At 58.2% G+C, this 57,671-nt stretch carries 30 protein-coding genes and 18 pseudogenes (2 of these 48 only partly in view); 34 read left to right on the forward strand and 14 right to left on the reverse strand.

Translation table 11 applies throughout. The features are described 5' to 3' along the window. A protein-coding gene (locus A6B35_RS33730) for an MFS transporter (protein ID WP_040581920.1) crosses the window boundary here: on the reverse strand, positions 1-1,477 show its 5' portion. Its footprint begins 167 nt before the window's first position; the window shows 1,477 of its 1,644 coding nt (coding positions 1-1,477); it begins with the start codon at positions 1,475-1,477; its stop codon lies off the left edge, out of view. Positions 1,478-2,295: 818 nt separating this feature from the next. Here A6B35_RS33730 and A6B35_RS33735 point away from each other — a divergent pair. From A6B35_RS33735 to A6B35_RS33745, 3 genes are all read left to right on the forward strand, one after another. After that, positions 2,296-3,321, forward strand: coding sequence for an NAD(P)H-dependent flavin oxidoreductase (locus A6B35_RS33735; RefSeq protein ID WP_065518418.1), 1,026 nt, complete (start codon positions 2,296-2,298; stop codon positions 3,319-3,321). A 763-nt stretch (positions 3,322-4,084) separates the two neighbouring features. After that, a complete protein-coding gene (locus A6B35_RS33740; RefSeq protein ID WP_065518419.1) occupies positions 4,085-6,154 on the forward strand; it encodes an acetate--CoA ligase family protein in 2,070 nt (689 codons plus the stop codon). A 211-nt stretch (positions 6,155-6,365) separates the two neighbouring features. Continuing rightward, positions 6,366-7,529, forward strand: coding sequence for an acyl-CoA dehydrogenase family protein (locus tag A6B35_RS33745; RefSeq protein ID WP_006205470.1), 1,164 nt, complete (start codon positions 6,366-6,368; stop codon positions 7,527-7,529). Positions 7,530-7,945: 416 nt separating this feature from the next. On the opposite strand, the pseudogene A6B35_RS33750 reads toward A6B35_RS33745, so the two are convergent. Then, positions 7,946-9,137: pseudogene (locus tag A6B35_RS33750) on the reverse strand (IS3 family transposase). 628 nt (positions 9,138-9,765) lie between these two features. Between A6B35_RS33750 and A6B35_RS33760 the strand changes: the two are divergent. The 5 genes and pseudogenes from A6B35_RS33760 to A6B35_RS33780 form a co-directional block, all read left to right on the forward strand. After that, complete coding sequence (locus tag A6B35_RS33760) at positions 9,766-11,352, forward strand: ABC transporter substrate-binding protein (protein ID WP_006199832.1); 1,587 nt, start codon at positions 9,766-9,768, stop codon at positions 11,350-11,352. Between the two features lie 18 nt (positions 11,353-11,370). Continuing rightward, a complete protein-coding gene (locus tag A6B35_RS33765; RefSeq protein ID WP_006199834.1) occupies positions 11,371-12,327 on the forward strand; it encodes an ABC transporter permease in 957 nt (318 codons plus the stop codon). A 55-nt stretch (positions 12,328-12,382) separates the two neighbouring features. Next, positions 12,383-13,216: an ABC transporter permease gene (locus A6B35_RS33770; protein WP_006199835.1), complete on the forward strand. Its 834-nt coding sequence runs from the start codon at positions 12,383-12,385 to the stop codon at positions 13,214-13,216. Between the two features lie 243 nt (positions 13,217-13,459). Continuing rightward, a complete protein-coding gene (locus A6B35_RS33775; protein WP_040581910.1) occupies positions 13,460-15,103 on the forward strand; it encodes an ABC transporter ATP-binding protein in 1,644 nt (547 codons plus the stop codon). Between the two features lie 47 nt (positions 15,104-15,150). After that, positions 15,151-15,780 (forward strand): annotated as a pseudogene (locus A6B35_RS33780) (IS630 family transposase); the annotation flags it as partial. Here A6B35_RS33780 and A6B35_RS37730 read toward each other — a convergent pair. The 3 genes and pseudogenes from A6B35_RS37730 to A6B35_RS37065 all read right to left on the reverse strand — a co-directional run. Then, positions 15,714-16,527: pseudogene (locus tag A6B35_RS37730) on the reverse strand (IS110 family RNA-guided transposase); the annotation flags it as partial. The pseudogenes A6B35_RS33780 and A6B35_RS37730 overlap by 67 nt on opposite strands. Before the next feature lie 73 nt (positions 16,528-16,600). Then, positions 16,601-16,993, reverse strand: a complete 393-nt coding sequence (locus A6B35_RS35300) for a group II intron maturase-specific domain-containing protein (protein ID WP_244425848.1) — start codon at positions 16,991-16,993, stop codon at positions 16,601-16,603. A gap of 189 nt (positions 16,994-17,182) precedes the next feature. Next, positions 17,183-17,329, reverse strand: a pseudogene (locus tag A6B35_RS37065) (ATP-binding protein); the annotation flags it as partial. A gap of 64 nt (positions 17,330-17,393) precedes the next feature. Here A6B35_RS37065 and A6B35_RS33795 point away from each other — a divergent pair. From A6B35_RS33795 to istB, 6 genes and pseudogenes are all read left to right on the forward strand, one after another. Next, positions 17,394-18,585 (forward strand): annotated as a pseudogene (locus A6B35_RS33795) (IS3 family transposase). Positions 18,586-18,977: 392 nt separating this feature from the next. After that, a pseudogene (locus A6B35_RS36500) lies at positions 18,978-19,171 on the forward strand (IS6 family transposase); the annotation flags it as partial. A gap of 512 nt (positions 19,172-19,683) precedes the next feature. Beyond that, positions 19,684-21,816 (forward strand): acetate--CoA ligase family protein, encoded by a 2,133-nt coding sequence (locus A6B35_RS33800; protein ID WP_065518420.1) that lies wholly within the window; start codon positions 19,684-19,686, stop codon positions 21,814-21,816. Positions 21,817-21,854: 38 nt separating this feature from the next. Continuing rightward, positions 21,855-22,844 carry an NAD(P)H-dependent flavin oxidoreductase gene (locus A6B35_RS33805; protein WP_065518421.1) on the forward strand — a complete coding sequence of 330 codons (990 nt, stop codon included), beginning with the start codon at positions 21,855-21,857 and terminating at the stop codon, positions 22,842-22,844. 228 nt (positions 22,845-23,072) lie between these two features. After that, the gene (istA, locus tag A6B35_RS33810; RefSeq protein ID WP_006200010.1) at positions 23,073-24,617 is read left to right on the forward strand and encodes an IS21 family transposase; all 1,545 of its coding nucleotides are present in this window, start codon (positions 23,073-23,075) and stop codon (positions 24,615-24,617) included. Beyond that, a pseudogene (istB, locus tag A6B35_RS33815) lies at positions 24,550-25,295 on the forward strand (IS21-like element helper ATPase IstB). The gene istA and the pseudogene istB overlap by 68 nt, the downstream one beginning before the upstream one ends. 290 nt (positions 25,296-25,585) lie before the next feature. Here the strand turns inward: istB and A6B35_RS33825 are convergent. Next, positions 25,586-26,751: pseudogene (locus A6B35_RS33825) on the reverse strand (IS110 family RNA-guided transposase). Positions 26,752-28,167: 1,416 nt separating this feature from the next. Here A6B35_RS33825 and A6B35_RS37465 point away from each other — a divergent pair. The 3 genes and pseudogenes from A6B35_RS37465 (at position 28,168) to A6B35_RS33840 (ending at position 29,890) form a co-directional block, all read left to right on the forward strand. Further along, positions 28,168-28,369, forward strand: a pseudogene (locus tag A6B35_RS37465) (CCE_0567 family metalloprotein). Then, positions 28,366-28,580, forward strand: a pseudogene (locus A6B35_RS33835) (ferredoxin family protein); the annotation flags it as partial. The pseudogenes A6B35_RS37465 and A6B35_RS33835, both read left to right, overlap by 4 nt. 149 nt (positions 28,581-28,729) lie before the next feature. Continuing rightward, entirely contained in the window at positions 28,730-29,890 is a 1,161-nt protein-coding gene (locus tag A6B35_RS33840) for an MFS transporter (protein WP_006200004.1), read from the forward strand. Between the two features lie 52 nt (positions 29,891-29,942). Here the strand turns inward: A6B35_RS33840 and A6B35_RS37735 are convergent. Next, positions 29,943-30,565: pseudogene (locus A6B35_RS37735) on the reverse strand (hypothetical protein); the annotation flags it as partial. Positions 30,566-30,673: 108 nt separating this feature from the next. On the opposite strand from A6B35_RS37735, the pseudogene A6B35_RS33855 reads away from it, so the two are divergent. The 3 genes and pseudogenes from A6B35_RS33855 to A6B35_RS33870 all read left to right on the forward strand — a co-directional run. Beyond that, positions 30,674-31,259: pseudogene (locus tag A6B35_RS33855) on the forward strand (aldehyde dehydrogenase family protein); the annotation flags it as partial. A 222-nt stretch (positions 31,260-31,481) separates the two neighbouring features. Next, a pseudogene (locus tag A6B35_RS33865) lies at positions 31,482-31,706 on the forward strand (transposase); the annotation flags it as partial. 236 nt (positions 31,707-31,942) lie between these two features. Next, the gene (locus A6B35_RS33870; RefSeq protein WP_065518422.1) at positions 31,943-33,457 is read left to right on the forward strand and encodes an ISNCY family transposase; all 1,515 of its coding nucleotides are present in this window, start codon (positions 31,943-31,945) and stop codon (positions 33,455-33,457) included. A 244-nt stretch (positions 33,458-33,701) separates the two neighbouring features. Here the strand turns inward: A6B35_RS33870 and ltrA are convergent. Together ltrA and A6B35_RS33880 are read right to left on the reverse strand one after the other, a co-directional pair. Continuing rightward, a pseudogene (gene ltrA / locus A6B35_RS37305) lies at positions 33,702-34,962 on the reverse strand (group II intron reverse transcriptase/maturase). Positions 34,963-36,179: 1,217 nt separating this feature from the next. After that, positions 36,180-36,959, reverse strand: coding sequence for an isopenicillin N synthase family dioxygenase (locus A6B35_RS33880; RefSeq protein ID WP_083209877.1), 780 nt, complete (start codon positions 36,957-36,959; stop codon positions 36,180-36,182). A gap of 511 nt (positions 36,960-37,470) precedes the next feature. Here A6B35_RS33880 and A6B35_RS33885 point away from each other — a divergent pair. Continuing rightward, positions 37,471-38,325 (forward strand): hypothetical protein, encoded by an 855-nt coding sequence (locus A6B35_RS33885; protein WP_006206353.1) that lies wholly within the window; start codon positions 37,471-37,473, stop codon positions 38,323-38,325. 1,089 nt (positions 38,326-39,414) lie between these two features. Here the strand turns inward: A6B35_RS33885 and A6B35_RS33890 are convergent. Then, positions 39,415-40,602 (reverse strand): IS91 family transposase, encoded by a 1,188-nt coding sequence (locus tag A6B35_RS33890; RefSeq protein ID WP_040581808.1) that lies wholly within the window; start codon positions 40,600-40,602, stop codon positions 39,415-39,417. Between the two features lie 4 nt (positions 40,603-40,606). Then, a complete protein-coding gene (locus A6B35_RS33895) occupies positions 40,607-41,470 on the reverse strand; it encodes a tyrosine-type recombinase/integrase (RefSeq protein ID WP_006199609.1) in 864 nt (287 codons plus the stop codon). Between the two features lie 359 nt (positions 41,471-41,829). On the opposite strand from A6B35_RS33895, the gene A6B35_RS33900 reads away from it, so the two are divergent. The 6 genes from A6B35_RS33900 to A6B35_RS35325 all read left to right on the forward strand — a co-directional run bounded on the left by A6B35_RS33900 (position 41,830) and on the right by A6B35_RS35325 (position 46,698). Beyond that, entirely contained in the window at positions 41,830-42,843 is a 1,014-nt protein-coding gene (locus tag A6B35_RS33900) for an isopenicillin N synthase family dioxygenase (RefSeq protein WP_065518424.1), read from the forward strand. 388 nt (positions 42,844-43,231) lie between these two features. Further along, a complete protein-coding gene (locus tag A6B35_RS33905; protein ID WP_006199606.1) occupies positions 43,232-43,972 on the forward strand; it encodes a GntR family transcriptional regulator in 741 nt (246 codons plus the stop codon). Positions 43,973-44,089: 117 nt separating this feature from the next. Then, entirely contained in the window at positions 44,090-44,371 is a 282-nt protein-coding gene (locus tag A6B35_RS33910) for a cold-shock protein (RefSeq protein WP_006199605.1), read from the forward strand. Positions 44,372-44,704: 333 nt separating this feature from the next. After that, positions 44,705-45,310: a helix-turn-helix domain-containing protein gene (locus A6B35_RS33915; protein ID WP_040581802.1), complete on the forward strand. Its 606-nt coding sequence runs from the start codon at positions 44,705-44,707 to the stop codon at positions 45,308-45,310. Between the two features lie 5 nt (positions 45,311-45,315). Beyond that, complete coding sequence (locus tag A6B35_RS35320) at positions 45,316-45,951, forward strand: RES family NAD+ phosphorylase (protein WP_006199603.1); 636 nt, start codon at positions 45,316-45,318, stop codon at positions 45,949-45,951. A gap of 414 nt (positions 45,952-46,365) precedes the next feature. Continuing rightward, positions 46,366-46,698 (forward strand): hypothetical protein, encoded by a 333-nt coding sequence (locus A6B35_RS35325; RefSeq protein WP_139032165.1) that lies wholly within the window; start codon positions 46,366-46,368, stop codon positions 46,696-46,698. A gap of 129 nt (positions 46,699-46,827) precedes the next feature. On the opposite strand, the pseudogene A6B35_RS37080 reads toward A6B35_RS35325, so the two are convergent. Continuing rightward, positions 46,828-47,859, reverse strand: a pseudogene (locus tag A6B35_RS37080) (sensor domain-containing diguanylate cyclase). A gap of 84 nt (positions 47,860-47,943) precedes the next feature. Further along, positions 47,944-48,516: pseudogene (locus tag A6B35_RS33925) on the reverse strand (EAL domain-containing protein); the annotation flags it as partial. 579 nt (positions 48,517-49,095) lie between these two features. Between A6B35_RS33925 and A6B35_RS33930 the strand changes: the two are divergent. Beyond that, the gene (locus A6B35_RS33930; RefSeq protein ID WP_006199601.1) at positions 49,096-51,054 is read left to right on the forward strand and encodes a putative bifunctional diguanylate cyclase/phosphodiesterase; all 1,959 of its coding nucleotides are present in this window, start codon (positions 49,096-49,098) and stop codon (positions 51,052-51,054) included. A gap of 114 nt (positions 51,055-51,168) precedes the next feature. Here the strand turns inward: A6B35_RS33930 and A6B35_RS33935 are convergent, their stop codons facing one another. Continuing rightward, positions 51,169-51,486 carry a hypothetical protein gene (locus A6B35_RS33935; protein ID WP_006199600.1) on the reverse strand — a complete coding sequence of 106 codons (318 nt, stop codon included), beginning with the start codon at positions 51,484-51,486 and terminating at the stop codon, positions 51,169-51,171. A 404-nt stretch (positions 51,487-51,890) separates the two neighbouring features. On the opposite strand from A6B35_RS33935, the pseudogene A6B35_RS33940 reads away from it, so the two are divergent. The 6 genes and pseudogenes from A6B35_RS33940 to A6B35_RS33965 form a co-directional block, all read left to right on the forward strand. Beyond that, a pseudogene (locus tag A6B35_RS33940) lies at positions 51,891-52,360 on the forward strand (formyltetrahydrofolate deformylase); the annotation flags it as partial. 1,232 nt (positions 52,361-53,592) lie between these two features. Further along, the gene (locus tag A6B35_RS33945; RefSeq protein WP_006199597.1) at positions 53,593-53,886 is read left to right on the forward strand and encodes a hypothetical protein; all 294 of its coding nucleotides are present in this window, start codon (positions 53,593-53,595) and stop codon (positions 53,884-53,886) included. Between the two features lie 540 nt (positions 53,887-54,426). Beyond that, positions 54,427-55,038 (forward strand): hypothetical protein, encoded by a 612-nt coding sequence (locus A6B35_RS33950; protein WP_006199596.1) that lies wholly within the window; start codon positions 54,427-54,429, stop codon positions 55,036-55,038. Positions 55,039-55,088: 50 nt separating this feature from the next. Beyond that, complete coding sequence (locus A6B35_RS33955; protein ID WP_244425823.1) at positions 55,089-55,625, forward strand: RES family NAD+ phosphorylase; 537 nt, start codon at positions 55,089-55,091, stop codon at positions 55,623-55,625. Positions 55,626-55,924: 299 nt separating this feature from the next. Continuing rightward, positions 55,925-56,085 (forward strand): annotated as a pseudogene (locus tag A6B35_RS37310) (cold-shock protein). 759 nt (positions 56,086-56,844) lie between these two features. After that, on the forward strand, positions 56,845-57,671 hold the 5' portion of the coding sequence (locus A6B35_RS33965; protein WP_006199593.1) for an HNH endonuclease. 175 nt of this gene lie beyond the right edge of the window; the window shows 827 of its 1,002 coding nt (coding positions 1-827); the start codon lies at positions 56,845-56,847; its stop codon lies beyond the right edge, outside the window.

A 57,671-nucleotide genomic window follows, 5' to 3' on the forward strand; every position in this document is an offset into this window, starting at 1 on the left:
AGTCCATCCAGGTTGGGGTGCGGAATGTCTCTGTCCAAACTGAAGGTGTTTGAAGATTTCGTTGAAGCGTCCAGTTTCGTGCACCGGCGCGGCTAAAAGCGTGCCCCTTTGCGCGCATACAGCCGAGAAAGGCGTCGATATTCTTCTCTGATATGGAATAGTCGATCCTGACAATTATCGGGCCACTTCTAGGCTTCAGATCGACTGCTAGCTGCGGCGCGCGAAAATCAGAAGCTTCTTGATCTGCTTCTTGCCGAGATCGAACCGGCAAGATTATTCCCACTGCTGCAACTAGGCACAGTGTGCCTGCGGCACCTAACAACGCCCAGGTTAACGAGTAGTTCTGGGCGACAGCACCCCAGATCCAGCTACCGGCGGCCATGCCGCCATAAGTCAAGGCGTAGTAGATCGAGAGCGTGCGGCCGACAACCCATCTTGGGCTCGCCAACTGCACTCGAACATCGGTCCCAGTCCAAGTGATCAGCCAACCCGCGCCCCCGATTGCCATAAAAGTAGCCGCCACAGCTACAGATGACGTCAGAGCCAGTGAAATGCAACATGCCGCACAAGCCCCTGAGGCGCACGCCATCAGCGAGTTCTCAGAGACAGTCCGCCTCAAGATGCCGTTGCTCATGCCCGTGATGAAAGCGCCTATCCCGAAACCAGCCAACAGGATGCCGTAGACAATCGGTCCGCTTGCCAACTTGTCTCGCACAACGAGAGGCAATAGCGCGAGAATCGAGATGCTAGTCATGCCGAAAAGGGTTCCACGGACAATTGCTGCTGTGATCTCCGAGGAAAATGCCGTGAACCGAACTCCGTCATGGATTGCCGTCGCCATTCTCTCTCGAGGGAGAGGCGAAGAGACGACTTGCCATTTGGTGCGCCAGACTGCGATCGGAAGTGCGATCTGACCCAAGGCTGCAAGGGCGAAAGCTGCCAACGGTCCAAAGAAGGCCAGTACCACCCCGCCCAAAGCCGGGCCAATGCTCCGGACAATGTTGTATCCTACTGATGTAAGCGTCACCGCAGCCGGAATTTCGCGCTTGTCGAGGATATCACCGACGGAAGCATGCCAAGCAGGATCATTCAAGGCGAAGCCGCAGCCGGCAAGGAAACCTAGCCCGAGTATCAGCCAGGGATGCAGGAATCCCAGACCCACGGAAATCGTCAGCGCTATGGATGCCGATGCGATAAGGCATTGGCCGGTAAACATCACGCCCCGTCGGCTAAAATTGTCCGCAATGGCCCCGGCGAGAATTGAGAGAAAGAATGCCGGCAGTGTAGAGGCGGCCTGCACGAGCGCGACCATCAGATTCGAAGCGGAAATGGTGACCATGAGCCAACTGATAGCCACTGTTTGCACGAGCCATCCTAGGCTGGATATCTGTGTCGCTATCCAGATCGGTCGAAATACCTGGTTCCGAAGCGGTTCAAATGTCGTTGGAGCGGATCGATGAGGAACTTCGCGCTGCATTAGGTCTTCACCTTCGACGTTCCGAAATTCAAATCTCACTTTACCTTTTGCCGTACGAGCAGCGTTATCGAGCCGTGGTAGTTGATGGTTGCTTCGGTAATGGCGTGCCGCCTGCCGGCAACTATCTTTCGAGATGGACCGTTACGATCATGCGTGACTAATCATGTCGCCCTCTGAGCTGCCTGTTATTTGGCTAAATTCCGATTACAAGCGCGCGGCCCCTGAGAACGGCAGCCGCCACCGCTAGAAGAATCTTTTTCATCTGGCTGAAATGGCTCCGCCACGATGCGCCACGACAGCGAGACCGGGATCGTCGTTCATGGTCGGCGATAGTCTTGAGATTGCTTAACCTGCTATGCGAGCGTTCGGGGGAGTGCATCGAAGGTGGAGACATTGACCTGACACGTCACGAATCGGTCAGAGTGCAGCCGAGCAGCGGCCTCCCTCGAACAGACAGCCGTCATCTCCGCCATCTGAACACTTGACGACCGACGATGGTTGGTAATCCGGATGGGCTCAAGGTCGCGACCGTTGACTATCTGGCGTTTCAGCGCTGACGTTATCACGAGATAGCGCCCTGCAGCCGCACAAAAAAATCACCTGGCAAATGATATTTTTTCGGATTTTCAGTCGGACTGCCTGCTTATAACAGGTCGATCTCGCAGCTTGCACAGTTGTGCCACCCACCAGCGGTGGCGATCAACTGAACTCTCACGGGGCAGACGGGAAAAGTCAAAGCGTTCAAGATGCCGGGAGCAACCTCAGTCGTGAGTAGCGGGTCCAACGGAAGAAATTACTAGCGGAATAGGATAAGCGAAATGGGCTTGCCTGCATCAATCACCTCCCGGTTGCGCATCCCCCTGATCGCGGCACCGATGCAGAGAGTATCGGGACCCGAACTCGTTTCAGCAGTCTGCCGGAAGGGCGCCATCGGGGCTTTTCCAACCCTCAATGCGCGTACGCCGAAACAGCTAGACGAGTGGCTGGAGAAGATAGAGCGAGCTTGTGCTGAGTCGGATGATATCTCGGCACCATGCTGTCCTAACATCGTCATGCGTAGATCACCTGAGGCCCTTCAAGCCGATGTCGATGTTTTGGTCAAGCACCGGGTCAAGATCGTGCTTGCAAGCGTCGGATCTCCCGAGGCAATCATCCCTCAATTGCATGATGTTGGCTGCGTAGTCCTGACAGATGTCGCCACTATGCGACATGCGGAAAAGGCGATCAAAGTGGGTGCCGACGGATTGGTGCTTCTGAGCGCAGGCGCAGGAGGACAGACCGGCTGGCTAAACGGATTATCGTTCGTCAGAGCTGTGCGCTCGATCTATGATGGACCGGTGGGCCTAGCTGGTGGCATATCCGACGGCTATGCACTTTTGGCAGCACAGGTGCTGGGGTGCGACTTCGGTATGATGGGTACACGTTTCATCGCGACGCACGAGAGCCTGGCACCGCAGGGTCACAAGGAAATGGTGGCTCATTCAGGGATCGACGACATCCATCTGACGAAGGCGATAAACGGATTCGATGCCAATTACCTTCGGCCGTCGATCCTGAAAGCCGGTCTCGATCTCGCCGAACTCGAGATACCGCTAAGCGTTGAAGAAGCACGCAAGAGGTTCAGCGCCGACTTGGCAGGAAAAGGGCCGAAGCGTTGGGAGGATATTTGGAGCGCGGGCCATACAGTTGCCGCCGCCTCCGAAATCCTATCCGCGGGCGAGGTGGTCGACGAGGTTGCCGTCGAATATCATAGGGCCCTGGGCGAGGCCACCAAGCTGATCTCCGAAATGCAACTTGGAGCGGACACCTCAATGAATTTCACACCGAATGTTGCTGTACGATGACATCCGCTTCAGCCGCCCATCGAGGAGCTTTTCGAAGCGCATCGATACCTAGCGCAAAAGCTGCCCGGAACTGGCCGTGGTGAGGGCGAACGCTACACGCTGGCACTGCCTGACTAAAAGTTGGGCAGGGCGGTGCCGTCACGGTTCGCGCTGTCGCTCTGGGGCCCGTCAGCAGATTTTCGGCCTCAGGCGGAAACGAAAGGGCCTAGCAAAACGACAACGCCGACAAGGGGATGCGCCGGCCTGGAGCGCCGAAAATAGCGCGAAGACGTTCGATCAATCGCGGGTTCTATAGTCGATATGCTTGTTAGATCGCCTCGGTCTATCACCCGCACGGTCAACAACAAAGTCCCACGCTGACCCGTCAACAATCGAACAATTTCGCTTCCGACCTCCCCGCACATTTGTTCATGGTCCACAAAGATGGCAACTCCCTCTGAAGCATTGTCCGCTTACAGGGGGCTTGCCGCTGTAGAACTTGATGCCGTGAGGTCCATCTTACGGCGCCAACAAGTTCACCGGCCAAACTGCCGTCTGCATCCACTCACATCAGAAAACTGTGCAAGGCCGGCCCACGGAAGCGCTGCAAGTTGCGCAAAAAAGTAACGTGCCAAATGAATTTATTTCGAATTTTCAAGCGGGCTTCGTTGCCTATAACGGATGCGCGGCCTGAACAATACGCCATGCAGCCGCCATCGCAGAAGGGGTGTCTAGTTTGAATTATTATAGCAAAGGCGAGATTAGGCGGGAACGTATCAAACGCATGTTGGCGCCGCAAAGTGCGGTGTTCATCGGCGGCGCTTCTATGATCCCCGCCATCGACAATTGTCGCGCGCGCGGATTTCGAGGGTCGATCTACGTCGTCAATCCGCGTCGCAGCGAGTTGGCGGGCATACCTTGTGTGCCCAACGTCGCCAGCCTCCCGGAGGTACCAGAGGTCGCTTTCCTGGCGGTACCTCGCGAGAATATAGTGGGAGTGGTTAAGGAAATTTCGGAACTCGGTGTCGCCGGTGCGATATGCAACAGTGCTGGCTTCTCCGAAATGCATGGCGGAGAAAAGTCGCAGCGCGAATTGGTGGAAGCGGCAGGCGAAATGCCGATTATCGGGCCGAATTGTCCGGGCGTGGCCAACTTTGCCGATCGTTCCGTCTTCATGATGAACTATTTCGGTAACCATGATGAAAATGGCAGCGTCGCCCTCATAAGCAATGGGGGGTCGTACCTCTCCGACCTGGGATGCGCGGACCGGTCGCTACCGGTGGCCTATTCCGTTGGGCTCGGCAATCAGGCGATGATCACTGTGGCCGACATTATGGATGTGGTTCTGGATGATGAACGCATTCGGGCAGTGAACCTCTATTTGGAGGGCATTGCTGACGCGGCAGTCCTCTCTGCCGCAGGTCTCAAAGCAGCCCGCAGAGGTGTTCCAGTGGTAGTTATCAAGGGCGGCCGAACAAGCGCTGGGCGTCGAGCGACCCAGTCGCACACCGCCTCTCTTGCGGGCGATGATATCGTGACTTCCGCGCTGTTTAAGCGGCTCGGATTTGTCGAGGTGCGCACTCCGACTGAGGCGTTGGAGACGCTGAAGATGCTTGTGTACGCGCCCAGAGTGAAAGGGCGTCGCACGGCATACGCAACTGATGCTGGCTCCTATGCGGTGATTGGCAGCGACATCGCCGAAGTTAATGGACTTGACCTGCCAACGCCCTCGGCGCAAGCGGCAGCAGAGCTTGAAAAATACCTGCCGCCCTTTGTTCGTCCCGCAAACCCTCTCGACATCTCTTCCGGAGGCGAGGCGGGCTTCGATCAGAATCTGAATTTGTACCGAGCATACTTGTCGGATGATCGTGACATGGCACTGCAGGTTATGTGCTACCCCCCTGAAGGCGGCTGGGATCCAAAAAGTTGGGACGACACCACCAGGGCATTCGCGCAGGCAGCGCGCGAGCGTCAGCTTCCTGCTGCCTTTGTGAACACCATGCCAGAAGCTTTACCACGACGCGTCCGAGAACGGATGATAGCAGACGGATTGGTCCCGCTGCAGGGGATGGAAGACGGCATCCGCGCCGTGTCAAATGCGATGCGCTCGTGGGAACTGGCGGATGTTCTTTCTCAAAGGACCGCCGAAGAAATTCTTCTGCCAAGGTACCGAATCGGTGAGGCCGAGGAGATCGCTGTCGACGAGGCGGCTGCCAAAGCCGAACTGGGTGCATCCGGCATAGCCGTGCCTCGAAGTGTCGTTGTGACGCCAGATCAAACGGGTCGGCTGGACGAACTCAATTTTCCTGTGGCAGTAAAGGCGCTTAGCGCAGGACTGGCACACAAAAGCGAGTTGGGAGCCGTTGTGCTGGGCCTGGGGACGCCCGAAGAGGCTTTGCAAGCCGTGCGCGCCATGGCGGAGAAACTAAAGCATTCTGCGCCCGAGCTCTCCATTCGGAAGTTTCTGGTGGAAGAGATGGTGAAAGATGGACTCGGCGAGTTGCTTCTAGGCATACGCCGGGTGGATTCGATGGGCCTTGCCCTCACAATTGGAATGGGCGGCACGGAAGCAGAACTCCTGCGTGATACCGCCACCATCCTGTTGCCCGCCTCGCGTGCTATGATTGCCGAGGCCCTGTGTAGTCTAAAACTGTTCCCGTTGCTTGACGGTTGGCGCGGTCGACCGAAGGGCGATATTGAAGCGGTGGTCGACACCATCGAAAAGTTTACCCAATTCGCCCTATCCAGCGAGGAGCGCTTCGTCGAGGCCGAAATCAATCCGTTGATCGTACGCCCCCGGGGGCAGGGGGCGGTCGCTGTGGATGCAGTCATGCGGCTGGCCCGGCATCGGTAGTTCCAGGCAAGGGTCGGTATTGCAACAGGACGCATTTGCGAATGGGTCTTCTGAAAGGTGTTGGGATCATCGAACTTCGTGGCTTTGGCCGGCCCCATTTGCTGGATGTTGCTCGCCGGTCTCCGTGCTGACGTAATTTCGATGGAGAGCTCCGTCTACCTTTGGGTTCCTTGCCGGAAGTTCGGCCGGTCGCAAAGAAAAGGACAAATCAATGGACTTTCGACTCACCGACGAGCAAAGGCTTATCTACAACACTGCTAGGGAGTTCTGCGAGAAAGAACTGATCCCCCATGAAGTTTTGTTGGAAAACTCGGGCGAACTACCACGCGAATTGGAATTCGAAATTCGTCACAAGGCAATCGCGGTCGGCCTCCATGCCTGCAACATGCCCGAAAGCGTAGGAGGTGGTGGGCTCGACTGCGTGTCGCTTACGCTAGTAGAGAAGGGCCTTACACGCGCTTCGAGTGCTCTGGCAGATTGTGTCCACCGACCTAACAAGATACTGGCGGCATGCGAGGGAGATCAGATTTCTCACTTCCTGCAACCGGTGATGCGCGGGGAGAAGCGTGAATGCATAGCCATGACCGAACCCGATGCCGGATCTGACCTGAAGGGAATGAAGACACGGGCCGATAGAGACGGTCCCGATTGGGTCATAAATGGCACCAAGCACTTCATCACAAATGCGCAGCGTTCTCAGTTCGTAATCGTCTTTGCTGTGACGGGCAAAGATGAAACGCCGACCGGTACCAGGAAAAGAATTTCTTGTTTTCTGGTTGATCTGGATACGCCAGGGCTAGACGTAGGAGTTGGCTACCACCAACTGGGTCATCGAGGTGAGACCAATGAAATCCTGCACTTCAATAATGTGCGAGTAGGCAGCTGGCAGATGGTCGGTGGCGAGGGAGAGGGTTTCAAGGTCGTCACCGAATGGCTGGGAGAGGGCCGCCTTACCGTCGCGGCCGTGTGTCAGGCGCGCGCTGAGCGGGCCTTTGAGGTCGCTGTTGCTTACGCCGCGCAGCGAAAGCAGTTTGGCCAACCGATAGGGAAGTTCCAGGGCATAGGCTTCCCCTTGGCAGACATGGCAATCGACATCCGGCTCGGCGACATGCTTCTTATGAACACAGCATGGAGGGTCGACCAGAAGTTTCCTTCGGTGGCTCAGGACTGCGCGATGGCGAAGGTGTGGTGCTCCGAAATGCTGGGGCGCGTTGCTGATCAGGCAATTCAGACCTGCGGCGGCATGGGTTTGATGGCGGATCTTCCCTTAGAACGCATATATCGTGATGCTCGCGGTGAGCGTATTTGGGAGGGTACATCTGAGATCCAACGCCTCATCATCAGTCGGGAACTGATGCGCGAGAACGGGGCATGAGTTAAATCGCATCTCCGATTGCACCGTGAGGAGGGCAATTCGGGATTTCCGGGAATGCGTCTGATGATGACACCACAGTCTCCTGGCCGGCATATGGTCTGGGAGCGATATGGATAACCGGCATGTCGATCCTCCGAATCCCTCACCAAACGTGCGGGGGCTGGTACAAAAACGGGTCAATTCTTGCAAAGCTTTCGGAACGTCAGTGCTGTGATTTGGGCGCCCGCTCCGAACACGATCGGATAACCCGCGGTAACGGATGAGTGGCGAGAGGTCTCGCCGTTAGATCTCGCCGATGTTCGCTGGGTCTTGGATACTCAAGACGTTGTAGCTGGCGAGGTGGGGCAGTCGATGGTGGCCTCGCTCATCCTCATGAGTTGCGAGAACTCGCGAGCAGGTGACCTTGCCCCCAGTTTCTATCCAGTTTTGAGTTCGTTCCCGGCGTGGGTTGTGCCCTGCTGGGCGGGTGAAGCGACGGTCGCTGGTGCGGAGTCTTTGGTGTAGCGCAGCGCGAGCGACCATCGCGGATTGAAGGTGGTGGCGAACTCGGCCGGTGTCTGCCATGCGATTTGGGAGTGCGGCCGCGCGGTGTTGTAGTCGGCGCGCCACAGGGCGATGGCTACGCGCGCCTGAGCCAGCGAGGTAAACAGCGTCTCGTTGAGCAGTTCATCGCGCAGTCGGCCGTTGAAGCTCTCGATGAAGCCATTCTGCATCGGCTTGCCGGGCGCAATGTAATGCCATTCGACGCGGTTCTGACCCGCCCAGGAGAGGATGGCGTTCGAGGTGAACTCGCTGCCATTGTCGCTGACGATCATCCTCGGCCGGCCGCGCTCGGTGATGAGCCGGTCCAATTCGCGGGCAACCCGCATGCCCGAGAGAGACGTATCAACGATGAGTGCCAGGCACTCTCTCGTGCAGTCGTCGACGACGGCCAGGATGCGGAAGCGGCGCCCGTCGGTGAGCTGGTCCGATACGAAGTCAAGCGACCAGCGCTCGTCGGGCCTCAGCGGCACCAGCATTGGCGCCCTGGTCCCGATCGCCCGCTTGCGGCCGCCACGGCGGCGAACGGCGAGCTTCTCCTCCCGATAGAGCCGGAACAGCTTCTTGTGGTTCACGACCAGGCCCTCCCGCCTCAGCATCACGAGAAGACGCCGGTAGCCGAACCGGCGACGCTGCTGCGCGATCGCCTTCATCCGCTCGCGAACCTCGCGGTCGTCCGGCCTGCTGGTCTCGTAGCGAACCGTCATGCGGCAACAGCCGATGGCTTTACACGCCCGCCGTTCGCTCATCCCGAAGCCTTCCTTCAGGCGAGCGACAGCTTTTCGCTTGGCCGCGGGCGTCACCACTTCTTTCCCACGAGATCCTTCAGCGCGGCATTGTCGAGCATGGCGTCGGCCAGAAGCCGCTTCAGCCGCGTGTTCTCGTCCTCCAGCGCGCCTTCAGTCGCCGAGCCTCGGAGACATCCATCCCGCCGAAGCGGGCCTTCCAGTTGTAGATCGAGGCGTCGCTGACCCCGTGCTTGCGGCACAGATCGGCAACCGATACCCCGGCCTCATGTTCCTTCAAAATTCCGATGATCTGCTCTTCGGAGAAGCGGCTACGTTTCATGTCCTGGTCCTCTCGATGGGCCAGAACGAACTTCAAACCGGATTAAGCAAAAGGGGCAACGTCAGAGCTTAGATCAAGATCATCATGGCTCCGCCGCGGGTCGGGGGTCTAAGGGCAAACGGTTGCGGGCTTTGGCTCGGTAGGCGCACGCTGACCGTCCTCGGCGGCCAACGCTGGGATCGGCACGCGGCAACCTTGCGTCTTCGACGGACCCATCAACAGCCAATGCTTCCGCGCTGTGTCGAGCGTCTGCCGTGCTGAGGCCCGGCGACACCGTCGCAATGGTACCTCTCACTTCTCGGTGGCAATGCCGCGTCATTGCCTAAGGGAAACAAGAGTGGACCCGACGCACCCGCTCCCGCTCCCCAAGATTTCGAATTGCCTTTTGATGGCGTCGACCAGACATGCGGCAGGCTTGAAATAAATTCATTCGCCAGATGACATTTTTGCGCGACACCTGCGCCGGTCGGTCATGCTAGCGTTAGTAACCGGGTGCGAGAGGGAGTGATTTCTTCGACACGGTGGCCGGATAGAAAACGAACTTGGTGCATTATCGCGCCATCTGCTTTTGCAGGTTTCCAAACGAAGACTGACGTCACCGAGAAGGACGTTCACAGGGAGGACTAACATGGTCAAAGGGTATAGCTTTTCGTCGCTGACGGCTCTTAGCCGCAGGCGCTTTCTACAATCCGCAGCGGGCGCCGGGGCTCTGGCTGTCGGTTCCGCAGCGGGACTTCTGCCTTCGCTGGCTGAAACTGCTACCCCCAAGAAGGGTGGGCACTTCAAAATCGGCGTTGGCTCGGGCTCCGCCTCCGACTCGCTTAATCCTGCTACGTACACTGATTCATTTATGATGATCTTCGGCCACGCCCTTCACGGCTATCTCGTCGAGATGGACCGCGACGGCAACCTCGTCGGCGAGCTTGCCGAATCGTGGGAATCGTCGAAAGATGCCAAGACATGGACGTTCAAACTCCGGGAAGGGGTCGAATTCCACAATGGCAAAAAATTGGATGCCGACGATGTAGTCGCCTCGCTGAACCACCACCGCGGCGAGCAATCAGGTTCCGGAGCCAAAGACATTGTCAAAGGTATCGAAGAAATCCACGCCGATGGCCCAAGGACGGTAGTTCTTTCGCTAAAAGGTGCCAACGCAGATTTCCCCTACCTCATGGAGCACTATCAGCTCCCTATAATGCCGGCCAAGGATGGGAAGGCTGATATTTCTGGAGTGGGCTGCGGTGGCTACGTGCTTGACAAAATTGATTTCGGTGTCAAGGCCACGGCCAAACGATTTGCAAACTATTGGAAACCGAATGCAGCCTGGTTCGACTCCTTCGAGGTCCTAGCGATTCATGATGTTGGTGCGCGAACGAACGCTCTGACGACAGGCCAAATCCAGGCGATGGATAGATGCGACCTGAAGACGATAAATCTTCTGAAGCGAAATAAGAGTCTTGAGATCACGTCGATCAGCGGCACTCAGCAATATGTTATGCCCATGCGTTGCGATGTCTCCCCATTCGACAATGTGGACGTGCGTTTGGCCGTTAAGTATGCGCTCAACCGGAAACAACTGCTCGACACCCTATTGAATGGATATGGGCAATTGGGCAATGACCACCCAATAGCCAGCACAAATCGCTTCTTCGCGAAAGGCTTGCCTCAGCGTGAACAAGATTTGGACAAGGCTCGTTTCCATCTGAAAAAGGCCGGAGTGACAAACTTGAAGGTGCAGTTGTCCGCATCCGATGCTGCCTTCACCGGCGCGGTTGACGCAGCAGCGCTGTATCAGCAGGATGCCGCAAAGGTTGGTATCAACGTTGACATAGTCCGTGAGCCAGCCGACGGATATTGGGATAGCGTCTGGCTAAAGAAGCCTTGGTACACATCCTTTACAGGTGGAAGGCCTACTGCTGACTGGATGTTCTCTGTATTCTATGCCGCAGACGCTTCTTGGAATGAAGGCCACTGGAAAAATCCCCGTTTCAACGAACTCTTGATTGCTGCAAGAGGCGAACTGGACGATTCGAAAAGGCTTGAGATGTACACCGAGATGCAGAGCCTGTGCCGAGAAGACAGCGGCTCCGTGATTCCAGTATTCGCGAACTACGTCAACGCGCTTTCGACGAACGTCGGTCATAACAAGATCGGGTCGAATTGGGATCTGGACAGCTTCCGGTGCGCGGAGCGCTGGTGGCTAACAAATGTGTAGGGAATTGTCGTTTCGCCAATGACCCCGATATCAAAGATCATCAGTCAGCGCGTCGCCTTAGGCGCGCTGACGTTGTGGATCGTCTCGCTCATTGTCTTTGCTGGGGTTCAGTTCCTTCCCGGCGATGTTGCCACCGAATTGCTTGGGCAGTCGGCAACACCCGAGGCTGTCGCAGCCCTCCGCAAGAGCATGGGACTCGATATACCGCTGTATCTGCGCTACTTTGACTGGCTCGGATCGATACTGCGTGGGAACTTCGGGACAGCGCTCGCCAACGGCAGGGATATCGCTGAGCTCATTAAGCCGCGGCTTTTTAATACGCTGTTCCTCGCCGTAAGCGCTGCAGTCATTTCGGTTCCTCTAGCGCTGCTGGGGGGAATCGTCGCCGCGCTCTACAGGAACACGTTCATTGATCGTGCTATAAATGTCGTCACACTTGCCTCCATTTCAGTCCCAGAGTTTTTCGTCGCTTACATCCTTATTCTTGTGCTTGCGGTTCATGCCGGCATCCTCCCGAGCCTCTCCGATGTAGATTCTGAGACGAGCGTTCTTGGTCGTCTGACTGCCATAGCCCTGCCATCGCTCACCCTGGCGGTGGTCGTGCTGGCCCATATGATGCGAATGACAAGAACCTCAATCATCAATCTGCTCGGCAATCAGTATATCGAGACAGCCCGGCTAAAAGGTCTACCGGAGTGGCGTGTCCTTGTCCGGCATGCCCTGCCAAATGCGCTGGCGCCGATCGCTACTGTCATCGTCCTCAACCTTGCATATCTTATTACGGGCGTTGTGGTGGTTGAGGTCGTGTTCGTTTATCCGGGCCTTGGACAGCTTATAGTCGATTCGGTGCAGAAGAGAGACGTTCCAGTTGTCCAAGCCTGCAGTCTTATATTCGCGGCAACGTATGTTCTGCTCAATTTGACTGCCGACATCCTGTCGATCATAGCAAATCCACGTTTGATGCATCCGAAATGACGTGGTTCGGTCCAGCAGGTGGGTGAGAACAGTGACAATCGTACACGGGCCGAGAATGCTTAAATCAGGAGCCAGTAAATTAGCTTCGGCGCCACTGAGCGCGAAGTTCGGAATTTCAATCATCATAATTTACATGTTGGCAGCGCTTCTCGCTCCTCACTTGGCTCCATATGGCGAAGCCGAGATTGTAGCGAAGCCGTTCGAACCTTGGAGTGCTCAGTTCTGGCTGGGGACAGACAGCTTGGGCCGGGACATGTTCACGAGACTTGTATTCGGCGCCCGCAACACCCTCGGCATAGCGCTCATGACGACTACCCTTGCCTTTTCCATTGGTGCCTCAGCCGGGCTGGCGGCTGCCACTTTTGGAGGCTGGACGGACCAGATCCTGTCGCGTCTCATTGACGTTTTGATGTCCATACCTCAATTGATCTTCGCGCTGCTCCTTCTGTCGATTTTCGGCACCTCAATTCCAACGCTCATAATTGTCATCGCCGTTTTGAATTCTACCCCCGTCTTTCGGCTCACGCGGGCCGTAGCGATCGACGCCGCCGTGTCGGACTACGTTGAAGCGGCGAGACTCCGCGGTGAAGGCCCTATTTGGATCATGACACGAGAGATTCTACCAAACATCACCGCGACGCTCGTAGCGGAGTTCGGCCTTCGGTTTTGTTTCGTATTCCTGCTTATCAGCGGACTCTCCTTCCTTGGTCTGGGCATCCAGCCCCCGACAGCTGACTGGGGGTCCATGGTTCGCGATAGCGCGACATTGATCACGTATGGCGATATCACGCCGTTGCTTCCAGCTGGCGCGATCGCTCTGCTATCGGTAGCTATCAATTTGGTTGTGGACTGGTTCCTTCATTGGGCAAGTGGGCTCAAAGAAGATTAGCAGGATGCTGGCTAACGGATGCTAGGCAGCTTTTCCCAGTAAGCGTCGATATCGAGGCAAATAACGACTGTGACGGCTATTTCCGGATTTACGATGTTTTATCGTTCCAATCGATTGTCACGTGTAAGGAAATAACACGTGAACAACCAAATTGTGAGGAAACAGCAATTGTCGAGGAAAGTCGTATACTTGAACGTGCAGGGAGAAGCCCCGGTCGGCGATACCCGTAGCGAAGATGAATGGGTGGGGAAGCCCGACACATTGCTCAACATCCGCAACCTTCGGATTGAGGCGGCGGTCCACCCACCAGGCGAGAGCCCAATGAACGCAATTCTCGTCCATGACGTTTCGCTGACGCTGAAACGGGGCAGAGTTTTGGGATTAATCGGCGAGTCCGGCGCTGGCAAGTCCACCATTGGTCTGGCCAGCATGGGGTATGGTCGCGGCGGGGTGAAAATAACTGGCGGCGAGGTCATCCTCAAAGGCCGTGACATACTGAAGGTCGGAGCAGATGGCATGCGCAAACTCAGGGGTCGCGAAGTCTGCTATGTTGCTCAGTCGGCCGCTGCCGCATTCAACCCCGCCCACCGGCTGATGGACCAGGTGGTGGAGGCGGCCCTTCTCCACGGCATGGCAACGCGGACCGAAGCCGAGAAGCGGGCGATTGCTCTGTTCAAGAAGCTTGGCCTCCCTGATCCCGAGAACATCGGCAAACGTTTCCCCCATCAGGTCTCAGGCGGTCAGTTGCAGCGTGTTATGACCGCTATGGCGCTCTGCTCCGAACCTGACCTTATCGTCTTCGACGAGCCGACCACGGCGCTCGACGTCACCACGCAAATCGATGTGCTGGCCGCGATCCGGGACGCCATCCGGGATACCGGCGTCGCGGCACTCTACATCACCCACGACTTGGCGGTGGTGGCGCAGGTCGCCGACGAGATAATGGTGCTGCGCAACGGCAAACTCGTGGAGCGGGGAATGACGCAGCAGATCATCAACCAGCCGCACGAGCAATACACGCGAGCCCTCGTTTCAGTGCATCATATTGATCATGTGCAGAAGGACTGCGGCACCGAGCCTGTGCTGTCAGTAAAAGGCGTGACAGCGGGTTACGGCGACGGAGCAATCAAGGTCCTACGCGATGTTTCCCTGGACCTTTATCCCGGACAGACGCTCGCAGTGGTTGGTGAATCGGGCTCCGGTAAATCGACGCTGGCGCGGGTGATCACCGGGTTGCTGCCGCCTTTGGCAGGCAGCATCCAGTTCGACGGGCGCGACCTCTCTCGTCGGCTGGCCGAGCGGTCTAGGGAGGACCTTCGGCAACTTCAGATGATCTATCAGACGGCGGATGTTGCGATGAATCCGCGCCAGACCGTTGCAACGATCATCGGTCGGCCGCTCGAATTCTATTTCGGCATCAGGGGTGCGGAGCGCAACCATCGCGTGGCCGAACTGCTTGACAAGATCGAAATGGGCAAGAGCTTTGCGGAGCGGTATCCTGCAGAACTGTCGGGCGGACAAAAGCAGCGCGTTTGTATCGCCCGGGCGCTTGCGGCAAAGCCCAAGCTGATGATCTGCGACGAGGTGACTTCGGCCCTCGACCCTTTGGTAGCCAACGGAATTTTGAAGCTGTTGCTGCAGTTGCAGAAGGAGGAGGGGGTATCCTTTCTCTTCATTACCCACGACCTCGCAACGGTGAAATCGATCGCCGATTCCATCTCGGTGATGTATCGCGGGCAAGTGGTCCGCTACGGGCCAAAGGGGCAGGTTCTCGCCCCACCGTTCGATCCCTATACCGATCTACTCCTTTCTTCCGTTCCAGAGATGGAGGTCGGCTGGTTGGACAAGGCGATCCGTTCCAGACGGATGGAGAGCGCCGGGAACTAGTCATCTGGAACTGAAGTTCGTTACATTGTAAGCTGTTCGCCTATTCGATGGAGAGTGCAGCGATTTCGAACGCGACAGGCCGACCGACGGCGCCTCTGGTTCTGGTGCTAGAAGAGCGCGAGTATCTGGAACCACAGGTGCGTCGGCAGCATGTAGCGCGATCCATGTCCGAGCGGTGCCGGATCATTCTTCGGTGCGCCGACGGCATTCCCAGCAAGGCCGTCGCAGCGGAGCTGGGGGTGCATGAGCATACGGTCGGCAAGTGGAGGCGCCGCTTCCTCAAGGATCGCGTGGAGGGTCTGCTGGACGAAGCCCGGCCAGGCAGGCCCCGGCCGATCGATGACGATCAGGTCGCCGCCGTGATCGAGCGGACGTTGCGCTCCACGCCCAGCGATGCGACCCATTGGTCGATCCGATCGATGGCAGGTGCGACCAGCTTCTCGCACACCACGATCCGCAGGATCTGGACCGCCTTCGGGCTGCAACCGCACCGCTCTGAGACGTTCAAGCTGTCGAGCGATCCGCTGTTCGTCGACAAGGTGCGCGACATCGTCGGGCTCTACCTCTCGCCACCCAATAGGGCGCTCGTGCTCAGCGTCGACGAGAAGAGCGTCGCGCCACAAACGAGCAGCGAGCGGAGCGTCGGGTTGCCCATTTTCGATATGCCGCCGAGCCGCTCCTTGCCGCCGCTCGAATGGGGCTTTGGCGTCAGTCCCAGCCAGGCGGCGAAGTGACGGCCGGATTTGAACCCGTCGGGATCCGGGATCAGCGCTTTGACGGAAGCCGCCGTGATCGCTCCGACGCCCAGAATTGTGGTCAGCCGTCGCATGTCCTCGTCGCGCCTCGCCTCGCCGACGATCCCTCGCTCGGAGCTTGTCGATTTGACGCGTCAGCGCCTCGATCTGATCGGCGATCTCAGCCAAAGCCAGTCGAGCGGCTTTTGGCAGGCAAACGTTCTCCTCGTCCCGTACGATCTCGATCAACTCAGCCACTTTAGCCGTGCCGAGGGCGGCAATAACGCCCAACTCCGACAAATGCCCGCGAAGCGCGGATCGCCTGAGTTTGCTGGCGGATCAAAAGGGCGCGCGTCCTCAGCACCATGGCCGCTGCTTGTTGATCAGCCGATTTGATCGGAACGAAACGCATGGTCTTGCGGGTGACGGCTTCACTGATCGCTTCGGCGTCGGCGGCGTCCGTCTTGCCCCGTTTTACGAAGGGCTTCACATAAATCGGCGGGATCAAACGCACGTCGTGACCGAGCGCCGCGATCTCGCGCGCCCAATAATGCGAACCCCCGCACGCCTCCAAACCAACCAGACACGGCGGAAGCTTTTCGAAAAAGCCAGCAGCTCGGCTCGACGCAGTTTGCGATTGAAAATCGGTGCGCCTTCGGCATCGGCGCCATGAATTTGGTCGGGTAGCAGCGGCGCATTGCTGCGCCGCCGCCCCCTAAGAACCGGACATGCGGATCACCCCGCATCCGGCTCAAGCCATTCTTCAGCACCATGGTGTGGCACCGAACAACTCGACGGAGGGTTTCGCGATTCGACGGCGGGCGAAGTAAGTGGACCATGCCGGATCAAATGGATTAGCCAGTCCCCGGATCTTGACGTGCCTCGTAATCGGGATCGTCATTGCGCGGAAGAGCCGGCACCCGCTCGTACTGGCATCTGCCGGACCCTTCGTAGCGAAGTCCCAAGACCGGTGTCCATCGACCCTGAAGTACCTGTTCCTCACCCACCGTTCTCCTTTCATGGGATGGCGTCGACTTGCCCATTTCCAGAGCATTTGCCAGATGTGCGAATCTATCGATGAGAAGCTCGCTTTCGCCACGACGTGACGGTGATACATGGCCCATCCCCGGATAACTGGGTTCAGTTTCTGTATCAACGCCTCCTGCGTGACGCTCGCATTGCCCTTGATGATTTCCCTGACTCACGCGACTTGCAGCTCGCACAAAAACGTTCTTGGCCAAATCCAGGCCGATGGTGCTAACCTGCTTCACGGAACGGCTCCCTTCCTTGTTGTCAAGCGACACGAGGAATTGACCCCTTTGGCGACATCAGGAACTGACCCCCTTCATTGGGTTAGTGTTTCGTTGGTTTCGGGCGCCGGTCCGGCCTTCTGCAGAAGGCCGGACCGGCGTTTTTCACGGAGACGGTAGCTATCGCCGCGGATAGTAATCACCGCGGAATGGTGAAGCAGGCGATCCAGGATCGCGGTTGCTGACGTTGCCCCTTTTGCTTAATCCGGTTTGAAGTTCGTTCTGGCCCATCGAGAGGACCAGGACATGAAACGTAGCCGCTTCTCCGAAGAGCAGATCATCGGAATTTTGAAGGAACATGAGGCCGGGGTATCGGTTGCCGATCTGTGCCGCAAGCACGGGGTCAGCGACGCCTCGATCTACAACTGGAAGGCCCGCTTCGGCGGGATGGATGTCTCCGAGGCTCGGCGACTGAAGGCGCGCTGGAGGACGAGAACACGCGGCTGAAGCGGCTTCTGGCCGACGCCATGCTCGACAATGCCGCGCTGAAGGATCTCGTGGGAAAGAAGTGGTGACGCCCGCGGCCAAGCGAAAAGCTGTCGCTCGCCTGAAGGAAGGCTTCGGGATGAGCGAACGGCGGGCGTGTAAAGCCATCGGCTGTTGCCGCATGACGGTTCGCTACGAGACCAGCAGGCCGGACGACCGCGAGGTTCGCGAGCGGATGAAGGCGATCGCGCAGCAGCGTCGCCGGTTCGGCTACCGGCGTCTTCTCGTGATGCTGAGGCGGGAGGGCCTGGTCGTGAACCACAAGAAGCTGTTCCGGCTCTATCGGGAGGAGAAGCTCGCCGTTCGCCGCCGTGGCGGCCGCAAGCGGGCGATCGGGACCAGGGCGCCAATGCTGGTGCCGCTGAGGCCCGACGAGCGCTGGTCGCTTGACTTCGTATCGGACCAGCTCACCGACGGGCGCCGCTTCCGCATCCTGGCCGTCGTCGACGACTGCACGAGAGAGTGCCTGGCACTCATCGTTGATACGTCTCTCTCGGGCATGCGGGTTGCCCGCGAATTGGACCGGCTCATCACCGAGCGCGGCCGGCCGAGGATGATCGTCAGCGACAATGGCAGCGAGTTCACCTCGAACGCCATCCTCTCCTGGGCGGGTCAGAACCGCGTCGAATGGCATTACATTGCGCCCGGCAAGCCGATGCAGAATGGCTTCATCGAGAGCTTCAACGGCCGACTGCGCGATGAACTGCTCAACGAGACGCTGTTTACCTCGCTGGCTCAGGCGCGCGTAGCCATCGCCCTGTGGCGCGCCGACTACAACACCGCGCGGCCGCACTCCCAAATCGCATGGCAGACACCGGCCGAGTTCGCCACCACCTTCAATCCGCGATGGTCGCTCGCGCTGCGCTACACCAAAGACTCCGCACCAGCGACCGTCGCTTCACCCGCCCAGCAGGGCACAACCCACGCCGGGAACGAACTCAAAACTGGATAGAAACTGGGGGCAAGGTCAGCCTCATTCGAACCGTGCAGAGTCGAATGAAGGTCTGGCGCAGTACGCAAGCCAATGCGTTGGTGTTCGGGCCATTCGCCGATGCCGCGCGGACGGAAATTGTAGAGGTCGTGCAGTGAGATCATCCCCGAGCAACACAGGATCGGCAGTGGCTAAATCCCGGGAACAATCAGTGAGGCAATCGAGAACATCCGAGTGAGGAACGGCATTGTTCTTTGGGAACACTCCTGGGTGAGGCAATACGCGCTCTCACGTTGATTGCCGCGCCGCAGAGCGGTGCGCTCGGCATGATCCCGACCAGTGTGAAGGTTTATCTGGCCAGTCATTCTGTTGATTTTAGGAAAGGTCCCGCGTCGCGCCTATTCATGCCTGGTAACAACCGGATCTAGCAGGATCACCGGCGCATCAAGCGCGGCATCCTATCCCTGCTTGGCTTCAAGTCGGTGGCAACCGCCACAACCATTTATCCAGCTTCGAGATGATCCACATGATGTGCAAACGACAGGCGAGGTACGCCCACAATCCGAATCTGTCCTTGGCCGAGCAGTTCGAAATCCTCGCTGCTTGATTGACCTCGCATCAGCGCCTCTCTGTGTCCCAATTCAGCCGTTGCAACAAAACCTCTTTACGCGGTGCTATATCGAAGCTCAGGCTGAGTCTTTGATAACCTACTAAGTTATGGAAACTCATATTGTGAGTATGAAACTTTCGCGATTGGATATTAAATAAAAGTGAATTTACGCGTATTTATCATAGCGATCAATTAAAATGATATACGATATTATTAAATTATTGAACATTTGAGTTGATTTCCTTACCTGACACGATATTGCCTAAGTGTCATCGCTTTCCTTTACATAAGGAGATTGCCCTCTCTTTCGCTGGATGAATTATCAGTATGACGGTTAAAGCAGCGCCGAGAAGGTGAGTAAGAACGGCCCTCCGAGTAGGTGGGAGAGCCGAAGATGTTGTTGACGCCCCCTTAGCCGATCAGAGCCTTCGGTATCACGGAGCCGCCCTGGGAGCTGGGAGGCGCGTACCTCGGAGCTTGGGCTGGCGCGCTATGCCGTCGCCACCATCATGGGAGTCAAGGTTTTGAATTATTATAGCAAAGGCGAGATTAGGCGGGAACGTATCAAACGCATGTTGGCGCCGCAAAGTGCGGTGTTCATCGGCGGCGCTTCTATGATCCCCGCCATCGACAATTGTCGCGCGCGCGGATTTCGAGGGTCGATCTACGTCGTCAATCCGCGTCGCAGCGAGTTGGCGGGCATACCTTGTGTGCCCAACGTCGCCAGCCTCCCGGAGGTACCAGAGGTCGCTTTCCTGGCGGTACCTCGCGAGAATATAGTGGGAGTGGTTAAGGAAATTTCGGAACTCGGTGTCGCCGGTGCGATATGCAACAGTGCTGGCTTCTCCGAAATGCATGGCGGAGAAAAGTCGCAGCGCGAATTGGTGGAAGCGGCAGGCGAAATGCCGATTATCGGGCCGAATTGTCCGGGCGTGGCCAACTTTGCCGATCGTTCCGTCTTCATGATGAACTATTTCGGTAACCATGATGAAAATGGCAGCGTCGCCCTCATAAGCAATGGGGGGTCGTACCTCTCCGACCTGGGATGCGCGGACCGGTCGCTACCGGTGGCCTATTCCGTTGGGCTCGGCAATCAGGCGATGATCACTGTGGCCGACATTATGGATGTGGTTCTGGATGATGAACGCATTCGGGCAGTGAACCTCTATTTGGAGGGCATTGCTGACGCGGCAGTCCTCTCTGCCGCAGGTCTCAAAGCAGCCCGCAGAGGTGTTCCAGTGGTAGTTATCAAGGGCGGCCGAACAAGCGCTGGGCGTCGAGCGACCCAGTCGCACACCGCCTCTCTTGCGGGCGATGATATCGTGACTTCCGCGCTGTTTAAGCGGCTCGGATTTGTCGAGGTGCGCACTCCGACTGAGGCGTTGGAGACGCTGAAGATGCTTGTGTACGCGCCCAGAGTGAAAGGGCGTCGCACGGCATACGCAACTGATGCTGGCTCCTATGCGGTGATTGGCAGCGACATCGCCGAAGTTAATGGACTTGACCTGCCAACGCCCTCGGCGCAAGCGGCAGCAGAGCTTGAAAAATACCTGCCGCCCTTTGTTCGTCCCGCAAACCCTCTCGACATCTCTTCCGGAGGCGAGGCGGGCTTCGATCAGAATCTGAATTTGTACCGAGCATACTTGTCGGATGATCGTGACATGGCACTGCAGGTTATGTGCTACCCCCCTGAAGGCGGCTGGGATCCAAAAAGTTGGGACGACACCACCAGGGCATTCGCGCAGGCAGCGCGCGAGCGTCAGCTTCCTGCTGCCTTTGTGAACACCATGCCAGAAGCTTTACCACGACGCGTCCGAGAACGGATGATAGCAGACGGATTGGTCCCGCTGCAGGGGATGGAAGACGGCATCCGCGCCGTGTCAAATGCGATGCGCTCGTGGGAACTGGCGGATGTTCTTTCTCAAAGGACCGCCGAAGAAATTCTTCTGCCAAGGTACCGAATCGGTGAGGCCGAGGAGATCGCTGTCGACGAGGCGGCTGCCAAAGCCGAACTGGGTGCATCCGGCATAGCCGTGCCTCGAAGTGTCGTTGTGACGCCAGATCAAACGGGTCGGCTGGACGAACTCAATTTTCCTGTGGCAGTAAAGGCGCTTAGCGCAGGACTGGCACACAAAAGCGAGTTGGGAGCCGTTGTGCTGGGCCTGGGGACGCCCGAAGAGGCTTTGCAAGCCGTGCGCGCCATGGCGGAGAAACTAAAGCATTCTGCGCCCGAGCTCTCCATTCGGAAGTTTCTGGTGGAAGAGATGGTGAAAGATGGACTCGGCGAGTTGCTTCTAGGCATACGCCGGGTGGATTCGATGGGCCTTGCCCTCACAATTGGAATGGGCGGCACGGAAGCAGAACTCCTGCGTGATACCGCCACCATCCTGTTGCCCGCCTCGCGTGCTATGATTGCCGAGGCCCTGTGTAGTCTAAAACTGTTCCCGTTGCTTGACGGTTGGCGCGGTCGACCGAAGGGCGATATTGAAGCGGTGGTCGACACCATCGAAAAGTTTACCCAATTCGCCCTATCCAGCGAGGAGCGCTTCGTCGAGGCCGAAATCAATCCGTTGATCGTACGCCCCCGGGGGCAGGGGGCGGTCGCTGTGGATGCAGTCATGCGGCTGGCCCGGCATCGGTAGCCCAGCGCATAAGCAGATTAACAAATAGGATAAGCGAAATGGGCTTGCCTGCATCAATCACCTCCCGGTTGCGCATCCCCCTGATCGCGGCACCGATGCAGAGAGTATCGGGACCCGAACTCGTTTCAGCAGTCTGCCGGAAGGGCGCCATCGGGGCTTTTCCAACCCTCAATGCGCGTACGCCGAAACAGCTAGACGAGTGGCTGGAGAAGATAGAGCGAGCTTGTGCTGAGTCGGATGATATCTCGGCACCATGCTGTCCTAACATCGTCATGCGTAGATCACCTGAGGCCCTTCAAGCCGATGTCGATGTTTTGGTCAAGCACCGGGTCAAGATCGTGCTTGCAAGCGTCGGATCTCCCGAGGCAATCATCCCTCAATTGCATGATGTTGGCTGCGTAGTCCTGACAGATGTCGCCACTATGCGACATGCGGAAAAGGCGATCAAAGTGGGTGCCGACGGATTGGTGCTTCTGAGCGCAGGCGCAGGAGGACAGACCGGCTGGCTAAACGGATTATCGTTCGTCAGAGCTGTGCGCTCGATCTATGATGGACCGGTGGGCCTAGCTGGTGGCATATCCGACGGCTATGCACTTTTGGCAGCACAGGTGCTGGGGTGCGACTTCGGTATGATGGGTACACGTTTCATCGCGACGCACGAGAGCCTGGCACCGCAGGGTCACAAGGAAATGGTGGCTCATTCAGGGATCGACGACATCCATCTGACGAAGGCGATAAACGGATTCGATGCCAATTACCTTCGGCCGTCGATCCTGAAAGCCGGTCTCGATCTCGCCGAACTCGCAATACCGCTAAGCGTTGAAGAAGCACGCAAGAGGTTCAGCGCCGACTTAGCAGGAAAAGGGCCGAAGCGTTGGGAGGATATTTGGAGCGCGGGCCATACAGTTTCCGCCGCCTCCGAAATCCAATCGGCGGGGGACGTAGTGGACGAGGTTGCCGTCGAATATCACAGGGCCATGGGCGAGACCGCCGCGTTAGTGTGCGCTGCCGAGCCGGCGGCGGTATAGCCGGCACTATCGGCGATCGGAGCGCGGGATCAACGCAAGAGGCAACGGAAGAAACGTGGGGCGGGTGACCAATCTAGTCATCTGAATCTAAAATTCGCTGCATAAGGTCTGTTTGTGATTTTTCATGGAATAGGGACCCTGCTTGAGGGGTCGTTTTCATCCAAACGGGACCCCCTTAACGCAGGGGCGTGACACTGCTTCCGGTTTCATCGGAGGCATTTGTTTTGGATGTTGGTTGTGGAGACGATTGCAAAGATACGCCGGCTTTCGCTGGTTCAGGGCAAATCGATCAAGCAGATCTGCCGGGAATTGAAGGTCTCACGGAAGGTGGTCCGCAAGGTCCTGCGTTCGGGGCAGACGGAGTTCCGCTACGAGCGCAAGCATCAGCCGTTGCCTCGGATGGGTGCATGGCGCGATGAGCTTGAGCAGTTTTTGGCGACCAATGCGACGAAGCCGTCGCGGGAACGGCTGACGCTGATCCGGATTTTTGAGCAGCTTCGCTATCTTGGCTATGACGGCAGCTACAGCTCGGTCTGGCGGCATGCGCGGGCCTTTGAGGAAGAGCGGGGCAGCGCCGCCGCCGATGCGTATGTTCCGCTGATCTTCGCGCCGGGCGAAGCCTACCAGTTCGACTGGAGCCACGAGATCGTTGTCCTGAACGGGGTGACGACGGCGGTGAAGGTGGCGCATATGCGGCTGTGCCATAGCCGAATGTTCTTCGTCAGGGCCTATCCGCGCGAAAGCCAGGAGATGGTGTTCGACGCGCACGACCGGGCGTTTGCCTTCTTCCGGGGCGCCTGCACGCGCGGCATCTATGACAACATGAAGACGGCTGTGGAGACGATCTCCGTCGGCAAGGAGAGGCAATACAACCGCCGCTTCCAGCAGATGTGCGGCCACTATCTTGTCGAGCCGGTGGCCTGCACGCTGGCGTCGGGCTGGGAGAAGGGCCAGGTCGAGAACCAGGTCGGGCCGGTGCGCGAGCGCTTCTTCACGCCGAGGCTCCGCTTCAAAAACCTGGAGGAACTCAACGCCTGGCTGCTTGACCGATGCATCGCCTATGCCAGGGTACACCGGCATCCTGAACAGGGCGATCGCACGGTCTGGGAGATGTTCGAGGCCGAGCGCGGCAACTTCATTCCCTATGCCGGCCGCTTCGATGGCTTCCACTGCATCCCGGTTCGCTTTGACAACAACAGATACTCGGTGCTTTCCAGTGCCGTCGGCCGTCCGGTGGAGATCCACGCCTATGCCGACCGCATCGTCATCCGCCAGGACGGCGTCGTTGTCGGCGAGCATGAGCGCTCGTTCGGGCGTGGCGAAACGGTTTACGATCCTTGGCACTATGTCCCGGTTCTGGCCCGCAAGCCCGGAGCTCTTCGCAACGGCGCGCCGTTCCGCGATTGGGTGCTGCCGGCGGCGATGGAGAAGGTGCGTCGCCGGCTTAAGTCAGTCGATGACGGGGATCGGCAGATGGTGAACATCCTCGCCTGCGTGCTTACCGATGGCCTCGCCGCGGTCGAGGCGGCTTGCCAGGAGGCGCTTGATCACGGCGTCTGGTCATCGGCAGTGATCATCAACATCCTCGCCCGCGGCCGCGATCCGGCGCCCAGCGCGACCCTTTCCACCCCCGAGACGCTTCGGCTGACCCATGAACCGGTCGCCGATTGCGCTCGCTATGACAGCCTCAGGAGGACAACGAGCCATGGAACGCACTCAGGTGCTGGAATTGATGGGAAGCCTCAAGCTCTACGGGATGCGCTTGTCCTATGACGAGATCATGGGCAATGGCATCAAGCTCAGCACGAGCCGCCCAGGATCGTCGGCGATCTGTTGCAGGCCGAGATCTCCGAGAAGCAGGCGCGCTCCATCAAATACCAGCTCACCGTCGCCAGGCTGCCGCTGGCCAAGGACATCGAGGACTTCGAGTTTGCCGAGACACCGGTCAACGAGGCGCTGATCCGCGAACTCGCCAACGGCACCTTTGCTGCCGATCATCGCAACGCCGTTCTGGTGGGTGGAACCGGTACCGGAAAGTCGCATCTGGCGATCGCCATCGCCCGGGCGCTGATCCGCTCCGGCCTGCGCGGCCGCTTCTACAATGTCGTCGATCTGGTCAATCAACTGGAAACCGAAACCCGCGCTGGCCGCCAAGGCCGAATTGCCGATCACCTGACCCGGCTCGACTTCGTCGTCATGGACGAGCTCGGCTATCTGCCTTTCGCCCAGGCTGGCGGGCAACTGCTCTTCCATCTGATCAGCAGGCTCTACGAGCGAACCTCGATCATCGTCACCACCAATCTCGCCTTCGGCGAATTGCCGAGCATCTTTGGTGATGCCAAAATGACCACCGCCTTGTTGGACCGGCTCACCCAACATTGCGAGATCCTAGAGACCGGAAACGCTTCCTGGCGATTCAAAAGCCGCTCTCAAAGCTCACATGAGGAGTGATGCGTCAAGGCAATTTCATTTGTCCATGGCGAAGCCTTTAGGGTTGCTTCATCGGTATCCAAGGTCTGAGCCATTTCGCTCGACGCGGCACGTTTCCGTTGCCGTTTCAAACTCACATACGGTCGCCGTCTCGTTCGGCTGCACCACTATCCCGCTTGCGTTGCGGCAAAGGCTCAGGAGAACGAGTCCATTCTAAAGTGCGGCATTTGAAGCCAAACTTTGAGGCGGTTCGCTCACCTGGATCCGCTAGGATTGATCAGCCCTGGGAGGTTCTGGACTCCGGTCGGCCGTCACGCGTTCTTCATGACGGCCCCTTCGATCAGGATCCCGAACGCGGCGTACTTCCACTGCGCCACCAGCAGCTTGCGCACCAGGGCAACGATCGTGCTTCGTTTCAGCCGACCCCCATTCGATTGAACCCGCTGAGCAAACCAACGGCTGAGTGTCGAATGCGGCTGGTTCCGCAGCCACAACCACGCGAGTTGGATCATCGTCGTGCGCACCCGCGGATTGCCCGCTTTCGATACGCCTTGCTCACGATCAATGGTTCCGCTTTGCCACGGCGTCGGTGCCAATCCTGCGTAGGCGGCGACTTGGCGTCGGTTGTCAAAATGGCGAGAGAACCCTTCGGCCAAGAGGATAGCGGCGAACTCCGATCCAATCCCTTTGAGAGCACCCAGCACGGCCGCAGGTCCAGGCGCTGTATGTGGAGCATCCTTGTGGCGGACATCATTGCATCGCGCTCCTGTTCCACCGCGGCGATATGCTGAAGCAACAGTTCAAGGCGATCGAGTTCACGATCTATTTGAGCCTTTAGGTGCCGAGGCAACTGCCGGCCATCGCCTGTCACCAGTCCGTCGAGTCGTTTGCGTCGATCCTTCCGAAGCGGCTCGTAACCGCTGATGCCTTGGGCAAATAGCAGACCCTTGATACGATTGACGTGCTCCACCCTTTCCGCAATTAGGACCTTGCGTTCCCTGCAAATGCGACGCCGATCTTCGTTATCCGGACTTGGCGCCTTCACCATCGCACACACGCGCGGTTCGCCACGCTTGAAGGCAAGAAGTGCTCGAACCAATGCCTCCCCGTCGATCTTGTCCGTCTTCGCGCGCCGGCGACGACGGGACGCTGCGATAGAAGCCGCGTCGACGACGTGACTCTCGAACCCATTGGCTTCCAGGACTCGATGAATCCAAAAGCCGTCCAGACCAGCCTCCTGAATGGTCACGATAGGGAACAATCGCCCTGTCCGTGACAACGCCCTCTTCCGAAGGTCTTCGAACAAGTTGATCAGTGCGGCAATATCGCCGCCATCCACAGGACGTTTCGACATCTTGTCGCCGCTGCCCGGCGACAACGACGTAACCAGCCAGGTCGAGCGGCTCAGCTCCAGGGAGACAAAGATCGCTCCAAGGTCGACACGGACAGCGTTTGGGACTCCAGGTTGGGCAGACACATTCTCCACGGCGATCTCCTGTTGAGTGAGTGCTTCGATGCAGCCTCACCCTGACAGAGCGCCGGCCGCCGTCATGGGATCTAAAGCCAGGGAGCCAAGCTGGAACGCGCCCGATCGGGCTGCGCAACCCCGACCAGCTACGCCTGATCGGGTGCTCGCCGTCGTGCCCTTCACACGACGTCGTCAGATAGGAGTTCGGCGGTCTCGTCGGGCCACGAGCCGGAGCCGTACCAGATTCGCAACTCAACCTCGGCGCGCGCGAATGGTCGGAAATGATATGGTCGAATATCAGAATACTTGACCCAGATTCGTGGCATGAGCGGTATCAGCCACATCGATGCGATCACGTCTACCCGGCCTGCGGTCCTGGCTTTGCCACTGCCGAGTCACTCTCGAGCTTCCGCTCCTGCACATGAAATGGGGCCGATCCTGGATGGGCTGACTGGGGCAAGGTCTTTCGTCGCGCCGGGATTCCCCACGGGCTGCCCGTGGCCGGAGGTTCGGCAAACTGTTCGTGGCCTTGCAGGCCGCTCAGGCGAATCAGGGCGTTGCCGCGGGCTGGCACCGGCTGGTGCAGCGTTGATAGAAGGGGGCAAGCTCGTCAGGATCACCGACCTCAGGGCTGCCCGCGCCTGGGGGATACTATCTGACATGGAACGACAATTGGACGCTCTCGCCGGCAGCGGTACTGCGGCGCAAATGGCTGCGGAAGATCGCGGCCGAAGAACGGGACGCTTGAAGGTAAAGCGCTGGCGCGCCTTCGCATTGCCCAGGCGCGTCGATCGCCATCACGGGCTCGGGGGTCCGGCTTGCGATCATCATCATCGCGATGCTCGCCTTAGCGCCCTCTGGGCGAGTGGCAGGCGTTGGAACCAACAAAGGGCATGATCTGCCAATGCCGAGCGCGGTCGAATGAGGCGTGAATTCCACTTTCCCGGAGCAATCCCGTTTGCCCTTGCTGAAAAGACGGCGGACAACCGAAACCTACTGTCGGGTTTGTCGAGTTCGCGACAGGGGCTGTTCGGCATCGCCTCCTGCCGCGCTCTAATACAGGTCTGAAATTATGGAGAATTTGTGAGACTCTTTTTGACTCAGTTGGCACGATTTTTGAGGCACCCTCATCGTAAAGTGGCAGGAATTGCCAACTCACATTTATGTCCTGGGTGACATCGCGATCGATAGAGCGAGGAAAGCAACATGCCAGTGCCAGTGCCGATCTCCGAACTCGAAGGCGCAGGATACAGTCCTGCATCTCGCCGCGCGGATCGCACTGATTGGTCCGTTGCGGTCAATACTTCGCAGCACCGCAGCGGACCAATCGGCATCCATCGGTTCGGCTTCGAGGCGTTCCGGAAGTTCCCCGAGGCCGGTACAAAACTGGTCGACGCCGCGATCGCAGCCATCGATATCCCGACGTTGGCACCAGAAGATCTGCCGGAGAAGGTTCGAAAGTTGCAGTCGCGTGCGGGAACTGCGAAGGATGAAATTGCACGACCTTGCCGAGGGACCTCCCGGTCAACTGGACCGAGATCAAGGCGATCGCTGAAAAACAGCCGATGTTTTTGCCGAGTTGGATGCAGCCAAGACAGAGCTCGCTGCCTTGGAGAGTTCACGATGACGACCGCCTTCGTCACATGCGACGCTCCAGATGGACGCCGCAATATCTAACCGCTGTCGACGGCACCACCTGCATCGGCTGCGGCCGCTGCTTCAAGGTCTGCTCGCGCGAGGTCGTGCACCTCTACGGGGGTGATGACGCGGGTGAAATCCTCGGCGTCTGCGACGGCGAGGACGACGACTTCGATGGCGAGCTCAATCGTATGATCATGAATGATGCCTACGTCGCCGATCCAATCGCTAAGGAAGATGGCAAGAAGGCACGAGGCTACGGAGTTGCGGCGTGAAGATAACCCCCTCAAATCCGTCTGCGCCAATCGGGAATGAACCCCGTCTTCGGACGATCGTTCCCGTTCTTGGCATGACGCAAATACTCGCATGGGGGTCCTCCTTCTTTCTGCTGGGCGTACTGGAGCAGCCCATCGCCTGCGATACGGGGTGGCCGGTGGCCTGGATTGTCGGTGGCCTTTCACTCGGCCTGCTCGTAGCCGGCATCGTCTCGCCGCTTGTCGGCGACAAGATCCAACGGTTTGGCGGTCGCCTTGTGCTGGCGACGAGCGCCGCCTTTCTTGCTGCCGGGTTAATCGGCTTGGCGCTCTCTCCCAACCTGCTGATCTACATCGTCTCATGGCTGGTGCTCGGTGTCGGCATGGGCGCGGGTCTCTACGACCCGGCATTCGCGACGCTCGGCCGCATATACGGCCAGCGTGCGCGAACCGCGATTGCGACGCTGACCCTATTCGGGGGCTTTGCCAGCACCATCAGCTGGCCGCTCTCGGCCATGCTCGTCTCCGAGTTCGGTTGGCGCAGCGCATGCCTGATCTATGCGGGCATGGATCTGTTCGTGCTGCTGCCGATCTATGTCTTTGCGCTACCGAAAGAGCAGAAACGAGAGACACGAGCCGTCGTCGCAAGCGATCGCGGGGACTTGGGCGAGCGCCCTCTACCGCCAGGATCGAGGCTGCTGTTTATGCTAATGGTGCTCGTCATTACCATCAGCTCGATCAGCTCAACACTGCTTTCCGTCTATCTCCTGACAATCCTTCAGGCTCGTGGCATCGGGCTCGCCGCCGCGGTCGCGCTCGGGGCGATTGTCGGGCCATGTCAAGTCGGCGCACGGGCGATCGACATGGCAATCAGTCGCTTCCATCATCCGATCTGGACGAAGATTGCCTCGACCGTATTCGTTGCCGTTGGAGTTGGCCTTCTGTGGGCGAACGCTCCAATCGTGACTGTAGCACTCGTATTTTACGGGGCGGGAATTGGCTTAGAGTCCATCGCCCGCGGCACGCTGCCGCTCGCCGTCTTTGGTGACGACCTTTACCCATCGATCATGGGGCGCATCGCCATGCCGAGCCTGATCATGCAGGCCGCATCGCCCTCGCTGGGAGCACAGCTGATCACGAGGCTCGGTACGAACGGTGCGCTCGCCATGCTGTTTGCGGTGGCGATCATAAATGTGTTGTTGGTTCTGGCTCTTTTCGGCACGCTAGAGAAACCAGGAACTGCGGACCGTGTTTGAGATCAATCCCTCGATCCGATCATTCAGGGGGATACCGCCGATTTGGCATTCTGAGGTAGCGTGACTCGGCTGATCGACCCGCTCCATCGAGGATCAGTCCGCCGCGGCCGGTGGTCAGATTGAGCTTGTGACCGTAATCGACGTCGCGGCTGCCCTTGACGATGATATCGGTATGCGGCTCGAACAGGCTCACCAGCTTCTCGCCGGCCGGGACCGGCTCGCGTGCTAGGCCCCGCTGTTCGGTCTGGGCGATGATCCGCTCGATCAGCGGCCGGTAGTGGCGGACTTGGGCCTGCCTGTCGCATTGGAAAATGTTACCGCGCGGGCTCGTTGCCTCACCTAAAATGTTACTCGTGAAGGCGCATGCCGCCATGATGCCTTCACCACCAGGGAGGCATCTTGAAGACGAAGATGACACATGCCAAGCGCATGGAACTGGCCAATCCTGTCAGCTGCACAGCCGCCTGCTGGAGATAGCCCAAGGTGGTGCGTGTGATCCTGAGCAGCTCGCGGTAGTGCTTCACCCGTTTCGGGCGGCCGCGGGTATATTCGATCGCCCGGGACCGCTTCTTCGCCGCGCGGCAGTGATCGTGCCATGGGCCGGCGCTGCCCAGTGCATCCGCGTGCTGCAACAGCTGCACCATCACCCCGGACAGCGTCCCATAACAGGCTGCTTCTCTATTCGGCGTGTGGAAGTTAAACGCTTTCGAGCTTTTCCGATTTACCGGCATTTGATGTCTTTCGCGGGCTCTTGCTACTCTTCGGGATCGGCGCCTTGGGCCCTTCGTGCAGAAACGAATAAAGACTGCCTTCCTTGAAAGGCTGTCCTCGAGACTAGATTCAGCAAAAATCGGCGACCCAATGGACCCACAGGTCAACTTTGGACCTATGGTGAGTGAACGCCAGTTGGAAATAGTGAAAGCTTATATTGCCAAAGGCCTCGCGGAGGGCGCGCGACTCGTTCACGGAGGACTTCAGCTGGACAGGCCGGGCTTTTATTTGCAACCCACGGTCTTTGCGGATGTGACAGACGAAATGACGATAGCGCGAGAGGAAATCTTCGGTCCCGTTATGTCCGTGCTGGAGTTCAAAACCGAAGAGGAGGTAATCACACGAGCCAATGCGGCCGAGTTCGGCCTGGCGGCAGGGGTATTCACTAGTGACCTTACTCGAGCCCATCGGGTGGCCAAAGAATTCGAAGCAGGAACCTGCCACATCAACACCTATAATCTTGCGCCGGTCGAAGCCCCCCTTCGGCGGTTCAAAATTATCGGGGGTCGGTCGAGAAAATTCCGAGCTTGCGTTACAACACTATACAGAGATGAAGACGATCTATGTCTCGATGAATGATCTGCGAGCTCCATACTAGACATAAATAAGAAATTGATATGATCTCAATTGGCCGCCGAGATCGGCCGTGAGCTCAGCGCGATGTCGCAGTGGCTGGACGAGCATCGCGATCTGTTGAACCTGGTAACGCGGGACCTGCGCCGGCATGGGGTCAAGGGGACCGGCCGCGAGGGCCTGCCGGGGGAAGCGGTGCTGCGATGCGCGCTGCTCAAGCAGCACCGCCAGTTGAGTTATCAGGAGCCACAAGAAGAGCGGCCTCAAGGTCGAAGACATGGTCAAAAGCAAGTGGGTCTGTCGCAAGCTGCGCAACTTCCGCGCCGGCATCGAGGCCGGCATCTCCTGCCTCAAACGTGCCTACGGCTTCGGGCGCTGCACCTGGCGCGGGCTCGACCACTTCAAGACCTATGTCTGGTCCTCTGTGGTGGCTTACAATCTCGCACTCTTCACCCGCCTCAAACCGGTCTGACGCCACTCATCGGGTCGCGCTCAGTGGCACGCCGGCGGGCGCTGGCCGATACCCTATGCTGGCATGGCCGCTGCAAATGCTCTCGCTCGCGGTCTGCACGCCTCGTGCCACCACGCGCTGCTGCGGCGCGGCAATGAACGTGAGAGCGCGCATTGCATCGCCTGAACTGCTCCCGGATGTTGGGCCGTTGCCTCATCTGATTTGCTCCCCGCAGTTTTGGGGCGGGAGCAAATCAGATGAGGCGGATAAGCATGGCGACGCGGGATGAGCTGGTGAAGGTGGTAGCGGCGCGCTACGCCCGAGGCGATCGGGCAGAGAAGTCGCGCATTCTCGATGAATTCGCGGCGGTAAGCGGCTTTCACCGCAAGCATGCCATGCGGTTGCTGCGGAATGGACCACCGGCGGAGCGTTCGGGCCCGCGACCGGAGCGCCGGCTTTATGACGACGCGGTGCGCGAAGCGCTGATCGTGCTCTGGGAAGCTTCGGACCGCATCTGCGGCAAGCGTCTAAAGATGCTGATACCGATTTTGGTGGAGGCGATGGAGCGTCACGGGCATCTGCATCTAACCGCCGAGATCCGCACACGGTTATTGGCGATGAGCGCGGCGACGATCGACCGCGCCCTTCGCGAGGTTCGAGACATCGCTGGTGGGCCGAGACGCCGTCGCAGTACAGCGTCCACCGCGCTGCGGCGCAGCATTCCGATCCTAACCTTCTCCGATTGGCAGGATCCTCCGCCTGGATTCGTCGAGGCCGACCTGGTGGCGCACAGCGGACCGACGACGCGGGGAAGCTTCATACAGACGCTTTGTCTTACCGACGTCGCGAGCGGATGGACGGAATGCGCGCCCTTGCTGGTGCGTGAACAGAAGCTGTTGAGCGAGGTGCTGACGGTATTGCGGCGGCTCCTGCCATTTCAGCTTCTCGGATTCGACACGGACAATGACAGCGTGTTCCTGAACGAGACGATACGCGACTACTGTCTGGATGCCGGCATCGAGTTCACCCGCTGCCGTCCTTACCGCAAAAATGACCAGGCCTTCGTCGAACAGAAGAACGGCGCCGTGGTGCGACGCATTGTCGGGTATCGCCGGCTCGAGGGGCTCGAAGCCGCTGCTGCCCTTGCACAGCTCTATTCGACGGTTCGGCTGTTCGTGAACTTCTTCCAACCCTCCTTCAAGCTGGCCGGAAAGGAACGGGACGGCGCCCGCGTGCGCAAGCGCTATCACCCTGCGGCAACACCTTGCCAGCGACTGCTGGCAGATCCACGCACGCCTGAACCGGTTCGTGCCAAGCTTGCGCAAACACAGTCGAGGCTGGACCCGGTAAAGCTGCTGCAGGAGATGCGATCGGCGCAGCAGCGCCTGGTCAACATTGCCGATGAATCCTGCACGCCGGCGCTGGTGAGCGATCCGGCGCTGGACCAATTCCTGTCCGGTCTGCGAACGGCTTGGAAGGAGGGGGGAGTCCGCCCAACCGCACGAGCCAAGCCGAGGCAAAAGCGAGGGCGTCGCCGACCGGATCCGCTCGTGAAGGTCACAGGCCAGTTGCGCGCGTGGTTCGACGAAGAGCCTTGGCGGACGAGCCGCGAATTACTGGTGCGTCTGCAGGCGGAGCAGCCGGGACAATATCCTGATCCGCTTCTGCGCACGCTGCAGCGGCGCTTGAAGATCTGGCGGAAGGAAAAGGCACACGCGATGGTGTTCGGCCCAATGCACGTCGAGTCGGCAATCGAGCTAATCGCGCATTGATCGAATCCCAGCCCAGGGGACATTTTGGTGAGGCAACGGAAAGATCGTTCGGGAGCATTCCAGGGTGAGGCAATACGGCTTCTCTCCCAGATTGCCGCGCTATACGCTGCCAAGCACCACCGGTTGCGCGGCCAAAACGACCCTTGAAACCTCAGAAAAACCGGCCTTGGCGAGTAGCGGAGACGCTTGCGCGCCTCCGCTCTCTCAGAACCGTGCGTGAACCTCTCAGCTCACACGGCTCCCATCAGGAAAACGTGCCGATCAGACCGAGTTGCCAGTGCACGAAGAGATCGGTGCGCTGCTTGACGATCCGTTGTAAGAACCGACTTGCCCGAGCCTTACCCCTGCCAAAGCGCTTGAACTTCCGCCTTGCCCACGCAAGCACCGTCTGATTGACGTAGCGAAGTATGGGCTGCAGCCCCGTTGGCGCGTACCGTCCATAATAGCTGATCCACCCCCTGAGGAGCGGATTGACCAGCCGGGCGATGTCGTCCAGCGAGAGCTGCGTCTGTCGGCGGATGTGCAAGTCCCTGATCTTTTCCCGCATCGCTCTCAGCGCCGAGGAACTGACCGCTGGTGTGAAGCCGCAAAACAGTCGCCCGCTTTGCGTTCCCCATACCGCGCGCGGTCGGAAACAATATCCGAGGAAGTCGAACGTCACGTTCGGATGTTGCCCTCTGCGTTTGGAGTCTCTGCAGTAGACGATCTTGGTCTTCGTCGGGTGCAGTTCCAGTTGGCATTCCGCCAACCTCGCCTGAAGCACAGCCTTGACGGCTTCTGCTTCCTGCTCGGTCCGGCAGTGCACCAGCCCATCATCCGCATACCGACACCATGGGAGGTCGGGATGTGTCCGTTTCATCCACAGATCAAACGCATAGTGCAGAAAAAGATTTGAAAGAAATCGGCGAAACCACGCCCCCTTGCGGAGTTCCGCAGTTCCGTTCAATCCTCTGTCCATCCTTTTCCATGGGCGCTGTCAGCCATCTCTCGATGTATAGTAATGCCTACTTGCTCTTTACGTGCCTGCGAACTGCCGTGAGCAGAAGCTCGTGCGAGATGTTGTCAAACAGACCTTTGATGTCAAACTCCAGAACCCAATCATATTTCCAGCACCGCTGACGCGTGACCCCTACGGCATCGAGTGCCGATTTTCCCGGCCTGTAACCGTAGGAATCTTTCAGGAAGATCTGATCGAGCTCCGGCTCGATGAGCTGCTTGACCACCATCTGCGCGATCCTGTCGCTCACGGTGGGCACACCCAAAATCCGCTGGCCCCCAGTCTTTTTGGGAATGGGGACGGCACGGACCGGTGGCGGAAAGTAGCTTCCCAAGCTCATCCTGTTCCAGATCCTGTAGAGATTCCTCCCCAGGTTGGCTTCGAATGCCTCGATCGTCTGCCCGTCCACGCCAGCCGCACCACCATTGGATTTGACCGCTTTGTAGGCTTCGTACACCAGCCGCTTATCGATCATAAACGGCTTGTCTGTCGCATCTGTCGTTGTCATCCTGTTGCCAGTTGCTTCAAAATACGACCACCTGATCCGCCCCCTTCGCTCCAGCCCCATTACAGGACCTTCGTCACTACTACGGGTCGATCCGCCCCAACTTCCTGCATCGGTACTCTCGCCTCACGGTGGTGTGCCGCTTGTGCTTCTCCCTTGGCATCAGAAAGTTGGTTCCTGCAGTTCCGCGCAAAAGCCTGCATCCGGCTCATGCCCCCTATACGCCGTCCACTGTCCGCCCAGTCATCAGGCTCCCGACGGACTTGTCCCGAGAGATCCATACGCCCTCGGTTTTAGTGGTATCAAAGAGTACTAACGACGCGTCATCGAAGGGTTTGCTTGCGCTCATCTTCCGGATGCCTACCTGCCCCAGATCATGTCCGCGGCTTTTGACCCAACGCTAACCACCATGGCTCTTCTACCACAGCAGCTTGGGCTGGTTTGAGACCCGCTCCTGAAAGCCGATCCCGAGGGGCCCACCCTCATCTTTCACGCAGCTTCTCAGCATGTTGTCAGTTCACCATCGAACCTCCTTCTGCTTGCTGCAGCACACTATGGACGGAAACTAGACTATAGACTAGGGCTTTTGTCCGGACTTCTCGCCCAACGGCCCCACCGTTTCGTGGCTGACCTCCCGCGCTGACCACCTCCCGAGTACCCGGGCTTCTTCATACTCCTCATGCGGTGACCGGATCCCACCTCGTCAACGTGAACGATACCGCGCATCTCCATCCACAACCTCTTGTCCGAAGCTGGACAAGAATGTCGGAAACCCGACGAAACGGTCGGTCGGGCCGACCTGTCGGTATTGGACGAGTGGCGTAACTCACAAAGGAGCGCCAACAGGCACGCAACTTGCATGGGTCACGGCGGACGGCCGCAGTTGCCGCAGTGCATGATAAATATCGGTCTTCGTCATTCGGCCGCTGTTCTGGCTCTGATCGGCAAATTCCAGACCCTCTGTAACGTTGGATCTGGTCAAACAGGTACCTCCGAAATAAAAGCGCGAATTAGGTCGGAGTTCGTAACACCGAAGCGCTGCCGAGCGTGACGCACTCGGTTTTCAACAGGCCATCAACATGATGCATGAGCTGGTGCGGCTGGCGCAGCCCCTCATGCTCGCGCAGATCCGCGATGATCCTCTTCCGTAAACCGCTTTCTCTTCATCAGTCCGTCCTTCAATCGAGGTCGAACACTCAATTTGGTTTCAGTCGAAGAAACTACCCATGGCAGGTTATGGCCTTACGCTCGTCATCCCGAATGGAAAGACCATCGGCAACGAGATCCGCCGAATCCTCGCCGACGCCGCCTAGCTCAGCTATTACGCGTCGCAGAGTCACAACTTGGGCAAGTATCGTGAGGCTCCCGTAATCGACGTGCGCGCCAATGCCAATGACGTTCTCCTCCACCCGTCCCGACTGCGTCGGGTAGCGAAGCAACCGTTGATAGGTGATCGGATCCGTTACCCTGGAGTCAAAAAAATCCCTGGACAGGTCGAGGCTCAGCGCGACTCCTCTTAAAAGTTTTGTCGCGAGGTCCTTCATCGCCTGGTGATAGCCAAATACGGTCTCACGAAACCCGGGCAGCGCCGACGGCCACTGGTTCGGACCGAAAAAGGGACGCTCAAGAGTAGGCCGTTCGGGGCCGATGTCAAAACACTCTTTCAAATCTTTTGTGTTCGTTGGATCTGTGTTTTCACCAAAGATCTCTACGTAACCCCGCAATGCAACTCCCGAATTGGCCATATGAAGTTTCAACTTCTCTTCAAGCGGCTGGTCAAAGAACGCACGGGCTTGGGCGAACGTATCGTCCACCAATTGTGCCGGCACGCTGTGGTTCTTCACGTACATAAAGCCAACGTTCTCGAATGCCCAGCGGATGTCCTTTGCCACGCCCGAAGCGCCGCTGTCATCCAGAAGCGGCCCTACATCGACAATGGGTATTTTGTCGAAGGATTGGCGTTGCGCGCGAAGCCTATCGTCGAGATCGGATTTGGTCATGGACATTTTTCCATTATTTTTTAGGAAGTTACGAGCATTGTCTACACGGCAAAAGTCGTGCCAGGTCAAAAATCTATTTTGTTTGAATGGCTTGCCAGTACGTGCCCCCGTTCCTGCCAGCATTACGGCGAAATTTTGTAACGATTCCAGCCTACTCCGAGTTTGCGACAAAACCCGGAGGAACCCTTCGATCCATCCCTGGGACAACGCCGCCCGACACCTACAGCGCGTTCGCTAGTCGCGTCTGCGACACGGTAATGGTCGGCCGGATTCTTAGCATGCCAGTTAGTCATTGAAAGACATGCAGAAAATCAATTCTGCGTCTCTTTCCCGTGCTACTGGCACGAATGTTGAAGCTCCCCATTCGGTAGGCAGCAGCTGCCGACCGAAATTCATGTTGCGGCTAACTGCGATAATTTCGCTCTCCGCGGCTGTCGACCTCGGACAGAGGTGGTCGGCTGCGATCTCAAAGGCAAGGGCAGGGAGCAGGACAATAGTGAGGGCAAGTGCAATGCGCACCAGCATTCAGTGGCTGAAGCACGACTTCTCCGCAGCATATAACCGCAAGTGGCCGCACGCCTATTTTCGCGCGCATTTAGCCCTGGACTATATGCTTCCAGATCGGGCCAAGGCGGTCTTCGAAAGGATCTTCGCTGACTATCGACGCGTCCGAAACAAGGCAAGGTTGAAGATTATTGATATTGGTTGCTCCTACGGGGTCAATGCTGCCTTGCTGCGCACCGATCTCGATCTCGACGATCTGTATGCGGCCTATCTGGGATCCAGGGGATCGCTTTCGGGCCGACACGAAATCGAGCATCGCGCCTTCTTTCGCAATCGCGGCCTTCGTGATGACATCCAGTTCGTCGGCGTGGATCCGTCATTCCGCGCCGTTCGCTATGCGCGAGATCAGGGCCTGTTGGAGGCCGGCATCCCCGCTAATCTGGAAACCCGGAACTTGACGTTCAAGGAGCGTTGCGCCATGGCGGATGCAGATATCGTCATCAGCACAGGATGTGTGGGATACGCCACGGAGCGAACCTTTGCACGCGTGTATGATGCCACGGCGGCATCACGCCCGTGGGTTGTCGCCTTCGCAATGCACCCCTTCAGGTATGACGACATCGCCGCGGCCCTTCGGGGGTTTGCGTTGGAAACCAGGCTCATAGACCGGTTCAGACAACGTCAGCGCCGTTTTTCCACAACGATGGAACGGCAGGGGATCCTGACTGCTATGACTGAGATCGGCATTGAGGGTCGCTTGGAGCGCACGACCGGCTATGTCTACGCATCATGCTACATCTCCGCACCACCCGGCGAAGTGCTCTACGGTGGAACTTTGGTCAGCGCCGCGAAATCACACTGAGGCCAAGTGGTTTCGACGAAAGGCGCTCAAGCACCATGACAGCCGCTGCCGCGCGGGCCGTGCTCCTCGCATAGGCTGGAATATCGGAGCCTGCTTATCGCGTGGCAACCAGCAGGGCCGACGTAGAAGCTCCGCTAGAGACATCGGCTCACGAAGGCAAAGGCCCCTCTTCGCCCCCGTCCAAATCTAGGATGCATTCCAGGGCATCATTTCTCAAAGTTGACCGTGAGCAATCCGGGCCTCAAGCTGTAAGCTGCTTCGGCCGATTAAGCGCAGTGATCAGAAGCCCCAAAAATTGCGTCGGCCAAGTGAGTGCCGGCGCTGGAACGCAATGGACACTTGAAGCTCAAGAAGGAGATACGCCACACGATCCTGCCGATGAGCGCCTCAACGATCGACCGCTTGCTCCAGTTGCCACGGCGCACCATGCGTACGAAAAAGCCGCCAAGGGTTGTTGCTCACCTATCGACCTCCCCGGCAGTATGGAAATAGACTTGGTCGCTCATTGCGGGGGAATCAACCGAAGCTTTTCTGGGAGAGGTGCGAGCTGTGCAGGCTTATCTGGCGGCCCTGGCTGACGGCGAAACACAACCTCGCCTCGTCTCTGCCCAAGCTTAATCCGATCGAACCGCCGTGGTACGGACCCGTATGCCCGGTGGTGTGGGAGGGGCGGCGCCGTGAGGCGTCCCCCTATCCCGGCCAATCCAAACCCGACATCATCGGAATCCCTCGCGATTCAATCATTCAATCTGGAGGGTTATGTGAGGTCGCATCGGTCGTCGCGGCGAGCTCGAGCGACCTCACATAAGCCGGATTGAAGTAAGGCGCGGGTTGTTAGCCGCTGTTATGGAGATAGTAGGGCACGCTGTTTGACGGCGATAGCGAATTCGTCGCGTGCAGCGGTGGCACGACCGAATTTTGGCTTGATCCGGCGACCTTCGCGAGCAGCTTGGCGGGCGATCGGTGGCGATTTTTGCGCTCTCAATGCACACTGTCGGTCTTTCGGTGTGACCAGGGCCAAGCGGTGTCGCGCGCAGGCGGGGCGCTTGGTTTTGCGGGCATATCGGAGGGGGTGCGGATTGTCGGAGTTCATGATGTATCGCACCAGAAAGATGATGGCCGGGGCGGCGAAACAGGCGCAACAGTGATCCCTGTCCTGTGCATGGGACGCCGGCAGTCAGGGCATTCGTAGGACTGCCTGTGCTGTGATTTGCCGGCCTGCTGCTGCCCGCCTGCTGGTGATGGCTGGTCGAGGAGCTGCCTGCAGAGACCGATCCGATCCCGTCGGTGACTATTGGCGAGAAAGCCGAAGTGACGCATGCGGTGGAAGCCGGCGGGAAGCACGTGAAGAAGAAAGCGCCGGATGAACTCGCGCGGGTCAAGGCGCATGATCTTCTCGCGGTCCCGACCATTGCCACGGTAATCCTTCCATCTGAAGGCAACATGGCCGTCATCGACCTCGACGATGCGGCTGTTGGCGATGGCAACACGATGGGTGTAACGGCCGAGATAGGCAAGCACCTGGTCAGGGCCGCCGAACGGTGGCTTCGAATAAACAACCCATTCGACGCGGCGAGCACGCGCGAGATGGCGGGTGAACGCCTCGGCGTCGTTGAGATGGCTGAGTTCGTTGGAGAAGCGGAGTTCACCGTGAGCGAAGACGTCGGCAAGGGCAGTCAGAAAGAGCCGCCGAAACAGGCGCGACAGCACGCGCACGGGCAGAAAGAAGCCCGGCCGGCAAGCGACCCATCTTGACCTGCCGGGCGAGAGACCGCCGCCGGGCACGACGCAATGGACATGGGGATGATGGGTCATGGCCTGGCCCCAGGTGTGAAGCACGGCGACGATGCCGATCTCGGCGCCCAGCCGCTTGGGGTCGGCGGCAACGGCCTGCAGCGTCTGGGCTGCGATCCGCATCAGCAATGCATAGACGACCGCCTTGTTGTGAAAGGCGATCTCGGCGATGCCAGGTGGTAGCGTGAAGACCACATGAAAGTACGGGACCGGCAACAGATCGGCGACGCGTGCATCGACCCACTCCTTGCGGGCCGCGCCTTGACACTTCGGGCAATGGCGATTGCGGCAGGAATTATAGGAGATGCGGGTCCTGCCGCAATCGTCGCAGGCATCGACGTGACCACCGAGCCTGGGTGTCCGGCAAGCTTCGATCGCGCCCATGACGCGTCGCTCGCCGCGGCCCAGATGACCGGCGTTCTCACGCCTGTAGGAACTCCCATGCCGTCGAAAGATGTCGGCGACTTCGAAGGTGGGGCGCAACCGATTACGATTCCGGCGGCGTCACCTCCAGTCGTAATCGATCGAGCGGACTGGCCGTCGACCGGATCGTGTCGGTGGAGACCTGGGCATAGCGCGCTGTCGTCGAGAGGTTGGCGTGTCCGAGCAGGACCTGGATGATGCGAATATCGGTCCCGTTCTCGAGCAGATGAGTGGCAAAGGAATGCCGCAGCGTATGGACGGTGACGTGCTTGGAAAGGCCCGCAGCCGCAACCGCCGAACGACAGGCGGAATGCAGCACCCACGGCTCGATCGGCTTGTCAGAATCGCGCCCGGGAAACAGAATGTCCCTGGGTCGCGCCAAGCGCCAATAGCTGCGTAGGATCCCGAGTAGTTCCGGCGACAGCATGACGTAGCGGGCTTTGCCGCCTTTGCCGCGTGTGATGTGGATCACCATCCTTGAGCTGTCGATATCGTTGGCGCGAAGACCACAGACTTCCGAGACCCTGAGACCGGCGGCATAAGCTGTTGTCAGAGCTACCCGCGCCTTCAAGCTGGAGACAGCCTGCAAAAATTCGACGACCTCGTCGCTGGAAAGAACTACCGGCAACTGGCGAGGCTCGCGCGCATACGGAATATGCTCCGGGATGGTATCCTGACCGAGCGTTACGCCATAGAGGAACCGGAGTGCGCAGACGATCTGGTTCAATCCCGACCAGGAGATGCCCTTCGACACGAGGTGAACCTGGAAGGCATGGATATCGTCAAGGCCCAGCCGATCGGGCGATCGGCCAAAATAGCGGCTAAACTTTGCGACTGCATAAAGGTAGGATTGCTGCGTGGCCGGAGATAGATTGCGGACTGTCATGTCCTCGATCATCCGGCGACGCAGAGGGCTCATCTCAGCCATCTGGATCTCCTGTCTGAAGGATGGGTTTGCAACACCCAAATCCTCTCAGACAGGAGGCGTCTCTCAAAGCGGGCACCAATTGCCGCGACTAGCGGCTTAGTTCAATCTGAACGTCCGCCGCTCTAGACGACGTTTCTTACAGATCGGGTGAGAATGATAGCGTTCTCTTCGCACTCCAGCCATAAGATCCCCGGTGCCTTTTGATCTAATCGGCGTCTTGTCGGAAACCCGACAAATTTTTGCTCGTCATGCACGTAGAAATGGACACCTAAGCGCAACCTATTAGAATCACACAGCTTTCTGATACGGTACGGCTTTTGCTTCTCAAGCAGCGTTCCGGACCACCACAAAACGGGAGAATGTCTGTGACCACATCCGATCTTGCGGGCCTCGACGACAGATTCCGTGCGCAGCGTCAATCCTTCGACAAAATACCCATTGTCGATGTAGGGCCGCTTCTGGATGACAGCGGCGCTTCGGGCGTGGCAAAGGACATCCGCTGGGCATTCGAGAACGTTGGCTTTATGTACGTGAAGAACCACAGCGTGCCGGCACAATTGGTGGACGATACGTTCGCCCAAGCCCGTGCGTTCTTTGACCAGCCGCTTGAAGAGAAGTTGAAACTTCATATGGCCAATTCGGGAGTTGCATTGCGGGGTTACGTAGAGATCTTTGGTGAAAACACAGATCCAACGAACACAAAAGATTTGAAAGAGTGTTTTGACATCGGCCCCGAACGGCCTACTCTTGAGCGTCCCTTTTTCGGTCCGAACCAGTGGCCGTCGGCGCTGCCCGGGTTTCGTGAGACCGTATTTGGCTATCACCAGGCGATGAAGGACCTCGCGACAAAACTTTTAAGAGGAGTCGCGCTGAGCCTCGACCTGTCTAGGGATTTTTTTGACTCCAGGGTAACGGATCCGATCACCTATCAACGGTTGCTTCGCTACCCGACGCAGTCGGGACGGGTGGAGGAGAACGTCATTGGCATTGGCGCGCACGTCGATTACGGGAGTCTCACGATACTTGCCCAGGACAATGTCGGAGGACTCCAGGTCATGAATCGTGAAGGGGTCTGGGTTGAAGGAGCGCCAATTGCCGGGACTTTCGTCATCAACATCGGCGAGCTTTTGCAGATACTAACCAACGAACGTTACATTGCCAACTTTCATCGGGTCGTGAACACGTCCGGGCGTGAGCGGTTTTCGATTCCATTCTTCATCGACGCGGACTACGATGCCGTGGTTGAACCTCTTGAAAGCTACGTATCTCCATCGAACCCCTCGCGCTATTTGCCTATCACATGCGGAGAGCATAAATTCGGGCGGTTCGTAAGGACCTTTCCGCACCTGGAAAGGGTCGGCCGAGGGAACTGATGGGATCGGGTCTCCAAGCTCTTCGGCTGATCGTGGATGGCGGCTATCCGAAGCCACAGAACTGCCTGACCCGACGAGCATAGGGACAAGTTACAATCGGTGGCCGCCGTTGCGTTGACTACTTCATCAATGCTGGCCGGCTAGCCAGACAGCTAGGTGGGATGGTTCGGGTTTGATGTGGCCGTCGGCTTAGCGGCGGTGCATCTGGCGATTGATGGCAGGCGTGAGGCGGTGCCTCTGGTCGCTTGTGAAGCCAGCCGCAGATCATGCTCCAATCGATGGCCTGATCAGATCGTGTGCGTCACGTAGCGTCTCCCTGCTACCAACTGGAGCCTAATCTGGTGCCATGTCCGTTGCCCCAATGCAGCGGACTTTACGAAGGTCAAAAATGTTCACCATGTATTTCAGGAATATCAATTTGATCGACTATAACACTAAAGAGGCCAAATACCTGTCGGGCCAACCCGGCGGCAGAATGACAAAGGCTAACATTTATCATGCAATACGGCACCGAATTTGTCTTCTCGATTACATGCCCGGCAGCCGGTTGAACGAGCGCGAACTCGCGGTCGAATTCGGAGTCAGCCGCACGCCTATGCGTGCCGTCTTGCAGCGTCTCGAATACGAGGGTTTTATTGTAAGCCAGCACGGCAACGGAACCGAAGTTACTTCCGTCGACCTAAAATCGATCCGTGATATATACGTCATTCGAATGCGGCTGATGGATGCTATGGCGGAGTCCGCGCCGGTTCCTATTACTGGCGAAACTCTTAAAGAGTTCGAGGAACTAGAGGAGTCTTGCGGTGCGCTTCTTCATCAGCGAGGTAAGCGGCAAATCGCGGAGATTATTATTCGTGAGCGCGGTATGCTGTATGGCTTGAGCAGCAACGCACCCCTCAGGAATTTGAACGACATTTTGTTTTTTCGGTCAGCGCAATTTTGGTTTCCACTGCTCCAACATAGGGACTTCGCTCAACAGGTTAGTGAGTTGCTGATTGAGCTTCGTATGATCCGCAATGCCCTTGAGCTGCGCGATGTACGGCTGGTCGGGGCCATTCATAAGGCGCACCTTGCAATACTTCTATCGCGGTTAGATGCTTGGATGGCATTAGAGACTCAGCCAACTTAGATCGTCCTTGAGATATCAAGATGTCGACCGTAAACGACGGAACGGACGCTGCACTCGGACATCGCGTGTCAGAATGGTTGCGTTTGAAAGGTCATCAAGTCGCGCAGGTGCTGGAGATTGGCAATCAGATCGCGAAAACTCCGTCACATACGCGCGTCGCTGGAGGGACCAACCATCGTCGAGACGGGTGCGCAGCAGAGCGGGGGTACGGTCAAGTGGTACAACCCCGAAAAGGGCTTCGGCTTCACTGCTCCTGACAACGGTGAGAAGGACGTCTTCGTTCATGCCAGCATCCTGACCCGCTCAGGGCTCAGCCTGCTGGTGGAGGGACAGATGGTGTTTGTCGAATGCGGGCAAGGCAAGAAGGGCTTGGAAGTCCGGAGCATTCGCCTCGCCTAGACGGCGATGCATTCCCCATGCCCCCTACGCAGATATTGCAACACTGCGGGCCGGTCGCAATATAAGTACAGGATTTGACCGATATGCGCTATAGGCTTGGCGTCCAAGGGCTACGCGGTGACGTCATGGCCCGGTCAATTACCGGCACTTTAGGTTCTGGGATACCGGCAAGGGTCAGCTTGTCCCGTTGTCCTATAGCGCCAGTGATCAAGAACCAGATGCAGGCGCGTGGACGGTTTCTCTTCTAACCAACTGCATGACGATCGTTCAGCCAGGGAAGTTGACGTGGGCTTTTTGTCCCTATATATTCCTCTTGTCAACCAAGAGATCATCATGGCTCGGACAACGCCAAACCCAAGTGTTATCCGGTCTGATAGCTTGCAGGCGGTGTTTCTTCGGCGCGCCACATCAGCGCTTGAGCGCATGGCAGCCAATGCCTCGCCGAAGGTTCTCTCGGACGCTTTGTCAGCCCCGACCGACACCGGTTCGCTCGCCCGACTTCTCAGCCAGTCTGACATCATCGGATCGGCTGTCATGGAACTCGACCCTCTGGTTCCTGCCCTTGCGAGGAATGTCGAACACCGCAAGTTCCTGATCGAGCGTGCGGGCGGCACCTTGTCGGCCGAGGATGCCGGACGGCTGCTCGGAATTTCGCGACAGGCAGTCGACAAGCGCCGGCGAGCCGGGTCGTTGCTTGCCGTTCGGGAGGGAAGCGATTGGCGATATCCTGGTTGCCAATTTGACGAAACGGATGTGGTCGGCGGCATCGCGGAAGTTGTGCGAGCCTACGCTTCAGCCGGACCGTGGATGGCGCTGGACTTCCTGCTCGGCCCCGACTCGGTGCTCGCAGGGCGCACGCCGCTTGCGGCGTTGAGGGCTGGAGACCGGGATTCAGTGCTGCGCATTCTACGCAGTGAGGCTACGGACGGGTTTGCATGATTTCCGTGGAGCGGGCCGCGCGCCGCGGTCCACTCGGTCTGACGCCTCCGCCTCCCGATTGGCTTGACGATATCTCGCTGCCTATTGACGAAATAGAAGCCGGTCAGGTGTTGCAGCGTATTCACCGATCTTCGCTCGCCCCGATTTTCTTCGGCCCGGGACGAGGCGTGCCGCCGACCAGTCGTTTTGACAGTGCGGGCGGACGGTTCGGAGTCCTCTACGCCGGCCTGACGCTGCGCGGCGCCCTGGCCGAAACACTGCTACGCAATCCGCAACGTCTTATGGTCGGTATGGCAGCTATACTGGAGCGCTCCGCATCGGGGCTTGTCTCTGATCGGCCCTTACGGGTTGTGCGTCTGTGTGGACCAGGACTTCAAACCGTGGGCACGGACAACGCGATTTCGACCGGCCCCTATGCGCCTTGCGGATTTTGGTCTGATGCGCTGTGGAGTCATCGAGATCAGCCGGATGGATTGGCCTATCAATCGCGACACGACTCCAGCGAGATTTGCCTAGCTCTCTTTGAGAGAGCTGGTTTTCAACTTCTGCCTCGGGAAACCCGATCCTTGTCTAGCATGGTCGACGAAGTTGCAGCGGTGCTCGACAGTTATGGGAAATCCGTTTCGCTACCTGCCAACTAGACGTCAGCTAACGCTGCCAGCAATCTCGTCGGGCTCGTCCATGAACGAACGGTCATCCTGCTGTCGCGCCCTAGCTGGTTAGATAGGCTGTCAGCCCCCAATTCTAATGCAACCGTGGGTCTTCTGGCTTGTTAGTCAAGAGATTCGCCATATTGAAAACCCCCGATATAGCCATCGGCACCGCTCGAATGCGTTGGACTAACCCGCTCCGCGATTGCGGAGCGGCAAGGGGGGCGCCAGCGTGTGTGGTGTTGATCGCGTCGTCTGTCGCGCTGAGCATGTGCCCACAGCGAGTTCCGAGTGCGTCAGCATGGAATGGCTGTTTGCAGCCCATTCTGTCACATTCTATCGGATAAAGGAGGGGGCATGAAAGAGGCCGCGCTTAAGATTGGAAGAGGATGCAGAGGAGACACAATGAAAATCGCCGCACTCGCAGCGGCGGTGATGGTCGACACGACCTCGGCCCGGGCTTGCGACCATGCGATCGTTCCTTCCAACTGGAAATCGTGCGCAATAGGGCCACTAAGCGAAAACGGTGGAAAAGCAGATTGGGCTGCGATTCCCGCATGGACTATGAAGCCAGCTATCCGGCCATATTTTCTCGATGATCCGCGTTTGCTGGCTAACCATGGTCTATGCAACACGAAATACCGCCGCGTCACTTTATGTCTCCCAGGATGGCAAGAGAGCAGGGACAAAGACGCGTGTTGGTATCTCATTTGCAGCGGGTTCCAGGCGCAACGCTGATAAGGGTGGCTTAAGGCATTAATTCTTTGTCCCCATGCGACCAAACACGCCGGCACGCTTCATCCCAAAGCGCTCGTCAAAATCGAGACCTTCTGGCAGAGTCGATGCGAGAGGCTGTAGCGTCCTTGATCAGACCGCGTCGGGACCTTCCGATGCGAGGAGCAATGCAACTTCGACGCGGTTTCGGCCTTTGTGCTTGGCCTTGTAAAGGGCGGTGTCGGCGGCGAGAAGCAGGCCTTCCGGCATCCTGATCGTCCCGCCCGATCGTGACAGTGCGGTCGCTGAACCAATGCTAACGGTGACACGTCCGCCGCCTTCCGGGTTGTCGTCATGAGGCAAGCCGAGGTTTTCGATTGCGATCCTCAGCCGCTCCGCTATTTCGAGCGCTTCCTCGCTGTCGGTATCAGGCAAGATGACGGCGAGTTCTTCCCCGCCGTATCGCGACGCCAGATCCCCAGAACGATGAAGCGCGTCTCTCATAGCGGCAGCGACGGCACGAAGACAATCATCACTAACCTGATGACCTTATGTGTCGTTAAAGCCTTTGAAACGATCGATATCGAGCAACAGCAAGGACATCTGTCCAGCGCTGCCAACGGTGCGCCGCCATTCCCTGTCCAGGGTCTCATCGGCTCGGCGGTTGCCGAGGCCGGTCAGCCCGTCCGTCATCGCAAGCGAGCGGAGTTGTTCTTCGAGCCGTTTGCGTTCTGTAACATCTCTCATGATCAGCACGAAGTCGCCAGGAACGCCAGTTAGCGGATCACGCACGATGCGCGCCTTGGTCTCCACCCAGACGGTTTTCCCATCCTTCCGTCGAATCTCGATCGCAAGCGGCTCGCCTTCATCTGCCCCGGCAAGCAAGAGCGCGGCTGCCGCGGCGATGTTTTGAAGATGCTCGGGCGGAACGAACACCTCCGGACCCTGCCTCACTATCTCCTCCGGCAGCCATCCCAGAAGTCGGGTGCATGACGGTGAAACGTAGCGTGCCTTCGTGTCCGGTCCGAGTTGCATGATGACGTCACCGCTGTTCTCAGTGAGCATCCGGAAATTCGTCTCCTCCGGGAGAATGTCCGAAGGGATAGCACGGCCGGCCGGCGATTGCCCGGACCCGGTGCGACCAAAAGCCTTGCGAATAAGCTGTGACGCGGATGGCAGGCGCATATTTATCTCCTCTTCGGACACTTTTGTGGGGGGCGCCGCAGCATTCTTTATCGGTTGTTCAAGCCACCCCAGGGAGGGTTTCTGTCAGGCGCTCCGATCGATTGGGTTCGCTTCGCCCGCCATCCAAGCCTCCTCAGCAGGCGGTCGCCCGAACCGCTTCAAAAGCCCTTTCGCGATCTGACGCGGCACCGCTTGCGAAAACAGATATCCCTGACCAAGCTGACACCCGATCTCCGCAAGTAAGACGGCCTGGGTTTCGTTCTCGATGCCTTCGGCGATGACCTGGATATTGAGCTTGCGAGCGATGCCGACCAAGCCCTCGACGATCGCCAGGCTCGGATCTCCCTGGACAAGGCGATCAATGAAGGATTTGTCGATCTTGATGATATCGACCGGCACCGTCAGCAAATGCGTGAGCGAAGCGAAACCGGTTCCGAAATCATCGAGTGCGACACGCAGGCCATGGGCTCGCAACGCCTTGATCTCCCGAGCGACGACCGGATCGCGCTGGCCGAGATAGACCGACTCCGTGACCTCCAAAATGATGTGCTTCAACGGAACGTTCTCGCGGCCGAAGGCGGCTTGAAGACGCGCGTAAAGCGTGCCGCTATGAAAATCGGCTGAGGTAATGTTGATGCCGACATGCTGCAACGGGATAAACATTCACTAGCAATTTTTTAGAGGCAGGACCGGAGTATTCTGCAGTAGAAGCGAGAAGGGATGATTTTCAGAAAGTCGTTGGGGAACAGGGCGCTTGACGGCGGCAGTTAGCTCCGTTTTTTGGTGCTGGAGAAGGTGGCCGAGCGCTGGCGCGGCGCCTCAGTCGGACCATCAGCATCGGCGATGCGCGGAGCCTAGAAGGCTCAAGGGCACAGTGCTACGAGGGCAGCTGCGGAAAGCTGCGGAATCCATCTCGGGCGGGCCGACTGGATCATGGCGAACGGCCGGGGTCCCTCTGCTCGGCAGGCATGATCGCGGCGTCCCCTACAAGAGCGATATGACGATCGGCGCTGGGGGAAATTCGTTTCAATTCGAAGGCCCAGGTTGGCTTGACTGCCGGAGCAGGCGGAGGCTTGATCCCGATGGCGCGCGGATGGGCCGGCGCGAAAGGTTCGGTGGGCGTTCGGGGCTTTCGAACTGTGTTGTCAAAATTTGCGGTTGAAATTTACTTTCACCGAATTGTTCGGTAGGGGATCAACACGCAGCGACTACTCTAGAGCGGGGGGTGAAAGAGTGATGCAGCGTCTGTCTGCCGCAAGGCTCGGGGACCTTCTGGCGGGCGACCTGCGGGCTTTTGGCGGGCCCTCGACGATCGAACCACTTGCCGGCCGCATTAGAGCGGAGCAGGTCAGTATCGTGCTTCGCAACACGCCTCTTGGCATGGTTGCGAACATCCTCAATGCGGCCACTCTTGTTATGGCGCTTTGGGGCTCGCCCGACCAAACGAACGCGGTCTTCTGGGCGAGTGTCCTCATCGTCGCCGCTGGTTTCGTGGGCTTGAGAGCGAGATCATCGTTCCTATCGGTCAAACCAAGGTCGGTGTCTCGCCGGACAACGCAAAACCTGGTGCGCAACGCCTTCCTGTTCGGTACTTGGTGGGGAGCACTTCCCATTCTGTTCTTCGGTGGGGCAACAAGTGCCGCCCAAGTCGTCATCACCTGCCTGAGCGCGGGGATGATCGCAGGCGGTGCCGCCTCCTTTTACACGATTCCCATTGCGGCCATCGCGTATACGCTGCCGATCTTCATCGGTTCGGCGGTTGCGGTTGTGCGGGTGGGAGACGCCGTCAATCTGCCCGTCATAATCCTGTTAGTGAGCTACGCCATCACGCTGTTTCGTGCAGTGCTTGCTCACGCATCCGAATTTACCCAACGCTTCATTCTGCAAGCCGAAAGCGAAAATGCCATTCGCAGGGATGTTCTAACCAGTTTGCCAAACCGGTTCAGCTTCAACGAGCGGCTCGAGACCGCGTTGGTGGACGCAAAGCAGTTCGACCAGCACTTTGCGTTACTTTTATTCGACCTTAACAATTTCGACGAGGTGAATGATCGCTTTGGGCGAGCAATGGCGGATGCCCTTTTGGTCGATGTGGCTGCGAGACTTCGCAAATCGACACGCGAATGCGATGGCATTGCCAGGTTGGAGGGCGGCGAATTTGCAATAATCGCTGCACGCGATATCAGGCCAGATCAAATCAGGTCCTTGGCCAAACAGATCATAGATGTCATGCGCGCGCCGTTCTTGATCGAAGGGCGCGAAATATATTGCAGGGCCTCTATCGGCATCGCTCTGGCGCCCACTGACGGTTTGGATGCCAACCAGCTCCTGCGGTGCGTCGATACCGCGCTATACAGGGCCAAGACGCGGGGGGCGAGCTCCATCCAGTTTTTCAGCGCAAATGACGATGAGGCTGCTGCAAGGCGCCATGCCCTTGAACGCGATCTGGCATCCGCGCTCGCCAACGACCAGCTCTGGCTCGCATTTCAACCCTTTCTCAACCTCGGGAGCGATCGCATCTGTGGTTTTGAAGCGCTTCTGCGGTGGCAGCATCCGACCCTTGGCGCGATCCCTCCAGCGGAGTTCATTCCTATCGCTGAAGAAACCGGATTGATTCACGGCATCGGACATTGGGCCGCCAAGACGGCTTGCTTGGCCGCGGCACAATGGCCGCGCGACTTGCGGGTCTCCGTCAATTTGTCGGCAGTGCAGCTTAAGGACAAGGCCTTGCTGGATGGAATTGCAATGGCCTTGGCTGAAGCCGGTTTGGAGCCCCGAAGACTGGAGGTCGAGATTACGGAGTCGGTGCTGATTTCGGATTTTGAAGGCGCCATTTCATTGTTACAATCGTTGAGTTTTCTATCCATCACAGTTGCCCTTGACGATTTTGGCACTGGCTTTTCATCACTCACGTATCTTCGTAAATTGCCTCTTTCGCGGCTCAAGATCGACCGATCTTTTGTCCTGGATATGCTCACCGATGCGGACTGCGCCGCGATTGTGAGATCACTGATTGAATTGGCGCACGAGCTTCGAATTAAGGTAACGGCCGAAGGCGTCGAAACTCCCGAACAGCTCGACTATCTTCGCCGCGTCAGATGTGACGAAGCTCAAGGCTATTTAATCGGGAAACCTATCCGGATTGACAACATCCATGGCACTGCTGCGGAGTCGTTTGGTCAGCAGCTAAATACATGAATGGCACGACCCGCACTTTACCGGTGATGGTCTGGTTTTATCTCGTATGCCAACGGTGACGAGGCGAGGCGGACGCCATCCGGCAACATTTTTCTTGAGGCAATGGGTCTGCTTTCATCTTGATGGCAGACGATGCCACTCCGCGAACTCATCGGAATTTCCGACAGTTTTCTTGGCCATGGCAGGCGTCGGTTCCCGGGCAGCATCGTCGGATCTGTCCTTCAGGAAGTCCCAAGGCACAGAACTGTTTTCGATCTCCTCGATAACAGATTCAGTGGCGAATGATGCAGCAAGGTCGACAGCTTTGCGGCGCCGTGCGATCCGAATTGCCGACGAAAGAGCTTGGGCGGTTGTCCTGTAGCGGACCGGGCTCTTGCCGGAAATTGGGCGGATGGGGAGCAGGACGTTGAGAACCTGTCTGATCGGATTCATGGAAGCTCTCTTCTGACTGTCGGCGGCAACCATATAACCAAGCAGCAACGAATGACAACTGCACGACGTGATTCCATCCTTCGTGCGCGACCACAGGTGAGGCCACGTGACGACACTGACAAAACATCTCGGCACCGTGATCGTGACGACGGACGGCACCGGCCTGTCGGCTCCCGGGCGTATCAGGACTTTTCCGACGACGCTGATGGCGACGGTGGACCCCGGCGGCATAGAGCGCAACGAGGACGGGTGTCGCGCACGCCCTGGGATGTGTTCAGTACCACTGGAGTGAAAGCTGACCATCCGATCACGATGATCTTCAAGCCTTCGTCAATGCCGACGATGAGAATGACGATCGGCATCCAGCAGAGGGTTGGGACCTGGCTGAGGGCTAGGAACAGCGGGTCAAGGTGACGAAGCAGAACAAGGCTCAGGCCGAGGCGCAGATCCTCGATCTGGCTGAGCAGACCGGCACCGAGCTGATTGTGCTCGCCGCTACATGCAGGTCCTCTCCGACGAGATGTGCAACAAGATGTCCGGCCGCATCATCAACATCCACCATTCTTTCCTGCCAAGTTTCAAGGGCGCCAATCCCTACAAGCAGGCCCATGAGCGCGGCGTCAAGCTGATCGGGGCAACGGCACACTACGTCACTGCCGATCTCGACGAAGGCCCGATCATCGAGCAGGACACGGTGCGCGTCACCCATGCGCAGTCAGCCGAGGATTACGTCTCGATGGGCCGCGACGTCGAAAGCCAGGTGCTGGCGCGCGCCATACACGCGCATATCCACCACCGCACTTTCATCAACGGCAGACGAACCGTCGTCTCCCCGGCAAGCCCGGGAAGCTACGCTTCTGAGCGCATGGGCTAAGCGATGACAAATACCATCGACGGCAAGCAGGTGGCGGCAACTGTTATTGAGGTGCTGAAGCAGGCGAGAGTATGAAAACAAGGCTTGCGATGTCGGTCCAGCCTACCAATGTCGGTCCGGAGCATTCCCCGGTGAGGCAATACGAATCTCATTCTGATCGATCGCCGCGCCGCAACCGACGTTTTGGAAGCTGGCGCACAACACCAAGTCCCCGATCGCCGAAGCCGCCGTGCGCCAGATCGCCACGCTCTACGCCCGTCGAGGCGACGGTCCGCGGCATGACGCCATAAGCTCGGCTCACCGCCTGACAGCAGGTAATGCCCCCCGATCATCGCCGCCTTTCCGTGGTTTGAAGCAATTGTCGATGATCTCCTCGGGCTCAAAGCTGGCCGAAGACATCGGCTATGGTCTTGCCCATTGGGAGGGCTAACTCGCTTCCTCGGCGACGGCCGGCTCGAGCTCGACAACAACCCAGTCGAAAACGCCACATTTAACGATGCGCGCCGGATTCAGTTCGGCTGGAACGCCGTGGCTGCGCATGCCGGCTCGGCAAAACCAGGAGCGATCTTGACGCGCTGCTATAAAAACCACGGTTTGCCGACGATGTCCTGCCGCACACCGGTCGCAACCTGTTTGCGGCCAACTGTCGTTCGGCACATCCCACCTACACAGCTTCTCCGCGCCAGCGTTTCACAGCCGAAAAGCCCGCTACTCTTGAGGGCAAGAGTGGCGGGCTTTTATTGCAGAGCTACACGAACTGGATACGCGCTCCCAATCACATTAGCTGCAGATAATTAAGGCTGCATAAAAATGCAAAATTTGGGCATCTAAATCGATCCGATCGCAATATGACGCGCGCCCGAACGTTCCGGACCTAAATTGCCGCTGCGGTCAAACCATAGAGCGCGTCAGTTATCAGAAAATCTCTGCTTGACGTAACGTAAGGTCCCGTGTTTTTCGCGGTGCAGGGAGTGACTTCCAGTCTCGGTCCAGGGCGACGAAAATGAGGGGCAGCGATGGTGGCTGGCGAACCTAATGACGTGCGCGTCAAACGCGCCGGTGGGGGATGGGTCGTTCATATTGTTGAGGACGGCAAACTGACAGTTCTTCGGTTCAAGACACAGTCTCCGGCCGAAAATTCCGCCGATGACCAACGAGCCAGGCTCGGCCTTGCTAGCAAGCCACCAATCGACGAACGCTGATGTCTGCACCGGATTTGGGGGAGACGTTGGATGGCTAGCTGGCGCCGGCGGAAAAAACACATCGCCGAAAGGCCATTTACAGTGCTGCTTGCGGCTGATGACACGGCGGCCGAGATCATGAAATGCCAGGTAGTCAAGGACCTGGTCCACGGCGCTCGAAAAAGCAGCTTGAATTTGCAAGCCGCCACCGCAACCGACTTCAGACAGAAGTTGAGCCGCGTGGCTGTTGGCTCAACCGTGGAGATGCGGATATTGCCCGATCTCACGAAAGCCCGCTGTTGCGAAAGGCGGGGCGGGCCTCTCTCGAAGCTGGAGTGTAATTGATCCGTGAGACTTATGTCCTCTCTTAAGAGCTGGGCGAGTTGCAACGGGGAGAGGCTCGCATATATCTAGTGCGCAAGTCACGCCCCCCGAGACTGTTCGAACGAATGGACGAAATGCTGATGGCAATGGGGCGCTAGATTGCGAGACTTGAAGGACTATCGGGAGAGCGAACGCTGGGGCCGCCGATGTTTTGAACGGAGCCCTAATCGCAGCCGGGATTCATACCGGATTCCGGACAAGGGCCTACGTCGATGACTATGGCTATGATGACCGGAACGTCAGCTTCAACATCTCGGAACCGCTTCTCGAGGGTCTGAACTGCGAAGGTTCGCCCGAATGGGCCTTACGCTCAAGATCGCCGTCGCCAACGTCGGGGGTAGGCACCAAGCCAATCATCGGCGTTTGCAAAGTTGTCGAAGTTGACAAAGTTGCTCTCCTGCACCATCTTCGATGTAGGAGATCGATATGGCACACAACACGCAACCCAAACCCCCGTTGGCGAAGAGGTCACGTAGGAAGACGCCTGGAAGGACCGTCGCAATGATGACCGTAGAAGGCGATCCTGTAGCATTCTTGCAGGGTTTTGAACTTCCCGCCGGAACGGAGATCGCAATCGTGTCGAAAAATAGTGAGTTGGTTCGAAAAATCCAACGCGCTAGCTCAACGCGATTTGGCACTGTTCGCGAGGTCGTCGCTCGTCATGTCCGCAAAGTCAGAACTCCAGTTGTCAACAGCGATGCATTCAAGCCGGATGCGCGATCTCAGGCCCTTCTGGACGGGGTTCGCATCGCTCAGGAAGATTTGCATCAGGCGGGTGGCGCCTATGATCTGGAGCAGGTCAGGACGTTAATGCAAGGCGTATCACGCCAGGCGATAGACAAACGGGTGCAGGAAGGCAGTCTGCTTGCCGTCCCCGGTCCCAGCAATCGAAGAAGTTACCCCACGCTCCAGTTCACCCGGGATGGCGCTGTTGTCGCGGGCCTGAAGACAGTGCGTGACGCTTTGCCGACGAGCAATCCCTGGACGGTGCTGAACTTCCTCGCCCAACCAGATGACAGGCTGAGCGGACGTAGACCCATCGACGTCCTTAAGGCAGGCGACATAGACATGGTCGTCAACGCCGCGCGGAGAATGGGCACACAGGGAGCGTGAGCGGGCCGCTACCGCCCCCAGATTTGGTTAGGCGAACTCCTGAGTTGGTGGTGTTGCCGGCGGGGACGAATGTCTATCGCTTCTACACCGCCAGATACGAGCCGATATATTTCGACAGGTCTCGCGATGGTAGATTAAACGCGCCGGATGCGACATACGGAGTTTTGTATGTCGCCAAGAGATCGGAAGGAGCATTTGCCGAAACCTTCCTAAGAAGCCCGGGACGTTCGCTAATTGATACCGACCTCCTTGCAAGGAAGGCCTACGTTCGGCTGCAACTGAGGTCGGATCTGTCATTGATCAAGCTTGCTGGTCCGGGACTCGCCGTGCTCGGCGCTACCGCAGAGATCGTCCATTCGGGTTTGCCATACGACACATCTCAGATTTGGTCGCAGGCGCTATCACGACACCCGGTCAATGGCGACGGTATTGCCTACAATGCGCGGCATGACGACGAAGAGCTTTGCTACGCGTTATTCGATCGATGCGCCGATGCACTGGTCGAGGCAGAAAGGGTCTCAGAGCTAGACCAGGATTGGTTTTGGCGTTTGGCCAGCCGATACAACGTCGGACTCGCTCCGCACTAGTGGAACCAACGCCGAGCGTGCCGCTTAGCCCAAACACATCCCCATCACACATTCCCATGCCTTAAATGGTTACATGCCGTTGATGACCATGTCTCGGATGTTTTTGCACTCTTGAATGGTTCTCTCAGGGTCTGTTCTGACACGAAGTTCAAGCCGCCTGCCGTCACGCTCGGAAATGACGGGGGCCGTTTGGTCCTTCCTTCCATGTGATCTTGGGGTCCACGATAAACCGGCAAGGAAACACCTATATGGCGACTTGAACGGTAAAGTGGTTCAACGCGACCAAGGGTTTTAGCTTCATCCAGCCCGACGGTGGTGGACAGGAGTTTTTGTCCATATTTCTGCTGTCGAGCGCGCGGGCTTGTTGACACTCGTTGACGGCCAGAAGGTCCACTATGAGATAGAAAAGGATCGGCGGACCGGCAAATCGTCGGCCGGCAACCTGAGCAAGGCTGGCTAAACCAGCCATGTGATTTCGGCAAGCGCATCAAGCACACAAACTTCAGTGCACCAAGATGATCAAGTCTGGTGGCCTATCGGCATGTCGTTGAAGTGTCACATTTGCTGACCTATATGCGCGCTGCGTCGGATGTTTCCTCCCATTCGTCCGACGCGTTCCCCTCTGGAGGTTTTAACCTTCATACTTGGCCGGACCTTTGGTCCGGTCTTTTTCTTGCGCGCGAGAAACGGGTAAACTGAGACAACGTCCGGCCGCTGGTTGCGCGATCTCGATGCCCAGAATCGTGCAATATCGCTTTGCCACTTCACCGGGTGAAATGAGAACCTTGGTGAGAGCTGTCAAGTCGATGGCTTATCTTCGCCAGCCCGGCAGGCGGAAGACTGATGCCGTCTTCTCGACCTGTCATTCTTGCCGGTCATTCGAAGGGCAATGGCAAGTCGCCGCCTCAATCTCAAGACAAGTTGCCTGTCCAATTTCAGCAGGCCGCTACCTGAATTCGGATGGGCACCGGTCTTGTTGCGCAAGAAAGCACAGCGAATTCTGACGCGTCCGGAGGGTGAAGCGGCGCTTGGTCCCAGGCTCGGGCTTTCCTGAAGCCCTAGCCTTCCTTTCTGGGTGCCAGCCTTGAGGCGGCCGCTGCCGCAATGGCGACGCTGCTAGTGGTGCGCGGGTGCCGGGAGAGGAAGAGGGCGGGCGGGGTGCGGTGGCGGGTAAAGGTCCGGGAGAGAGTCTCCCGGCGTCCGCCAAGGAGCAACGCCCATGACTCAGATGAAAATTCTTGCGCCCAAGCGCAACGAGCGTGCCGGTTACAAGGTCGACGTCAGCCGCGGCCAGCGTATTGGCCGCGTGTCGTCGGAATGGTTCAACCGGCCGGCGGACGAGCGATACCTGTCGCTCAACGACCTTGGAAATGCGGTGAAGAGCCGGTCGGAGCGCAGTAAAACCCGCATCGTCGAAAGTGAGCTGATCCGCGTCGAGGCCAGCCGCGACGATCCGGAGCGCCTGAGGCTAATGCTGCCCGATGCGCCTGCCCCTGTTGCCCCCACGCATTGGAGTTTTGGCCAACTCGCCAGCCTGGTCGGCGCACCGGCCACCTATCTGCGGCAGCTTCCAGCCCCGCTCGCGGCGATCAACCTTCAGCACGGTCTCCTCAACCACCGCGCCGAGCAGGTGAAGACGTTGGAAATCGAGAACGGGCGCCTCGAGTTGCGGGCGGTGACAGGCCCGGATTACGGCAGAATATTTGACTCAGAACTCGTCGACGCCGTGCAGAAAATCGCCGGCAACGGTACCGGCGACACCCGTTGGAAGGTGCCAGGAGTGCTCGACTGGTCGACGGGAAACTACAATCCGCACGTCGACATCTCCCGCGACATCACGACGCTCTACGCGTCAGATCGCGATGTCTTCGTGTTCCTCGTCGACGATCTGAACCCGATCGAGGCCGGGCGGCTGCCGAATGGGGAACCGGATCTGTACTTCCGTGGCTTTTATTGCTGGAATTCCGAAGTCGGAGCCCGCACCCTCGGCATCGCCAGCTTCTATCTACGCGCAGTGTGCCAGAATCGTAATTACGTGCCGGTGGA

Source organism: Mesorhizobium amorphae CCNWGS0123 (genome assembly GCF_001686985.1).
Lineage (GTDB): Bacteria > Pseudomonadota > Alphaproteobacteria > Rhizobiales > Rhizobiaceae > Mesorhizobium > Mesorhizobium amorphae.

Excerpts from the sequence above, each read along its gene's own strand:
- A6B35_RS33735 (WP_065518418.1), top strand. The coding sequence starts at position 2,296 with ATGGGCTTGCCTGCATCAATCACCTCCCGGTTGCGCATCCCCCTGATC.
- A6B35_RS33740 (WP_065518419.1), top strand. The coding sequence starts at position 4,085 with ATGTTGGCGCCGCAAAGTGCGGTGTTCATCGGCGGCGCTTCTATGATC.
- A6B35_RS33745 (WP_006205470.1), top strand. The coding sequence starts at position 6,366 with ATGGACTTTCGACTCACCGACGAGCAAAGGCTTATCTACAACACTGCT.
- A6B35_RS33760 (WP_006199832.1), top strand. The coding sequence starts at position 9,766 with ATGGTCAAAGGGTATAGCTTTTCGTCGCTGACGGCTCTTAGCCGCAGG.
- A6B35_RS33765 (WP_006199834.1), top strand. The coding sequence starts at position 11,371 with ATGACCCCGATATCAAAGATCATCAGTCAGCGCGTCGCCTTAGGCGCG.
- A6B35_RS33770 (WP_006199835.1), top strand. The coding sequence starts at position 12,383 with ATGCTTAAATCAGGAGCCAGTAAATTAGCTTCGGCGCCACTGAGCGCG.
- A6B35_RS33800 (WP_065518420.1), top strand. The coding sequence starts at position 19,684 with ATGGGAGTCAAGGTTTTGAATTATTATAGCAAAGGCGAGATTAGGCGG.
- A6B35_RS33805 (WP_065518421.1), top strand. The coding sequence starts at position 21,855 with ATGGGCTTGCCTGCATCAATCACCTCCCGGTTGCGCATCCCCCTGATC.
- istA (WP_006200010.1), top strand. The coding sequence starts at position 23,073 with ATGTTGGTTGTGGAGACGATTGCAAAGATACGCCGGCTTTCGCTGGTT.
- A6B35_RS33840 (WP_006200004.1), top strand. The coding sequence starts at position 28,730 with ATGACGCAAATACTCGCATGGGGGTCCTCCTTCTTTCTGCTGGGCGTA.
- A6B35_RS33870 (WP_065518422.1), top strand. The coding sequence starts at position 31,943 with ATGAGGCGGATAAGCATGGCGACGCGGGATGAGCTGGTGAAGGTGGTA.
- A6B35_RS33880 (WP_083209877.1), bottom strand. The coding sequence starts at position 36,959 with ATGACCAAATCCGATCTCGACGATAGGCTTCGCGCGCAACGCCAATCC.
- A6B35_RS33885 (WP_006206353.1), top strand. The coding sequence starts at position 37,471 with ATGCGCACCAGCATTCAGTGGCTGAAGCACGACTTCTCCGCAGCATAT.
- A6B35_RS33895 (WP_006199609.1), bottom strand. The coding sequence starts at position 41,470 with ATGGCTGAGATGAGCCCTCTGCGTCGCCGGATGATCGAGGACATGACA.
- A6B35_RS33900 (WP_065518424.1), top strand. The coding sequence starts at position 41,830 with ATGTCTGTGACCACATCCGATCTTGCGGGCCTCGACGACAGATTCCGT.
- A6B35_RS33905 (WP_006199606.1), top strand. The coding sequence starts at position 43,232 with ATGTTCACCATGTATTTCAGGAATATCAATTTGATCGACTATAACACT.
- A6B35_RS33915 (WP_040581802.1), top strand. The coding sequence starts at position 44,705 with ATGGCTCGGACAACGCCAAACCCAAGTGTTATCCGGTCTGATAGCTTG.
- A6B35_RS35325 (WP_139032165.1), top strand. The coding sequence starts at position 46,366 with ATGAAAATCGCCGCACTCGCAGCGGCGGTGATGGTCGACACGACCTCG.
- A6B35_RS33930 (WP_006199601.1), top strand. The coding sequence starts at position 49,096 with ATGCAGCGTCTGTCTGCCGCAAGGCTCGGGGACCTTCTGGCGGGCGAC.
- A6B35_RS33935 (WP_006199600.1), bottom strand. The coding sequence starts at position 51,486 with ATGAATCCGATCAGACAGGTTCTCAACGTCCTGCTCCCCATCCGCCCA.
- A6B35_RS33945 (WP_006199597.1), top strand. The coding sequence starts at position 53,593 with ATGGCTAGCTGGCGCCGGCGGAAAAAACACATCGCCGAAAGGCCATTT.
- A6B35_RS33950 (WP_006199596.1), top strand. The coding sequence starts at position 54,427 with ATGATGACCGTAGAAGGCGATCCTGTAGCATTCTTGCAGGGTTTTGAA.